The 57,671-nt window shown below is 44.2% G+C and carries 48 protein-coding genes (2 of these 48 running past the window's edge); 15 read left to right on the top strand and 33 right to left on the bottom strand.

The features are described from left to right. From mnmA to purB, 3 genes are all read left to right on the top strand, one after another. Window positions 1-474, top strand: partial view of a tRNA 2-thiouridine(34) synthase MnmA gene (gene mnmA / locus R7Z50_RS04515; RefSeq protein ID WP_005378192.1) — the final stretch only. It extends 651 nt beyond the left edge of the window; the window shows 474 of its 1,125 coding nt (coding positions 652-1,125); its start codon lies off the left edge, out of view; it ends in the stop codon at window positions 472-474. 10 nt (window positions 475-484) lie between these two features. Beyond that, complete coding sequence (hflD, locus tag R7Z50_RS04510; protein WP_005378194.1) at window positions 485-1,102, top strand: high frequency lysogenization protein HflD; 618 nt, start codon at window positions 485-487, stop codon at window positions 1,100-1,102. A 153-nt stretch (window positions 1,103-1,255) separates the two neighbouring features. Further along, window positions 1,256-2,626 carry an adenylosuccinate lyase gene (purB, locus tag R7Z50_RS04505; RefSeq protein ID WP_206969751.1) on the top strand — a complete coding sequence of 457 codons (1,371 nt, stop codon included), beginning with the start codon at window positions 1,256-1,258 and terminating at the stop codon, window positions 2,624-2,626. Window positions 2,627-2,759: 133 nt separating this feature from the next. Here the strand turns inward: purB and R7Z50_RS04500 are convergent, their stop codons facing one another. The 9 genes from R7Z50_RS04500 to htpX all read right to left on the bottom strand — a co-directional run bounded on the left by R7Z50_RS04500 (window position 2,760) and on the right by htpX (window position 9,978). Continuing rightward, on the bottom strand, window positions 2,760-3,293 hold the full coding sequence (locus R7Z50_RS04500; RefSeq protein WP_318148911.1) for a DUF3833 domain-containing protein: 534 nt from the start codon (window positions 3,291-3,293) through the stop codon (window positions 2,760-2,762). Further along, window positions 3,293-3,886 carry a chalcone isomerase family protein gene (locus R7Z50_RS04495; protein ID WP_017634389.1) on the bottom strand — a complete coding sequence of 198 codons (594 nt, stop codon included), beginning with the start codon at window positions 3,884-3,886 and terminating at the stop codon, window positions 3,293-3,295. The genes R7Z50_RS04500 and R7Z50_RS04495 overlap by 1 nt, the downstream gene beginning before the upstream one ends. Further along, window positions 3,846-4,358 (bottom strand): DUF2878 domain-containing protein, encoded by a 513-nt coding sequence (locus tag R7Z50_RS04490; protein ID WP_053303214.1) that lies wholly within the window; start codon window positions 4,356-4,358, stop codon window positions 3,846-3,848. Before R7Z50_RS04490 ends, R7Z50_RS04495 begins: the two co-directional genes overlap by 41 nt. 6 nt (window positions 4,359-4,364) lie before the next feature. Then, on the bottom strand, window positions 4,365-5,621 hold the full coding sequence (locus tag R7Z50_RS04485; RefSeq protein ID WP_047100782.1) for an SAM-dependent methyltransferase: 1,257 nt from the start codon (window positions 5,619-5,621) through the stop codon (window positions 4,365-4,367). Further along, the gene (locus tag R7Z50_RS04480; protein WP_318148910.1) at window positions 5,615-6,433 is read right to left on the bottom strand and encodes a DUF1365 domain-containing protein; all 819 of its coding nucleotides are present in this window, start codon (window positions 6,431-6,433) and stop codon (window positions 5,615-5,617) included. Before R7Z50_RS04480 ends, R7Z50_RS04485 begins: the two co-directional genes overlap by 7 nt. Window position 6,434: 1 nt before the next feature. Next, window positions 6,435-7,745: an NAD(P)/FAD-dependent oxidoreductase gene (locus tag R7Z50_RS04475; RefSeq protein ID WP_171342737.1), complete on the bottom strand. Its 1,311-nt coding sequence runs from the start codon at window positions 7,743-7,745 to the stop codon at window positions 6,435-6,437. Window positions 7,746-7,757: 12 nt separating this feature from the next. After that, complete coding sequence (locus tag R7Z50_RS04470) at window positions 7,758-8,483, bottom strand: SDR family oxidoreductase (RefSeq protein WP_054702694.1); 726 nt, start codon at window positions 8,481-8,483, stop codon at window positions 7,758-7,760. Beyond that, window positions 8,480-8,899, bottom strand: coding sequence for a nuclear transport factor 2 family protein (locus R7Z50_RS04465; protein ID WP_005378211.1), 420 nt, complete (start codon window positions 8,897-8,899; stop codon window positions 8,480-8,482). The genes R7Z50_RS04470 and R7Z50_RS04465 overlap by 4 nt, the downstream gene beginning before the upstream one ends. Window positions 8,900-9,108: 209 nt before the next feature. Further along, window positions 9,109-9,978 carry a protease HtpX gene (gene htpX / locus R7Z50_RS04460; protein WP_005388085.1) on the bottom strand — a complete coding sequence of 290 codons (870 nt, stop codon included), beginning with the start codon at window positions 9,976-9,978 and terminating at the stop codon, window positions 9,109-9,111. Between the two features lie 509 nt (window positions 9,979-10,487). Between htpX and R7Z50_RS04455 the strand changes: the two genes are divergently transcribed. Then, on the top strand, window positions 10,488-10,655 hold the full coding sequence (locus R7Z50_RS04455) for a hypothetical protein (protein ID WP_005378215.1): 168 nt from the start codon (window positions 10,488-10,490) through the stop codon (window positions 10,653-10,655). A gap of 81 nt (window positions 10,656-10,736) precedes the next feature. On the opposite strand, the gene bioD is transcribed toward R7Z50_RS04455, so the two are convergent. The 4 genes from bioD to bioB are packed head-to-tail and all read right to left on the bottom strand — an operon-like array spanning window position 10,737 to window position 14,431. Beyond that, the gene (bioD, locus tag R7Z50_RS04450; RefSeq protein ID WP_005378217.1) at window positions 10,737-11,423 is read right to left on the bottom strand and encodes a dethiobiotin synthase; all 687 of its coding nucleotides are present in this window, start codon (window positions 11,421-11,423) and stop codon (window positions 10,737-10,739) included. Next, window positions 11,420-12,241 (bottom strand): malonyl-ACP O-methyltransferase BioC, encoded by an 822-nt coding sequence (gene bioC, locus R7Z50_RS04445; protein WP_005388087.1) that lies wholly within the window; start codon window positions 12,239-12,241, stop codon window positions 11,420-11,422. Before bioC ends, bioD begins: the two co-directional genes overlap by 4 nt. Continuing rightward, on the bottom strand, window positions 12,241-13,392 hold the full coding sequence (gene bioF / locus R7Z50_RS04440) for an 8-amino-7-oxononanoate synthase (RefSeq protein ID WP_064376604.1): 1,152 nt from the start codon (window positions 13,390-13,392) through the stop codon (window positions 12,241-12,243). The genes bioC and bioF overlap by 1 nt, the downstream gene beginning before the upstream one ends. Beyond that, entirely contained in the window at window positions 13,379-14,431 is a 1,053-nt protein-coding gene (bioB, locus tag R7Z50_RS04435; RefSeq protein WP_005378222.1) for a biotin synthase BioB, read from the bottom strand. Before bioB ends, bioF begins: the two co-directional genes overlap by 14 nt. A 130-nt stretch (window positions 14,432-14,561) precedes the next feature. On the opposite strand from bioB, the gene bioA reads away from it, so the two are divergent. Then, on the top strand, window positions 14,562-15,842 hold the full coding sequence (gene bioA, locus R7Z50_RS04430) for an adenosylmethionine--8-amino-7-oxononanoate transaminase (protein ID WP_033905079.1): 1,281 nt from the start codon (window positions 14,562-14,564) through the stop codon (window positions 15,840-15,842). A gap of 69 nt (window positions 15,843-15,911) precedes the next feature. Here the strand turns inward: bioA and R7Z50_RS04425 are convergent, their stop codons facing one another. The 8 genes from R7Z50_RS04425 to lrp form a co-directional block, all read right to left on the bottom strand. Then, window positions 15,912-16,178, bottom strand: a complete 267-nt coding sequence (locus R7Z50_RS04425) for a DksA/TraR family C4-type zinc finger protein (RefSeq protein WP_206969742.1) — start codon at window positions 16,176-16,178, stop codon at window positions 15,912-15,914. Between the two features lie 137 nt (window positions 16,179-16,315). Continuing rightward, complete coding sequence (locus R7Z50_RS04420) at window positions 16,316-16,744, bottom strand: hypothetical protein (protein WP_054575142.1); 429 nt, start codon at window positions 16,742-16,744, stop codon at window positions 16,316-16,318. Further along, entirely contained in the window at window positions 16,734-17,636 is a 903-nt protein-coding gene (locus R7Z50_RS04415; protein ID WP_206969741.1) for an N-acetylmuramidase domain-containing protein, read from the bottom strand. The genes R7Z50_RS04420 and R7Z50_RS04415 overlap by 11 nt, the downstream gene beginning before the upstream one ends. A gap of 203 nt (window positions 17,637-17,839) precedes the next feature. Continuing rightward, a complete protein-coding gene (serS, locus tag R7Z50_RS04410; protein WP_170890556.1) occupies window positions 17,840-19,147 on the bottom strand; it encodes a serine--tRNA ligase in 1,308 nt (435 codons plus the stop codon). Window positions 19,148-19,238: 91 nt separating this feature from the next. Continuing rightward, entirely contained in the window at window positions 19,239-20,594 is a 1,356-nt protein-coding gene (locus R7Z50_RS04405; protein ID WP_318148909.1) for a replication-associated recombination protein A, read from the bottom strand. Then, window positions 20,595-21,221, bottom strand: coding sequence for an outer membrane lipoprotein chaperone LolA (gene lolA / locus R7Z50_RS04400; protein ID WP_017634949.1), 627 nt, complete (start codon window positions 21,219-21,221; stop codon window positions 20,595-20,597). It lies immediately after the preceding gene. 61 nt (window positions 21,222-21,282) lie between these two features. After that, window positions 21,283-24,312 carry a DNA translocase FtsK gene (locus R7Z50_RS04395; RefSeq protein ID WP_318148908.1) on the bottom strand — a complete coding sequence of 1,010 codons (3,030 nt, stop codon included), beginning with the start codon at window positions 24,310-24,312 and terminating at the stop codon, window positions 21,283-21,285. Between the two features lie 152 nt (window positions 24,313-24,464). Beyond that, window positions 24,465-24,959 (bottom strand): leucine-responsive transcriptional regulator Lrp, encoded by a 495-nt coding sequence (gene lrp, locus R7Z50_RS04390; protein ID WP_005378234.1) that lies wholly within the window; start codon window positions 24,957-24,959, stop codon window positions 24,465-24,467. A gap of 156 nt (window positions 24,960-25,115) precedes the next feature. On the opposite strand from lrp, the gene ald reads away from it, so the two are divergent. Further along, entirely contained in the window at window positions 25,116-26,240 is a 1,125-nt protein-coding gene (ald, locus tag R7Z50_RS04385) for an alanine dehydrogenase (protein WP_005378241.1), read from the top strand. A 93-nt stretch (window positions 26,241-26,333) separates the two neighbouring features. Here ald and R7Z50_RS04380 read toward each other — a convergent pair whose 3' ends face one another. Next, window positions 26,334-27,530, bottom strand: coding sequence for a methyltransferase (locus R7Z50_RS04380; RefSeq protein ID WP_053307456.1), 1,197 nt, complete (start codon window positions 27,528-27,530; stop codon window positions 26,334-26,336). Between the two features lie 53 nt (window positions 27,531-27,583). Beyond that, window positions 27,584-28,558 (bottom strand): HTH-type transcriptional regulator CysB, encoded by a 975-nt coding sequence (gene cysB, locus R7Z50_RS04375; protein WP_053307457.1) that lies wholly within the window; start codon window positions 28,556-28,558, stop codon window positions 27,584-27,586. A 313-nt stretch (window positions 28,559-28,871) separates the two neighbouring features. On the opposite strand from cysB, the gene R7Z50_RS04370 reads away from it, so the two are divergent. Further along, on the top strand, window positions 28,872-29,636 hold the full coding sequence (locus R7Z50_RS04370; RefSeq protein ID WP_318148907.1) for a DNA repair protein: 765 nt from the start codon (window positions 28,872-28,874) through the stop codon (window positions 29,634-29,636). Window positions 29,637-29,733: 97 nt separating this feature from the next. After that, window positions 29,734-30,504, top strand: a complete 771-nt coding sequence (gene miaE, locus R7Z50_RS04365; protein WP_053307458.1) for a tRNA isopentenyl-2-thiomethyl-A-37 hydroxylase MiaE — start codon at window positions 29,734-29,736, stop codon at window positions 30,502-30,504. 125 nt (window positions 30,505-30,629) lie between these two features. Here miaE and R7Z50_RS04360 read toward each other — a convergent pair whose 3' ends face one another. Then, window positions 30,630-32,258, bottom strand: a complete 1,629-nt coding sequence (locus tag R7Z50_RS04360; RefSeq protein WP_017634953.1) for a methyl-accepting chemotaxis protein — start codon at window positions 32,256-32,258, stop codon at window positions 30,630-30,632. 155 nt (window positions 32,259-32,413) lie between these two features. Next, on the bottom strand, window positions 32,414-32,680 hold the full coding sequence (locus tag R7Z50_RS04355; protein ID WP_017634954.1) for a hypothetical protein: 267 nt from the start codon (window positions 32,678-32,680) through the stop codon (window positions 32,414-32,416). Window positions 32,681-32,971: 291 nt separating this feature from the next. Between R7Z50_RS04355 and R7Z50_RS04350 the strand changes: the two genes are divergently transcribed. Continuing rightward, window positions 32,972-34,300 carry a sphingomyelin phosphodiesterase gene (locus R7Z50_RS04350; protein WP_262629185.1) on the top strand — a complete coding sequence of 443 codons (1,329 nt, stop codon included), beginning with the start codon at window positions 32,972-32,974 and terminating at the stop codon, window positions 34,298-34,300. After that, window positions 34,297-35,253, top strand: coding sequence for an ATP-dependent dsDNA exonuclease (locus R7Z50_RS04345; protein ID WP_206969721.1), 957 nt, complete (start codon window positions 34,297-34,299; stop codon window positions 35,251-35,253). Before R7Z50_RS04350 ends, R7Z50_RS04345 begins: the two co-directional genes overlap by 4 nt. Before the next feature lie 84 nt (window positions 35,254-35,337). On the opposite strand, the gene trpS is transcribed toward R7Z50_RS04345, so the two are convergent. Further along, window positions 35,338-36,360, bottom strand: a complete 1,023-nt coding sequence (trpS, locus tag R7Z50_RS04340; RefSeq protein ID WP_318148906.1) for a tryptophan--tRNA ligase — start codon at window positions 36,358-36,360, stop codon at window positions 35,338-35,340. A gap of 601 nt (window positions 36,361-36,961) precedes the next feature. Here trpS and R7Z50_RS04335 point away from each other — a divergent pair. Then, window positions 36,962-37,918: an AEC family transporter gene (locus R7Z50_RS04335; RefSeq protein ID WP_025766898.1), complete on the top strand. Its 957-nt coding sequence runs from the start codon at window positions 36,962-36,964 to the stop codon at window positions 37,916-37,918. A 44-nt stretch (window positions 37,919-37,962) separates the two neighbouring features. Here R7Z50_RS04335 and R7Z50_RS04330 read toward each other — a convergent pair whose 3' ends face one another. The 4 genes from R7Z50_RS04330 to R7Z50_RS04315 form a co-directional block, all read right to left on the bottom strand. Then, complete coding sequence (locus R7Z50_RS04330) at window positions 37,963-38,418, bottom strand: MarR family winged helix-turn-helix transcriptional regulator (RefSeq protein WP_017635039.1); 456 nt, start codon at window positions 38,416-38,418, stop codon at window positions 37,963-37,965. 187 nt (window positions 38,419-38,605) lie between these two features. Beyond that, the gene (locus R7Z50_RS04325; protein WP_005378264.1) at window positions 38,606-41,767 is read right to left on the bottom strand and encodes an efflux RND transporter permease subunit; all 3,162 of its coding nucleotides are present in this window, start codon (window positions 41,765-41,767) and stop codon (window positions 38,606-38,608) included. A gap of 2 nt (window positions 41,768-41,769) precedes the next feature. Beyond that, window positions 41,770-42,909, bottom strand: a complete 1,140-nt coding sequence (locus tag R7Z50_RS04320; RefSeq protein WP_017635040.1) for an efflux RND transporter periplasmic adaptor subunit — start codon at window positions 42,907-42,909, stop codon at window positions 41,770-41,772. A gap of 466 nt (window positions 42,910-43,375) precedes the next feature. After that, a complete protein-coding gene (locus R7Z50_RS04315) occupies window positions 43,376-45,013 on the bottom strand; it encodes a methyl-accepting chemotaxis protein (RefSeq protein ID WP_149191921.1) in 1,638 nt (545 codons plus the stop codon). 774 nt (window positions 45,014-45,787) lie between these two features. Between R7Z50_RS04315 and R7Z50_RS04310 the strand changes: the two genes are divergently transcribed. Beyond that, window positions 45,788-46,777, top strand: coding sequence for a Solitary outer membrane autotransporter beta-barrel domain (locus tag R7Z50_RS04310; RefSeq protein WP_025766900.1), 990 nt, complete (start codon window positions 45,788-45,790; stop codon window positions 46,775-46,777). A 5-nt stretch (window positions 46,778-46,782) separates the two neighbouring features. On the opposite strand, the gene R7Z50_RS04305 is transcribed toward R7Z50_RS04310, so the two are convergent. Continuing rightward, window positions 46,783-47,031 (bottom strand): hypothetical protein, encoded by a 249-nt coding sequence (locus tag R7Z50_RS04305; protein ID WP_005378271.1) that lies wholly within the window; start codon window positions 47,029-47,031, stop codon window positions 46,783-46,785. A gap of 816 nt (window positions 47,032-47,847) precedes the next feature. Between R7Z50_RS04305 and R7Z50_RS04300 the strand changes: the two genes are divergently transcribed. The 3 genes from R7Z50_RS04300 to R7Z50_RS04290 all read left to right on the top strand — a co-directional run bounded on the left by R7Z50_RS04300 (window position 47,848) and on the right by R7Z50_RS04290 (window position 50,652). After that, complete coding sequence (locus R7Z50_RS04300) at window positions 47,848-49,179, top strand: cytochrome ubiquinol oxidase subunit I (RefSeq protein ID WP_206969718.1); 1,332 nt, start codon at window positions 47,848-47,850, stop codon at window positions 49,177-49,179. 2 nt (window positions 49,180-49,181) lie between these two features. Then, window positions 49,182-50,174 carry a cytochrome d ubiquinol oxidase subunit II gene (locus R7Z50_RS04295; RefSeq protein WP_053307466.1) on the top strand — a complete coding sequence of 331 codons (993 nt, stop codon included), beginning with the start codon at window positions 49,182-49,184 and terminating at the stop codon, window positions 50,172-50,174. A 349-nt stretch (window positions 50,175-50,523) separates the two neighbouring features. After that, window positions 50,524-50,652: a hypothetical protein gene (locus tag R7Z50_RS04290; RefSeq protein ID WP_005378275.1), complete on the top strand. Its 129-nt coding sequence runs from the start codon at window positions 50,524-50,526 to the stop codon at window positions 50,650-50,652. A 433-nt stretch (window positions 50,653-51,085) separates the two neighbouring features. Here R7Z50_RS04290 and R7Z50_RS04285 read toward each other — a convergent pair whose 3' ends face one another. Together R7Z50_RS04285 and R7Z50_RS04280 are read right to left on the bottom strand one after the other, a co-directional pair. Further along, window positions 51,086-56,413, bottom strand: a complete 5,328-nt coding sequence (locus R7Z50_RS04285) for a sacsin N-terminal ATP-binding-like domain-containing protein (RefSeq protein WP_318148905.1) — start codon at window positions 56,411-56,413, stop codon at window positions 51,086-51,088. A 112-nt stretch (window positions 56,414-56,525) separates the two neighbouring features. Beyond that, on the bottom strand, window positions 56,526-57,671 hold the 3' portion of the coding sequence (locus tag R7Z50_RS04280; RefSeq protein ID WP_025888136.1) for a serine/threonine-protein kinase. It continues 324 nt past the right edge of the window; only the last 1,146 of its 1,470 coding nucleotides appear in the window; the start codon falls outside the window, past its right edge — the gene reads right to left on this strand; its stop codon occupies window positions 56,526-56,528.

Here is a 57,671-nt window from a genome sequence, read left to right as displayed (position 1 = left end):
CCAGCTCAGCCTGGTAATATCGAGACTCCAGAAGGCGAAGTGATTGGTCAACACCAAGGCCTGATGTACCACACACTTGGTCAGCGTAAAGGTCTACACATCGGTGGCCGTAAAGGCGGCGGTGGTAACGAGGACCCATGGTTCGTTGGTGAGAAAGATCTAGAACGTAACGTTTTGATTGCTGTTCAAGGTAAAGACCATCCAATGTTGAAATCAGAAGGTCTACTTGCATCACAACTTCATTGGGTAGATCGTGAGCCAATTCGCGATGTTATGAAGTGCACAGTGAAAACTCGTTACCGTCAGGAAGATATTCCTTGTACAATCATCCCTATCGATGATGAAAACATTAAAGTTATCTTTGACGAGCCACAAATTGCTGTAACTCCAGGTCAATCAGCAGTGTTCTACAAAGGTGACGTGTGCCTAGGTGGCGGCATCATCGAGCAACGCATTAAATATTCTCAAGCTTAGGAGTCGTTACGTGGCGAATACACTTTATGACCGTACTATCGCTTTCGCTGGGATTTGCCAAGCTGTTGCTTTAGTTCAACAGGTAGCGAGAAACGGACATTGTGATCAAGATGCTTTTGAAACATCAATCAACGCTATTTTGAGCACGAACCCTGCTAACACAGTTGGCGTATTCGGTCGCGAAGCCGATCTAAAGCTCGGCCTAGAATGCTTGGTTAAAGGGATTGATAGCACACCATCAGGCAGTGAAATTACTCGTTACATTATTAGTTTAATGGCGTTAGAGCGTAAGTTAAGCTCTCGTAACGATGCTATGTCTCAGCTTGGTGATCGTATTCAAATGGCCAAGCGTCAGTCAGAGCACTTTGAGCTACTAGACGATCAAATGATCAGCAATTTAGCGAGCATCTATCTGGATGTCGTTAGCCCTATTGGCCCACGCATTCAAGTAACGGGCACGCCATCTGTACTGCAGCAGACGGCAAGCCAACACAAAGTTCGTGCGCTGTTGTTATCTGGCATTCGTAGTGCAGTTCTTTGGCGTCAAGTTGGTGGTAAGCGTCGCCACCTAATCTTCGGGCGCAAGAAGATGGTAGAGCAAGCACAAATCCTTCTTGCTCGTCTGTAGTAAAATATCAAATAAGCAGCTCGCGTTTATCGCGAGCTCATTTTTTTCGACTAAAACAAATCCCGCGCAAACGTTTGCGCAATATTCGTGACAATTGCCACAGTTATTGGTATAAAGCTCACGAAATTTAGAAACCCAATTCAGGAGAACATCATGGAACTGTCAGCATTGACTGCTGTTTCACCAGTAGACGGCCGTTACGGAAGCAAAACAATTGCGTTACGCGAAATTTTCAGTGAATACGGTCTACTAAAATACCGTACTATCGTTGAAATCCGCTGGCTACAAAAGCTTGCTGCTACTGCTGAAATTGCAGAAGTGCCAGCGTTTAGCGCAGAAGCAAACCAATTCCTAGACGACCTTGCTGCAAACTTCTCTGAAGAAGATGCACGCCGTATCAAAGAGATCGAGCGTACAACTAACCACGACGTAAAAGCGGTTGAGTACTTCCTAAAAGAGAAAGTAGCAGACGTTCCTGAACTGCACGCAGTAAACGAGTTCTTCCACTTCGCATGTACTTCTGAAGACATCAACAACACATCACACGCTCTAATGCTTAAAGAAGCGCGTGAGAACGTGATTCTTCCAGAAATCCGTAACCTAATCGACGCTATCAAAGCACTAGCAGTGGAATACCGCGACATTCCTCTTCTATCTCGTACACACGGTCAGCCTGCTTCTCCATCTACTATGGGTAAAGAAATGGCAAACGTGGCGTACCGTATGGAGCGTCAATTCAAGCAAATCGAAAACGTTGAGATCCTAGCGAAAATCAACGGTGCAGTAGGTAACTACAACGCACACCTTTCTGCTTACCCAGAGCTAGATTGGCACAAGTTCTCTGAAGAGTTCATCACAGAGTCTCTAGGCGTAACTTGGAACCCTTACACAACTCAAATCGAACCGCACGATTACATCGCTGAGCTGTTCGACGCTATCGCTCGTTTCAACACTATCCTGATTGACTTCGACCGTGACGTTTGGGGTTACATTGCACTAGGCCACTTCAAGCAAAAAACTATTGCTGGTGAGATCGGTTCTTCAACAATGCCTCACAAAGTTAACCCAATCGACTTTGAAAACTCAGAAGGTAACCTAGGTCTTGCGAACGCTGTATTCGGCCACCTAGCACAGAAACTGCCTATCTCTCGTTGGCAACGTGACCTAACTGACTCAACGGTTCTACGTAACCTTGGTGTTGGTGTTGGCTACGCTATCATCGCTTACACTTCGACACTTAAAGGCATCAGCAAGCTAGAAGTAAACCGTGAAGCCCTTCTTGCTGAACTAGACAAGAACTGGGAAGTACTAGCTGAGCCAGTACAAACCGTTATGCGTCGTTACGGCATCGAGAAGCCATACGAGAAGCTGAAAGAGCTAACTCGTGGTAAGCGTGTAGACGGCGAAACAATGCGTAACTTCATCGACGGTCTTGAGCTTCCTGAGCACGAGAAAGCACGTCTGAAAGAGATGACACCAGCGAACTATATCGGTCAAGCAATCGAGCTGACAGATAAGCTGTAATACTCCTGTAACGACCAGATACTTAAAAGGTTGACGCGAAAGCATCAACCTTTTTTAGTTAGGAGAGTTAGGTCGGGAGAAAATAATTTTAGTTATATGGAATGGATTATTAATTGAAGATCAGCCCCATTTGTTATGGCAGCTTTTGGAAGAACAAGGTTATTGTTCCTACTTCCACACCAAACTTTTTTATTTTCGTTAGATTGAAAACGTGTCTGTCATCCTGACGATAAAGCCAATCATCAAAAGCAACCGTCACTGATGAATCCTCCATTTGTAGCTCAAAGTCATATTGCCACTGTAGCGCATTGCCCTGCTCTTCCCCTGTTGCCACACCTATAATATCGTCTGCCTTACCTTCATAACGACCGTCTTCTAATCTAGTGATAACCCAAATTCGCTGGTCCACCTCTCCGTCATCAAACACGAAGTCTTCCACCAGCGTCAGCGTATCACCCGCTACAGTACCCACTATATCGACTTCAAAGCGACGCGTTTGCTGTCCGGTATAATCTTGCACCATCCCCCACGCCTTTATGTCGCCTTCGAAATAACCGAATACGTCAAAAGTCGGTGTAGAAGAGCGGTAATTATCAATGTCTGCGGAACATGCCGAAAGAAAAACAGCTGCCACTAAAGTCGCTGATTTAAAAATTCGTTTAAACACTATCTAACCTGCCCTATCAATTGTTTTCGGAGTTTCGGAAATTCTGTGTTGGGTGATAACCATATAGCCAAAAATGCATCGTTCATTCGTTCGTCTTCAATGATGCCAACGTTCTTTACTTGCACGTCCCCAACCTGCTTATAAAAAAGCTGACCAGATTTTCCATCTGTTAGATAAGTAAGCTCGTCACCTTTTTGAATATCAGGAAACATACGATCGAGCTCGCTAATCCAATCTTTTCGATATGAGTCAGTAAAACCCAATTTCGCCCACTGCTCATCCGTCACATCAAGCAGCTGTTGCTTACTGATGTCTCTCTTGTAATTAATTTCCAATGCAAGGGGATGTGGCGATACGTCATCGCTTACGATGAACTTTCCATCAGGCGCTTTTAATCTTGAGTGATAAATATCGAAGATGAACCAAGTAAGTTGGGCTTCTCCAACAGTTTTCCACCCCTTCCAATTCGCAATGTTGCTGGCAGCTTCGCTATTTCCAACAGGTTGAGCTTGCAGAGCAAAAGAACCAGTTACTATTACCAACGCAAGCAACCTAGTCAGTCTCTGAGTTAAGTCTCTCTTCAAGCTTTTCATTTCCGTACACCTTGAGTATCAAGAGCATCATGACGCACCATTCGACAAACAACATTGCCAGTGTAGCGCCAGTGCTGAATCCAAATTCAACGGCTTGGAGTTTATGGCCAGCAAAGTAGCTCGCCGTTCCTCCGATACCGCCTACTATTGATACGTAGGTTTTTGGGAAACGGTACAAAATTGACTTAAGTTGATAGGCATACCAAGAAAACAAAACCCACAAGCATAATAACCAGACTGGCAGCCATGGGGTTGGAAAGACAAAGACCGAGAGTTGTTGATTGAGCGTATCAAGCACGAGCCCGACCGTGACGATCACACTAATACTTTTGAGCGAAGATGCATCGCTTTTCAAACAATATAGTAGGGTTGCCAAAGTAAGGAATAACGTCACCCATTGCCATTGATAGGTTCCAAGCACCGCTGCAAACCAGCAGAGTTGGAACCATGTCGAAGCAAGAAACACCTTCATAACGAACTACGGGCGTTGAAACGTCATGTGAACGGCACTGATCGTGCGAGCCAAAAAGCCACCTTCACAGTAGCTCAAATAGTAGCGCCACATACGCACAAAGCGGTCGTCGTAGCCAAACGAGCGCACTTCATTCTCTGCTCGATTAAAACGTAAGTGCCATTCGTTCAGCGTCTTGGCGTAGTCCAAACCAATATCGAACAAGTCTCGCGTCACTAAGTCACTGTATTTTGTTGTAGCTTGGGTTAGTGAGGTTACCGACGGTAAAAAACCACCCGGGAAAATGTACTTTTGGATAAAGTCGACGTTGTTACTGTAGTAATCGTAACGCTGATCGGCAATCGTAATCGCTTGAATCGCCATCAAGCCACCGGACTTTAATAAAGACTCACAGACCTTAATGTACGAAGGCAGGAATTGTTTGCCCACAGCTTCAATCATTTCAATAGAAACGAGCTTGTCATAAGTGCCGGTTAGGTTTCGGTAATCTTCTTTGAGTAGAGTGATTTTGTCTTCTAAGCCACGCTCTTTGATTTTTTGCTCCGCGTACACGTGTTGCTCTTCAGATATCGTTGTTGTGGTGACCTGACAACCGTATTGTTCGGCCATGTAAATCGCCATAGCGCCCCACCCAGTGCCAATTTCAACAACATGATCAGTGGGCTTCAGCTCAAGTTGCTGACATAGACGATCCATTTTGTTGATTTGAGCCTGCTCTAGAGAGTCATCCGCATGATTGTAAAGCGCCGACGAGTACAGCATATTGGTATCAAGGAACGCTTCGTATAGGTTGTTACCCAAGTCGTAATGCGCATGGATATTTTTACGTGAGTTCTCTTCAGAGTTTCTGTTTGACCAATGACTGAACTTGTACAGTATTTTAGTCAACCAACTGCCTTGCTCTTCGAGTTTATCTAGAGCACGCATGTTAAGGGCCATCAGTTTCATTAATGAGGTTAAATCGGGGCTATCCCACCACCCATCCATATAAGCCTCACCAGCAGCAATACTGCCGCCCTGCAAGATCCGTGAATAAAAGCCTGGATGTTTTACCTCTATAATAGCGACAACAGGTTGACCACTGTACTCCCCATTTGGCGCACTAAAACGCTCGCTTCGCTCTGTCGTTTCCGTCTTAAAACTTTCAATAACTGTTAAGCAGCCGATTTCCATTTTTTGCAGACATTGAAAAATAACTCCGCGAGCCGCTTTTTGCGTTGTCGTCAATTTACGCGGCAATGTCATAGAACTAGTATTTAACATGCAGAATTCTCCTTATGCTTTTTATTTTTTTTGTCTGTTTTTTCAGTATCGGCTTCTATTTCTTCATGCGTTGAATATTTAGGATGAGAATAAAAAGGTGCGCCTTTCACCCAAAGTTTTAATGCGTGCCAATAAATACCAACCATTATTTTTACCGTTTGTATTGGTGTAACGATCAAACACCTCAATAAGGTTTTGCTTGAAAGTGGCTTGGCTTTCATAACCATGGTGGCATCAAAGTGTTTCTCTCCTTTGTGACATTCAAGATGAATATTCAACTTGTCTGTCAAAGGTTTAATTCTCCAGCGGTAGAGTTGGTCAATCGGGTTGAATGGTGAAACATGGAATGCTTTATCTTGTTCCCAACCAAACTTTTCTTCTTCTTTATCTGCTGACACCACGTAGTAATGTCGTTCATTCCAAGGAGTGTTACTCACCTCTGCGAGGAGATACTTCCATTCTCCTTCCGCGTTATAAACGTAGTAGAAATTAACGGGACTGAAATAAAGTCCTAGATAACGCAAGTGACAGACTGCGATTACCTTGCCGGTACAGCGGACACCTGTCAGTTCTTCAATTTTGCTGTGCACTGCCGACTTGACGCTACCTTCACCAATGTAATCACTGCGCTTGAAGCGAGCCCAATGCCACCAACGCGAACCAAAACCCCATACTTTTTTCTCTAAAGCATCGATCTCGTCTACATCAATGGCGGGCATAAATAAAGAGTAGTTCAACTCATGATTCACAGGCGTGAATCGACGGTGACGAACGTTGCCTATAAACAATCGGCTGTTCATTTGGCTATCCATATCACGCTGCGCCTTTTTCGAAAGGAACCACATTTTGTTCGCGGTACTTTTCTTCTAGTTCTTTCACAACATCAAGCGCGCTACGCACGCCATCTTCATGAAAACCGTTGTACCAATAAGCGCCGCAGAACCAGGTACTTTGTTTACCCTGTATCTCATTTTTGCGCTGCTGCGCGGCAATAGACTCAGTGGTGAATACTGGATGATGATAAGTGAACGAACGCAAGACTTTATTTGAGTTAATTTGCTCAGTACTATTCAACGTTACACAAAACGTGTGTTCTGATTGAATATGCTGAAGAATGTTCATGTTATAAGTGAGCGAAGGGAGGCGTTGCTGTTCCTCCTCACTGCCTTCCAATAGGTAGTTCCATGATGCCCATGCTGCCTTACGTTTTGGTAGTACGGCAGAGTCGGTATGAAGAACAACTTCATTTGCTTGGTATGTCATATCCCCCAAGATTTCCTGCTCAATTGGGCTGATATCCTCTAGCATTCTCATTGCTTGATCACTGTGACAAGCAAAGATAACGTCATCAAACCAATGCGTTTCTCCGCGAACTTGAACGCCAACCCCTTTTTCGTTGCGAACCACTTTTTCGACAGGACTATTAAGACGAATATTCTCCGCAAAGCCTTTGGTCAATGGTGGAATGTATGAACGTGAACCACCTTTAATCACATACCATTGTGGTCGGTTAGTCACATCTAGCAGACCGTGGTTGAGGAAGAAACGTAAGAAGAACATAAGAGGGAATGCGCGCATGTCAGCTAAAGTCGACGACCAAATCGCAGCACCCATCGGTAATATGTAGTTATCGGTAAAGAAAGCACTGAATTTGTGTTCATCAAGGAACTCACCTAACGTCTGAGAGTGCGAGGATTGCTCGCTAGCGAAGCGCTTGGCAAGTTTATTGAAACGAAGTATCTCGAAGATAAATCGATAAAATTTAGGGTTTGCCCAGTTGCGTTTTTGAGCAAACAATGTCGACACTGTGTGGCCGTTGTACTCTAGTCCGTTCCCATCGTTTCTGACACTGAAGCTCATTTGAGTCGGCAGACCTTCAACGCCAATTTCGCTCATCATTTTAATGAAATTAGGGTACGTACGGTCGTTATAGACGATGAACCCAGTATCTATCGCGTATTCTTTACCATCAAGGCTCACATCAACGGTTGCAGTATGGCCACCGATGTAATCGTTCGCTTCAAACAGCGTTACATCATGTTCTTTATGCAAGTAATAACCACAAGTAAGGCCAGAGATTCCCGTTCCCACAATCGCTATCTTCTTTCTTCCTGCTGTTTTCATTTTTATTCCTTCTTATGATACGAGTTTAGCAGTTAGGCGAGCTTGCCAACTGTATGGAAGTAACGAGATAAAACGTAAAATACTGGTAAATCTCGCTGGGAAATAGATATAGGTCTTGTTGGCGGCTAACTGCTTCCTGATAGAGTCCGACGCTTGCTGAGTAGAAATGATCATTGGCATTTCGAAGTCGTTTTTGTCAGTCAACGGCGTTTCAACAAAACCAGGAAACACCGTTACCACTTTGATCCCTTTCTTTTTCAAGTCGACGGCGAGCGTGCGTGCAAAATAACTGACTGCCGCTTTGGATGCGCCGTAAGCTTCAGCACGAGGCAGTGCCACTTCTGATGCGATAGAGCCAACAATAACAATGCGGTGCCCTCTCTCTAAATGCACTTGGCAGCCTTCGACGCAGTTAGCAACACCGACAACATTTACGTTCATCACACGCGCCATGAGTTTCGCGTCGACCACTCCCTCATCCATGTACTCACAATCGCCTGCGTTAAAAACCCATGTGTTTGGCGTAAAGGGCAAATTAGAGAGCGCCTGCTGAGTTTCCTCATAGTTTGTCACATCAAACTGCAATGTATGAATTTTGGAGGAAACTGCCTCCAGCTCTGCAAGAACATCTTGATTCCGACCACAAGCAATCACATTCCATTCTGAGTTCGCGTAATCTAGGGCAAGCTGTCTTCCTATTCCGGAGGTGGCGCCTGTGATTAAGATGGTGTAGTTCATTGTCCTAACCTCTGCTTGATGGTTTTAACGACTGAACCAAGTAACGGTAAATGCTCATAGAGCATCTCTCCGAGATCAAAATAGTCTCGGTGATAAATGACCTGACCTTCGCTAAATTTGAGGTGCGAAACACCATTGACGAGAATAGGCGCCCCCTTCTGAAGTTTGGGATGCTGAAGGTCCATTGTCCAAGTTAGGAAGCCTGTATCTCCGACTTGTTGATGCTCATGGATTACAAAATCACAACTGATGACGTTGGCATATAATGAGGTGAAATAATCCGAAAGTGCTGGCCATCCTTCTAAACGATGCGCTGCGTCCTCAAATACTACATCTTGGTGATATATATCCTTAAGTAGATGTAAGTTCGCTTTGTTGAGCTTTTGATAGATATTGCCAACAGACTGTATGTCCATTTTTTACTCCTACACGCCCATTAAGTTGTACAAAATTATTATATGTACAAGATAGTTCATTCCACCAAAGTTGTACAAAAATAATTTTGTATAACTTTATTTCTGTAAGTAGTACGTGATGAAGTTCGCACGCGATCAATCGGCGAAAAAAAAGGCTTGGTCAAAACCAAGCCTTTTCAGCAGATTAACAATTATTTAAGTAGGAACAATTAGTATTGCTGGCCTCGCAACGCTGCAATACGTTTATCTAGCGGAGGGTGGCTCATTAATAGCTCAGTCAGCGACTGCTTGCCATTGATACCAAACGCCATCATGGTGCCATCCAGTTGAGATTCATGACTCACCTTCAAACGCTCTAGAGCCGCAATCATTTTTTCTTTGCCAACGAGGCGCGCAGCACCTGCGTCCGCGTGGAATTCGCGATGACGGCTGTACCACATAGTCAAGAAGCTAGCTAGGAAACCAAATACCAGTTCAAGCACCATGGATACGCCAAAGTAAACCATCATATTTGTACCTTGGCCTTCTTCATCATCGTTCGATGCCACGATATTGGCAATAAAGCGTGATAGGAAGATAACAAACGTGTTCACGACACCTTGCATCAACGTCATCGTGACCATATCACCATTTGCAATATGGCTCACTTCGTGTGCAAGTACTGCCTCTGCCTCATCACGAGTCATATTGTGTAAAAGACCAGTAGAAACGGCGACAAGAGAGTCATCTCGTTTTGCGCCTGTCGCAAATGCATTGATATCTGGTGAATCATAAATAGCCACCGTTGGCATACCAATACCCACTTGTTGAGCTTGACGACCCACAGTTTCGACTAACCAATGCTCCGTTTCGTTGCGCGGGCTTTCAATGACCATACCACCAACCGAGCGTAGCGCCATACCCTTTGACATCATCAACGAAATAAATGCGCCACCAAAACCAAATACAGCAGCCATTACAAGTAAACCTGACAGACTGCCTGGTTGCATTCCAGTTACAGCGTAAACAATATTCAGAACAACACTAAGCACTAGCACGACAGCTAGGTTAGTTGCTAGGAATAACATAATTCGCTTCATTACTTTTCTCCGAGGAAGCTTATCGTTTTTTTAAAACGGATTGTTATAAGGAACAAATGGTAATCGCTATAAAAGCCAATTCCGTTGATTTTCATGTTCCGTGCGTTATAGATATAGTCTATCCGCGATAAAAACAAGGTTAAGCAATAAATTGCAACATTTGTTTTCGGGACTGAAATATTTGATTCAAGCGATTTCAAAACATGCTTTGGTAGGAGCCGGAACCTCCGTTCATATACATTTATCAAAATGATAAAATAAGCTCTGAGCTAGCCATCATCTATTGATAGATGATCTTGGTGTTAAATCTATCACCTCTTAGCAACTTAGCTAGAAATTTTTTAATAGACCAAAAACAGTACGTTAGCTCTGCTATAGACTTTGGTCTTATTGTGCGGCTACATGGACATGCTAAATTCGAATGAGATGAACAAAACAGAGCCACTCTAAGTACATTGCAAAAAGTGCATTGGGTGAGCTCAAAAACTCCATGTATTGAGGGAAAAACCATGGTAGAAACTAACGACTATCAAATGGCTATTGATTTACTGCGTTGTCACCTAGGCATCTCAGAGGACGAGGCAAAGCAACAACTTGGTATTTCAACCGATCATCATATGTCTCAGCGTGTTGCAGAAACACAACAAGCATTGATGGGGCTCAGCCAAGATAAGTAATCTGACTTTTTAGGTTACACCAACAAGAAAGGGCTGCATTGCGCAGCCCTTTGGTTTTTTAGTCTTTTACCCTAAACACCATTAGTCAGTGTTTAGCAACGGCTCTACATTAATGTACTTGCCTAGCTCTTTACGTTTAGCACTTGGAATATATGGAATTTCCCCAAGCTTAGGTGCATCGATACGTGCTTCTAGCATCTCGATAATGTCAGCGTAGTGCTCTGTGCCTGGGTTGACGCGGTTTGCCACCCAGCCAACAAGATTCAAACCATCCGCTTTAATACTCTCTGCTGTGAGTAAAGCGTGGCTCAAACAGCCTAATTTAATGCCAACCACCAGTACAACAGGTAACTGCTCTTCTTTTACCCATGTAGATAAACAGTCCGTATCGGATACTGGCACACGCCAGCCTCCAGCACCTTCAACGAGAACAACATCGGCTTGCTGCTTATGTTGAGCCAGTTTTTGACTCAGAACATCGTAACTTATTTCGACATGTTCATGCTTCGCTGCAATGTGGGGAGAAGCAGGCAACTCTAAAGCGTATGGGTTCACATCATCATAGGCCACATCGAGTGTTGCGGCGTCTTGTAAGTGTAAAGCATCAGAGTTACGCCATCCGGCTTCAGTCTTGTCACTCCCTGCTGCCACTGGCTTATAACCAATAGTGTTTAGTCCTTTTGCGGCGATCGCTTGCAAAATGGCTTTAGACGCTACCGTCTTTCCAACATCAGTATCCGTACCAGCAATAAAAAAAGCATCAATCATAGATGTATTACTCCAAAACAAACCTGATAACTTGCAGGTAGAAGACCTTGATCGTTTTTAAACGCTTGGTACGCATGCTCAACTTTTAACAAAGTCTCGCGACTAGTTAAACCGTGTGAGCGCCCGCTTACGTGATTTGCACCTATACCTTTGAGGTCACGCATAACTGAAAATGCAGAGTCGTACCAAACTGTGATGGTGGTCAAGTCTAGTTGATGGCTGTCACATCGAGATTGCGCTAACGCAATTTTTACCTGATTGAGCGTTAGAAAGTTATTGACGTGTTGATATGCATCAATTTTTTCCCATGATGCACGCAGCTCATACAGTGATCCATCAACCAGTGTAGAGAACCACGCTTTCCCACCATTTTTTAGCACGCGGCGCACTTCTTTTAGTGGGTAACTTAAATCTGTACACCATTGCAGCGCTAAACTTGAAAACACATAATCGAAGCTATCATCGTCAAATGGTAAGTTTTCAGCATCAGCAACTTGGTAGTGCATTCGTACTGCACCACAACGCTGCTCTGCTTTATCTAACATGGCTTGAGAGATATCGCCGCAGACTACTTCCGCACCGCGTTGTTGAAGTAGTTGGGAGAAATAACCCGTGCCACAACCTAAATCCAATACACGTTTTCCCGTCAAGTTTTCAGGAAGTTTATCAAGCAGCTGATGCCCGACATCACGTTGAAAAGCCGCATGTTTATCGTATGTTTCTGCTGCTTTACCAAACGAAGAGGCAATCGCGTCTTTATCTTGATGGAAACTCTCTAACGCGAGCGTTTGCGCTAATGCGGTAGTTGCATTATCCATTACAGCGCTCCTAATGCTTGCTTCAATGCCATTGAAAGCGTTTTAACTTGTTCGTTGGTGTGATTGGCAGTGAGTGTGATTCGAAGGCGAGACGTCCCTTTAGGCACCGTCGGTGGTCGAATAGCGGTAACCCAAATGCCGTTTTGGCGACAAGCGCTCGCAACCTGCAAAGCCAGTTCAGATTCACCAATCACAAACGGCTTAATCGAAGTCTGAGTCTCAACAAAGCCCTCCAGATCGCTGAGGCAGTCTCGATACACTTCACTAAGCTCTGAAAGCTTTTCACGTCGCCAAGACTGCTCTTGAACGATAGAAACCGCATGCGTTAGCGCATAGGCTTGTGCCGGAGGCATCGCTGTGGAATACACATGGTGACGAGCAAACTGAGTTAAAAAGTCCCCCGTTGCGTGGTCACATAAAATAGCCGCGCCAGACATACCAAACGCTTTGCCGAAAGTAACGATCAGTATCTCGGGTTTAACCGTTGCCAACTCACAAGAACCACCACCGGATTGACCAAGAACGCCAATACCATGAGCGTCATCGACAGCAAACCAAGCATCATGACTACGAGTGACTTCAGCTATATCGCTAAGCGGCGCACAGTCGCCGTCCATGCTGAATACCCCTTCAGTCACAACTAGATGGTTGTCTTCGCTATTAATCAGCGACTTTAGGTGCTCGATGTCATTGTGTTTGAAGCGCTTCATCTTAGCTGGTGACAACGCCCCCGCTTCCATCAGTGAGGCATGGTTCAAACGGTCTTGGATCAATACGTCTGATTTTTCCAACAAGGTGAACAACAAGGCTTGATTAGCACTGAATCCAGAACCAAACAGAATTGCTCTGTCGTAACCCAACCATTCGGTCAGTGCGGCTTCTAAATTGCTGTGCGCGGCACTAAAGCCAGTCACCATCGGTGATGCTCCACTGCCACTACCATATACGCTTAAACCTTGCTGCCAAGCCCGAACAAGCGCTTGGTCATTAGCCAATCCCAAATAATCATTACTTGAGAAATTAATGTAGCGTCTACCTTCGTGTTCCAAAACGGACTGGTTACCGGCAAACACCACATTCATAGAACGATTCAACCCTTGCGTTTTACGCTCAGCAAGGGCGGACTCGATACGAGATTTAAACGCTGGCATCGTAGAAAAGGTCGTCTTTTGTCGGACGGGCAGCAACGCGCTCTACGACGCGATCGAGTAACTCGTTTTCTTCGATTTCATCAGGCTTTTGAGACACCTCTTGGCTGTTAATACCGAGCTTGTTGAACAGCATCATGTCTTTGTCTTCAGAAGGGTTTGGCGTGGTCAGAAGCTTGCAGCCATAGAAAACGGAGTTTGCACCCGCCATAAAACACAGCGCTTGCATTTGTTCGTTCATGTTTTCACGGCCAGCGGATAAACGAACGGCTGATTGAGGCATCATGATTCGTGCAATCGCAATCAGGCGAATGAAATCGAAAGGCTCAACATCATCCACTTCTTCCAGTGGTGTCCCCTTTACCTTCACGAGCATGTTGATTGGAACGCTTTCAGGGTGTACCGGTAAGTTAGCCAATTCAACCAACAAACCAGCTCGGTCGTTAGCACTTTCACCCATGCCGATGATGCCACCGGAACAAATCTTCATGCCAGCATCACGAACGTGAGACAAAGTATCTAAACGGTCTTGGTAAGTACGTGTGGTAATGATGTTGCCGTAAAATTCAGGTGAGGTATCTAGGTTGTGGTTGTAGTAATCCAGACCTGCGGTTGCCAATTGCTTTGCTTGATCTGGCGTCAGCATGCCTAATGTCATACACGTTTCTAAACCCATGCCCTTCACGCCTTTGATCATGTCGGTCAAATGTGGCATGTCACGCTCTTTCGGGTTTTTCCATGCTGCGCCCATACAGAATCGAGTAGAACCAGCATTTTTGGCTTTTTGCGCAGCATCGAGTACGCGTTCTACTTCCATCAGACGCTCTTTTTCGATGTCTGTGGTGTAACGAGCACTCTGAGGACAGTACTTACAATCTTCTGGACAAGCACCTGTCTTAATCGACAGAAGCGTGCTTACTTGAACATGGTTGGTTTGTTGATATTGACGATGTACAAGCTGCGCTTCGAATAGGAGATCCATGAATGGTTTTTCCATGAGATCGCGCACTTCAGCATGCGTCCAGTTATGACGAACTTCCACGTGTATTCCTTTAGTCACTTTTGTTGTTGTGTTGACAGTCTACTGAGTCTCGATAAACTGTCAACACAACGCAAAAGAACAAAGTTTACATCTGTCTGTTTTTTAATCTCAATTATTATTGGAATCGCACATGGATCTCGCCTTCGACCGCCAGCATATCTGGCATCCTTACACTTCTACATTGACACCTCTGACCTGCTACCCAGTGGCATCGGCAAATGGTGTGCACATTAAATTGGAAGATGGTACTGAGCTGGTCGATGGCATGTCTTCTTGGTGGTCGACGATCCACGGCTATAACCATCCGCACTTAAATCAAGCCGCTCACCAGCAAATCGATAAGGTCTCTCACGTGATGTTTGGCGGGATTACCCACCAGCCAGCAATCAGTTTGTGTAAGAAGTTGCTATCCCTAGCACCAAGTAATCTTGAACATGTATTCCTTGCCGATTCAGGCTCTGTTGCCGTAGAAGTCAGCTTAAAAATGGCACTTCAATATTGGCATGCAAAAGGCGAACGCCGACCGAAGTTTCTTACTTTGCGACACGGTTATCACGGCGATACGTTTGCGGCGATGTCGGTCACCGATCCTGACAACTCAATGCACTCTCTCTACAAAGGCTTTTTGCCTGAGCATATCTTTGCGGAGTCACCAACTTGTGGTTATTGGGATGAATGGAAGCCAGAAGACCTTACCGACTTCGAGCACAAGATTGAGACGCACCATCAAGAACTTGCTGCGGTGATCCTTGAGCCTATCGTTCAAGGCGCAGGTGGCATGCGTATCTACCATCCAGAATTTCTCAAAGGCGTGCGTAGACTTTGCGACAAATACGGTCTGTTATTGATTGCAGATGAGATCGCTACCGGTTTTGGACGCACAGGTAAATTGTTTGCCTGCGAACATGCGGATATTCAACCAGACATTCTGTGTGTCGGGAAAGCACTTACTGGCGGCTACATGACCCTCTCTGCGACCCTCGCGAGCAAACACGTAGCAGACACTGTTTGTGGTGGTGATGCTGGTTGTTTTATGCACGGTCCAACCTTTATGGGGAATCCACTCGCTTGTGCCGTAGCTACTGCAAGTTTGGAATTGATCGAGCAAGGTGATTGGAAGCAACAAACCCAACAAATTGAAACGCTGTTTTCTGAGTTACTACCAAAACTTGAAGAATACGACTTGGTGAAAAACACCCGTTGGTTGGGTGCTATTGGCGTAGTGGAGACGCTTCGCCCTGTGAATATGGAAACCATCCAAGCCTTGTTTGTTGAACACGGAGTGTGGATTCGTCCATTTGGCAAACTGATTTATATGATGCCGCCGTTCATCAGCAAGCCAGAAGATATTGAGAAGCTAGTTAACGCGATTGATGCAGCGTTGCAACGTAAAGACTGCTTCGCTTCATAGTTCCATTCAATACGAAAACGGTTTGAGTATGAGACTCAAACCGTCTCGTTATTTATTAGAGCAGTAAAGCTATCGAAGTTGACTGTCTTTACTCGCTCGTCGATTGAACAATGCTTGGCGTTGAGATACCAATTCGATTGTTGACTGACATTCGATACACAAACGAACGCCTTTCATTGCAAGACGACGCGCTTCTGGGATCTCATCACCACAATCATCGCAGTAATGGGTGCTCTCACCCTTTGTGATACTGCCACGAACACGGGAAATCTCGTCGTCTATTGTGTTTTGAATTTGTTGGCTGACGCTATCGTCGTTTGCCCACCCTACGGCCATAAGCCCTCCTCGTTACTTGAATGAGAAAATCTACTTACCGTGGTAAGGTGGATGATTATATCGATTACAAATAACAAGATAATTAAGGTAAATACGAAAACACTATTACGTTTTAGTAATAATTACTCTGTAATCGATTATTCGGCGCTCTCATGGAAAAGCAATGCAAGGTTACTCATACTCCCTTCCTCGCATTCAAAATACTGCGTTTGCTCAGGCTCTCTCAAAGTAACACTGAGTATCTTCTCAACCTCATCAAACTCCTCGCTAAAGTACTCACTAACCAATATGACGCGCTCACCAATACTAAATTCCAGTGACTTCTCATCTACCAACGCTCGATGATACTGGTCTAATTTAAAGTCCTTTATAACTAAAGATCTTTCAATACTGCTCCCCCCTAAGCTAAGCTCCGACAGTAGAACCTGACTGTTTATGTTTTCTATTGATATTTCTAGACGGTTAGGATGTGAAGCATCACACTTAAATAGCGCAGTATTAGTGTGGCTGAAAGCACAAGCAGATGAACTAAAAATAAGTCCAAGCAAAGAAATGTTACGCAGCATTTTTAATCGAAGCATATTTCTTGTAAGCCTTTTCTAATTTGACGTCGTATTGATTTTTCTGATACTCAGAACCATTGTAACCACGAGCAAAGGCAGCCCAATTTTTATCTCTTATATGCTCACCTAAGCCAGACTTTTGGATAAACGTAACAAAAGCCTCAAGTTGTTTCTTCTCCGACTCGAATACAGCTTTAACAAAGGATTCAGCGGTAACATGACCAGCTAACTTGAAATTAAAGCCCATAATTTGGAAACGTCCCCAAGATGCGGAGCGGATTGCTGCATTTGAATTCAGTTCAATCGCTTTATTTAGACGTACGTATTCTGAGATACCACCAACATAAAGACTTCGATTCCAATGCCGACTTGAAATACTTGGATGACTGTTATCGTAGGCTCTTGAAGTGAGTCTCGAAAATATATGAGCCTCAAACAAAATCTTTGGCTTACCATTGCTAAAGTAGGCTTCTCCTCGGCTCTCAACTTCCGCTACAGCTTTAATAGCAGCGACTTCGCATCCAAGAGTTTCAGCTACTTTGCGATAATCCAAGTCCGTCAACGCATCTCTTGAGCCAACCAAAGGTAACGTATATGCCACCGCGGTCTCAGGCGTTCGTTTTAAATACTCATTTAGCTTACGATGGCTTCTTCCATTCACATCTATCCTTCCATCTGGCCGAGCCATCCCAACAAGGTTTTTCTGAAAAGCTTTAATTGCGGCGACAGTCTTGGAGTTTTCCGGTCTAGAGCCTAGTTTCCCATCCACTTTAAGCTCCTTTACTCCTTTTAAAGAACCAAGCAATTGGTTAATAGACCTTTGTACCGTACGAATATCAGCATCCACATTTTTACCACCTAAACCAACAGAGCCGCTTATTCTTATTGAAGCCATGAAAGTACCTCCTCTTAATATTTTGGAGGAGCTTGTCATGCTCAATGAAGCTTAGAAAAATATCATTAGGGACTGGTTTTTATAATTTAGGCTAACTATGCAATACCTCATCCTACATTTACATAACAACGTATTTTCACTCGACGCAGATAACAAAAAACCCAGCACTAAGGCTGGGTTTTGGTGTTCTAGTGGTTAATGAATTAACCGATGTGCGTTGCGCCCGCCATGTACTTCTGAAGTACTGTAGGGATTGCAATACGGCCGTCTGCTTCTTGGTTGTTTTCTAGGATAGCAACCATTGTACGACCTACAGCAAGACCAGAACCGTTTAGCGTGTGTACAAGCTCAGGTTTCTTCTCGCCTTTACGACGGAAACGCGCTTGCATACGACGAGCTTGGAAGTCCCACATGTTAGAACATGAAGAGATTTCACGGTAAGTTTCTTGAGCAGGAACCCAAACTTCTAGGTCGTAAGTCTTACGAGCGCCGAAGCCCATGTCACCTGTACATAGAACCACTTTACGGTAAGGAAGCTCTAGAAGTTGTAGAACTTTCTCAGCGTGACCTGTTAGCTCTTCTAGTGCGTTCATTGAATCTTCTGGCTTAGTGATTTGTACTAGCTCAACTTTGTCGAACTGGTGCATACGAATCAAACCACGAGTATCACGACCGTAAGAACCTGCTTCTGAACGGAAACATGGCGTGTGAGCTGTCATCTTAATTGGTAGATCCGCTTCGTCAGAAATCGTGTCACGAACTAGGTTCGTTACAGGTACTTCTGCAGTAGGGATTAGAGACAGTTTACGTGGCTCTTCGTCGTTTACTTTTTCTACTAGCGGCTCAGTGTGGAAAAGATCTTTACCAAACTTAGGAAGCTGACCAGTACCGAATAGGCTGTCAGAGTTTACTAGGTAAGGTACGTACATTTCTGTGTAGCCGTGCTCTTCAGTGTGAAGATCCAGCATGAACTGAGCGATTGCACGGTGTAGACGAGCAAATTGGCCTTTCATCACGATGAAACGTGCGCCAGTGATCTTAACTGCACTTGCGAAGTCTAGACCGTCGCCCATTTCGCCTAGGTCAACGTGATCTTTCAGTTCGAAGTCGTAAGACTTTGGCTCACCCCAACGAGAGATTTCAACGTTGTCGTTTTCATCTTTGCCATCTGGCACTTCATCTGCTGGGATGTTTGGTACAGAACGCGTGAATTCGTCTAGTTGAGCCATTACTTGCTCAAGTTCAACTTTCTTCGCATCAAGATCGCTACCTAGCGTACCGATTTGTTTCTTGATCTCTTCTGCGCCTTCTTTGTCGCCAGCCGCCATTTTTTGGCCGATTTGCTTGGAGATGGAGTTACGCGTGGATTGTAAATTTTCTACTTCTACTTGAATGGACTTACGTTGTTCTTCAAGTTTACGAATAGTATCTACGTCTAGCTTAAAGCCACGACGCGCCAGTTTAGCAGCTGTTTCATCCAGCTCTGTACGAAGTAATTTAGAATCCAGCATTGTTAATCCTATGCTTTTTGTTGTGAAATCACGCGCACTTTCCAAGCGTACGCGTTAAAAAAATTTACTAAACAAATGTATCCAAAAACGCCTACTTTTCATAGCGCTTTTGTGGGCTATTTGCGTCTAAAGTAGCCAAGTAATCTAACTTTTCGCCGATTTTGGTCTCCAGACCACGATTTGTCGGCTGATAGTACCTACGATCGCCCATTTCAGGCGGCAAATATTGCTCACCTGCTGCGTAAGCACCAGGCTCATCGTGAGCATAACGATACTCAGCCCCATAACCCATGTCTTTCATCAAACTGGTTGGCGCATTTCGAAGGTGATGCGGCACTTCATATTCAGGTAAGTTATGAGCGTCCGTTAGCGCTTGTTTCCAAGCAACGTAAACGGCATTACTCTTTGGAGCGCACGCGAGATAAACAATAGCTTGAGCAATCGCACGTTCACCTTCTGCTGGACCAACGCGTGTAAAACAGTCCCACGCGGAGAGTGCCACTTGCATGGCTCTAGGGTCCGCATTGCCGACATCTTCCGATGCTATCGCAAGTAATCGACGGGCAATATAAAGAGGATCACAACCCGCAGCAATCATACGTGCAGCCCAGTAAAGCGCCGCATCTGGGTTAGAGCCACGAATGGATTTGTGGACCGCAGAGATTAAGTCATACCAGATATCACCTTTGTTATCGAAGCGAGAGACTTTCTCCCCTGCCACTTCAGCCAGCAACTTAAGCGTGATCTCTTTTTCACCTTGCGTATTATCTTCTGCCATGTCGTAGAGCAGCTCAAGATAATTGAGAGACATGCGAGCATCACCGTTGACCAGTTCTGCTAGGCGGTCTAATACGTTATCAGCGAAATGTGCGGGTGTATTGCCCAAGCCACGCTCTTTGTCACTGATCGCTTGATTCAGCGCCAGTGAGATTTCATCTTTATCGAGAGACGTTAGCTTGTAGACACGTGCACGTGACAGCAATGCGTTGTTTAACTCAAACGATGGGTTTTCTGTCGTCGCACCAATAAAGGTAACCGTGCCATCTTCGATATGCGGTAAAAACGCGTCTTGTTGAGATTTGTTGAAGCGATGCACCTCATCCACAAATAAGATGGTGCGGCGACCCGCCATTTTGTTCTCACGTGCTTTCTCGATTGCAGCACGGATTTCTTTCACACCAGACGTTACGGCAGACACACGCTCTACTTCAGCATTGGCGTAGTTTGCAGCCACTTCCGCTAATGTCGTTTTGCCTGTGCCTGGTGGTCCCCAAAGGATCATAGAGTGAATGTGACCCGCCTCTAGCGCACGGCGCAGTGGCTTACCAGGGCCTAAAATGTGCTGCTGTCCAATGTATTGCTCGATTGTTTCCGGTCTCATACGAGCAGCAAGGGGACGAAAATCTTCGTCCCCCGAGAAATCTAATGTGTAATTACTCACTACCAATTAATTCCTTTGGTCATCCACATCCACACCTTTTGGAATTGTGAATGTGAATCTGTCTGCTTTTGGTTTACCCAGCTTCACGTTGTTAAAGGTGAACAAACCTTTTTGACCGTCTTGCTCAACCACGTTGAAGCCTTTCACGACACCTTTGGCATCAATATTAATCTGGAATTGACCTTGTGTGGAGTCTACTGCGGTAGGAATGAGAGTGAACTGGTCACCTTTTTGAGATATTTTGTAGTTATTCCAATCACTTGCTCGGTTACGCGTTAGCAAAACAAATGGCGTTTGCTCTGTTGCTTGCTCTTGCCAGTAGATGCTCACTTGCTCGATGAATGGGCTGTAGTACCACAATGTCTTACCGTCAGAGACCAATAGGTTCTCATCAGGGAATGTTGTACTCCAACGGAACAGGCTTGGGCGAGCGATTTCAACCGTACCTTCTCCTTCCATAACCGTTTCGCCTTCAGGGCTGATAACCTGCTGAGAGAAATCCGCACTAAAGCCATCATTCATAGAAAGGCGTTTGTTTAATTCATCTTTAGGAGATGCTGCGTGTGCAGTAGAAAAGAGGGAAAAGCTTAAAACAAGCGCAGAGAAAAGTTTCGCTGAAAATAGTTTTTTCATTCAGATACCTATTATTAGAACCACTCACCTCAGTTGGACTGAGGTGAGTAACACAAGTTCATTAATCTTTTGGTGGCGCAGGTGCCAGTACTTCACGGTTACCGTTATGACCCGGAGCACTTACGATGCCCTGCGCTTCAAGCTGCTCTACAATACGGGCGGCACGGTTGTAACCTATCTTAAATCGGCGCTGAACACCGGAAACCGAACCTCGACGTGATTGAACCACGTGCTCAACAACTTGATCGAAGAGCGGGTCTACATCTTCATCCGCTTCCATTTGCTCACCTGGCAATAGACTTTCTGGAGTTTGATCTCCACTGATGATCTCTTCAATGTAGTTCGGTTTACCACGCGCTTTCCAGTTGTTTACAACAGCATGAACATCATCATCTGATGCAAATGCACCGTGAACACGAGTTGTATGACTTGATCCCGGCGGTAGATACAACATATCACCCATACCAAGTAGTGATTCTGCGCCGCCTTGATCTAGGATTGTACGAGAGTCCGTTTTAGTCGATACCGTAAACGCAACACGAGTTGGAATGTTCGCTTTAATTAGACCGGTAATAACATCAACCGATGGACGCTGAGTCGCAAGAATTAAGTGAATACCTGCCGCGCGCGCTTTTTGCGCCAAGCGAGCAATCAGTTCTTCAACTTTCTTACCTACCACCATCATCAGGTCAGCAAATTCGTCAACAACAACGACGATGTAAGGCAGCTTTTCTAGCAATGGCGGTTCAGTATCCATGCTGTCGCCTTCCTGCCAGAACGGGTCATGGATTGGGTGGCCCGCTTCTGCTGCCATCTTCAATTTTTCGTTGAAGCCCTTCACATTACGTACACCTAATGCCGACATCAATTTGTAACGACGTTCCATCTCGCCCACACACCAACGTAGAGCGTTTGATGCGTCTTTCATATCAGTCACAACTTCAGAAAGAAGATGAGGGATACCTTCATAAATAGAAAGCTCTAGCATTTTCGGGTCAATCATGATGAAGCGTACATCTTCTGGACCTGCTTTATACAGCATGCTCAAAATCATCACGTTCACACCCACCGACTTACCAGAACCTGTTGTACCTGCTACTAGCACGTGAGGCATCTTCGCAAGATCGGCCACCACAGCTTCACCCGCAATGTCTTGACCTAACACAACCGTTGTTGGTGACGTTGCTTGCTCAAACTGAGGGCTACTGATGACATCAGATAAATAGACCGTCTGACGACTCATGTTTGGCAGTTCCAAACCGATGTAAGGCTTGCCAGGGATTACTTCCACGACACGTACCGCCATCGCAGACAATGCACGCGCTAAGTCAGTTGAAAGACCAGAAATACGACTTACTTTCACCCCCGGCGCCAAATCAAGCTCAAAACGAGTGATCACTGGACCAGGATAAATACCAACCACATCGGCTTTGATTTTGTAGTCAGCGAGTTTGCTCTCTACCAATCGAGCGACCTGCTCTAACGCATCACGGTCGATAAAGTTTTCACGTTTTTCTGGATGATAAAGCAACTCGAGCGTTGGGAGTGGCTCTTCCGGAACTGGCAAGTTTTCTTCTTTCTGTACCAAAAATGGGTTCTGTGTTGCAGCGACTTTGGCTTGCGCATTGGAAACCATATCTTGGAATGCGGTAACGTCTTGGTCGTTGTCTTGGACCTCTTCTACCTCCACTTTTTGAGGTGCAGGTTCAAATGTTGTTGAAGGTGTTGCAACTTGCTGATGAGGCGTTGTTGGCTGTGCTTGCTGTGCAGGCTGAGACTCCACTTCGTCTTCACCATCTAACACATCAAAGTCAGAGATCGTAGGCTCAATATGTTGGCTCGATTCCGTTTGCGCCGTGATGCTATCTAATACAGCAGAATCAATTGCAGGCTCTTCATGTACAGGATGCTCAATACTTGGCTGCTGTACTTGCTCTGCTTCAAATTGTTCGTACTCCGCATAATCTGGTTCAACACTGATCGGTTCTTCTGTAGCTGTATGTTGCTCGACATAGGAAGAATAAGTGTCTGCAAATGATGGGGCAGCCTGTTCTTCAGTTCCCCAGTCATCTGCTTGTTGCGCCGCTGCTTCAAGCTCTTCTATCGTAACATTCAGTTGCTTGGTGCGTTCCAAGAGCGGATCAACGTTATCAGTGTTAACCGTATGCTCAAGTTCAGAATAAACTGGCGCAGCATTAACCGTAGCCTTGCGTTGTGGTGGCGTCGGTTCTACCATCGCCTGTTCCGCAAGCTTATCAGGTTTCGCTTGCGGCATATAAATAGGATACTCATGCGCTGGCGCCGACTCTTTCGGTTCATCGACATCGTACGCCGTTAAATGAGGAAGCGGCTCATCATCAATTTCATGGTCTACATTATGTTTAGGCGTAGAGACTTTATCTTCTACAAACTCATCAAGCTGAGGTTCTAAAACTTCCTGCTCTGAACCTCTTGCCTTATTTGCAAGCGCGGCAATTAGTGCTAATGCACGATCACCAAGCCATTCCACGATGTTAAGCCATGAGATGCCAGTAAAGAGCGTAAAGCCCGCTCCCCACAAGAATAGCAGTACCAATGTGGTACCGAGTACATTCAATGTAGGTAAAGCGAGGCTAGACAACACATCCCCGACCACACCTCCGGATGAAAAATACCAAATGTCATCAAAATTAATATCGGCAAGACCGCAACTGGTCATAATAAGGACGACAAGACCGAGCAGCCTTGTACCCCATAGCATGAAATCAATTGGCTCATCTTCTCCTCGTTTACGGCAAATCACCCATGCAGCCGCCGCTAGCAAGAAAGGGATTGGGTAAGCGAGAGAGCCAAATGTGAAGAATAGAGTATCGGCTAGCCAAGCGCCGAAAAGGCCACCAGCATTATCGATATCCCCTCCCCATGCGGTTTGGGACCAAGAAGGATCGGCCGGACTGAAGGTAAATAGTGCAACCGCAAGCAATACCGAGCTAAGAACGCCAACGATAAAGCAGCACTCTTTTAAGCGTTGGAAGCCATTTAAGCGTGAAGACTGGGGCTCTTCACTGGTTTTGATAATGGTTTCGACTTTCTTTGCGTTCTCTTTGAACATAAATCAACTTGAATATGGAAATGAAATAGGAAATTGCAAAACATTCCGAGCGGCATCAAGCCGCTCGGTAAATTGATTTAACCATATCAAGGAGAAAAACCCAATTACTCTCTGGCGAAAGCGGAAGCATATACCGCTTTCTTTGCAAGAAATTAACGAGTTTTGATCACAAGCTGGTTAGATTGTTTCACTTCTTCCATAACAACGTATGTGCGAGTGTCATTTACGCCAGGTAGACGTAGTAACGTATCGCCCAATAGTCGGCGGTAAGCACCCATATCTGATACACGGGTTTTAAGAAGATAGTCAAAGTCACCTGAAACAAGATGACACTCTTGTATGTCGTCTAGCTTTTGAACAGCTGAGTTAAACTGCTCAAACACATCCGGCGCACCACGGTTTAGCGTAATCTCAACGAATACTAATAGTGATGCATCCAGGAACTGCGGATTCAATAATGCAGTATACCCTGTGATATAACCCTGACGCTCTAAGCGACGCACACGCTCCAAACATGGCGTTGGAGAAAGTCCCACACGTTTTGAAAGCTCAACGTTTGAAATACGACCGTCTTTCTGCAGCTCATTAAGAATGTTGCGGTCGATACGGTCTAGTTCCTTGGACGGCTTTTTATAGTTGTCTGCCATTTTTTATTCCACCTTATTACTTCCTTGCAAAAAAATATACTACAACTTTTTAATATTTGGTGCCAAATTTTACAAATCTATAACTATACTAGTTATTAATTCGACAATAACACCCTACTAACAGTTAATACAACCATTATAGAAAGAGGATACAGGATGATCATTGGCGTACCTAAGGAAATCAAGAATCACGAATATCGTGTTGGTATGATCCCAGCTAGCGTGAGAGAACTCATCTCACATGGTCACCAAGTTTTAGTTGAGACCAATGCAGGTGCCGGCATTGGTTTTTCAGACGATGATTACATCGCTGTCGGCGCATCCATTCTCCCTCATGCTGCTGACGTATTTGCGCAAGCAGACATGATTGTAAAAGTAAAAGAACCCCAAGCAGTAGAGAGAGCAATGCTCCGCGAAGGGCAAATTTTATTTACTTATTTACACCTAGCACCAGATTTTCCACAAACTGATGAGCTAATCAAGAGCAAAGCTGTCTGTATAGCCTATGAGACTGTAACAGATAATATGGGTCGTTTGCCACTGTTAGCACCAATGTCAGAAGTGGCAGGTCGGATGTCTATCCAAGCTGGCGCGCAAACGTTGGAAAAATCGCACGGCGGTCGTGGTCTGCTCCTAGGCGGCGTACCTGGTGTTGAACCTGCAAAAGTCGTTATCGTTGGTGGTGGCGTTGTTGGTGCAAACGCTGCTCGTATGGCGGTTGGCCTTCGCGCTGACGTCACCATTCTAGACCGTAACGTAGACACACTTCGTAAGCTTGACGAAGAATTCCAAGGTCGCGCAAAAGTGGTTTATTCTACTGAAGACGCTATCGAGAAGCATGTTCTAGAAGCGGACCTTGTTATCGGTGCCGTTCTAATTCCTGGCGCAGCAGCACCTAAACTGGTCACTAAAGAGCACATTGCTAAGATGAAGCCTGGTGCAGCAGTGGTTGACGTGGCAATTGACCAAGGCGGTTGTTTCGAAACTTCACACGCGACAACTCACGCAGATCCAACTTACATCGTTGATGAAGTGGTTCACTACTGTGTAGCAAATATGCCTGGCGCAGTTGCTCGCACTTCAACATTTGCACTCAACAACGCTACACTTCCATACATCGTGAAGTTAGCAAATAAAGGCTACCGCGAAGCACTTCTAGAAGACAAAGGCTTCCTTGAAGGTCTAAACGTTATTCACGGAAAAGTAACATGTAAAGAAGTAGCAGAAAGCTTTGACTTGGAATACGTTGAACCAACTCAAGCTATTGCTATGTTCAATTAATGACAAAATAACACATAACTTGTCACGTTTTGTTTACAAAAGCCCACACTGAAGTGGGCTTTTTCATATAGAGCGTTTGGCTATAAAGAATAACTAAATCTTATATGCACAAATTAAAATATTTCTAGGCGTGACCGATTTAGGGCAAAACTCTGACAATCTAACACGGTAACCACGTTCTTCAAGATAAAGCACTTTGTCTAATGCGAGCCAAATCTCCAACGGACGTTGAAAAACAAGTTGCACTAAGCTCATTCTCTCCATTTGCCAGAAGCGTTGTTCGCTTAACTTTTCAAAATGAGAGAAATCGATTTCTTGAGGAAGAACAATGCCTTTTTGCTCCGCTGCCCAGCGACAGAACGATTCAAAACCATCACTTAATTGCGACTTACGGATACTCGGCACAGGCTGATACTCTGCCATTCCCAAAGCTTGTCGCGTGATCAAATCAAACCCAAGACGAAACATCATTTCCTGCTGACGATGACGACGCACGCGCTCTCCTCCCGTCACCGTTTGTTGTAATGGGATACGCAGTTCTTGCTTAGACAATGAGAGAGAAGAAGCCCTGCCCAATTCCGACATCGGCTGGTATTGTTCCGACTGAATCAAGTGGTAACAACAAGGTGATATGGTCATCGCAGCAATCCCATTTTCACTGCCGTACTGCATTAGACGAACGTGAAGGTCACCGCACGCATGCAGTGCTACTGCGTGTTGCGTTGGCTTAAACACGGCTTTCGCTTTGCTATCAAACGCGTCGCCTTGAATAAACGTCATCTTCCAATGATGTTCATTGGCTGCTTGTTGTCCCGAATCGCACAGTGCTTGTTGGTATTCAAAGCTGGTTACAGGCTGATCGGTTTGCGTGGTCAGGATTCGCCCCAAGTAACCTTTACCTGAGCACCATTCTAGCCATTCTTCGCCACAGTGTTGTTGAATTGCAGCTTCACCCATCGAGCTAATTTGCTCCAACTTACGTCCCGGAATACCGTTATCTAAACCACGAGCGAGTTCCAAGCCGTTTAACGACAAAAGCTCTAAATGAGTCAGTTCTGCGAGTTGTTCAAGCTCAGGCAAAAACGGACTAAGTGCTTTTAACGCGAGTTCTGGTGCTGCTTTGTATTCTTCGATTTGAGAGGGAGTAAGAGACGCTAGCCATTGGCACAGCCGAGGATGTTGCTCCTGCCAAGGTAATGAAGTGCGAATGCTGCTTTTAAAAGGCTCGAATCGCCACAAAGATTGGTTTTCAATTAAGCAGTCATTAATAAATTGAAATTGCGTTTTCATAGCTCCCCCTACAACGAGCGCATTGTAGAGGGAATCGAAACATCAATGAAGTGTTATCTGACCGGAAGATCGATGTCTTTAAACATCTCTTCGATTTCTGCATTAGACTTCAACGAAATCGCCTGCTCAACCACTGGACGCGTTAAGTGCGGTGCAAAACGCTCCATAAAATCGAACATGTAAGAGCGTAAGAATGTACCACGGCGGAAGCCGATGCTCGTGGTGCTCGCGCCAAACAAATGGCTCGCATCTATTGCAACCAAGTCACCGTCCTGCTCTTCATCCACAGCCATGCTTGCAATCACACCCACACCAATACCCATACGAACGTAAGTTTTAATGACGTCTGCATCAGTTGCAGTGAACACCACTCGCGGGGTTAAACCTTCGCGGTTGAATGCTGTATCCAGCTCTGAACGGCCAGTAAAACCGAACACGTAAGTGACTAATGGGTAAGCGGCAAGATCACTGATCGTTACTTTGTCTTTCTTCGCTAGTGGGTGATCTTTAGGCACAACTATTGAACGATTCCAGTGATAACAAGGCAACATGATGGCATCTTGATATAAGTGAAGCGCTTCTGTCGCAATCGCAAAATTCGCTGTGCCTTTAGCTATCGCCTCAGACATTTGTGATGGTGTACCTTGGTGCATGTGTAACGACACTTTTGGATAACGAGAAGTAAAACCTTTGATGACATCTGGCAGTGCATAACGAGCCTGCGTATGTGTCGTGGTGATATTCAGCGTCCCCATTTCTGGATGGGTGTGCTCTCCAGCCACCGCTTTGATACTTTCTACACGAGCGAGAATTTCTTGAGAGATACGTACAATTTCTTCACCAGCTGGCGTCACTTGCGTTAAGTGCTTACCGCTACGTTCAAAAATCTGAATGCCTAACTCGTCTTCCAGCAACCGAACCTGTTTACTGATACCTGGCTGAGAGGTATATAAGCTTTCCGCCGTTGCAGATACATTCAGATTATGGTTTACAACCTCAACAATATACTTCAGCTGCTGCAGTTTCATCGTAATCCCTTACTTATTCATGAGAGAGTTTATTGGCCACTCAAGTGAGCGATATAATAATTAGTTATAACGCGTTCAAATCGAAATGAACAGCAATTTCTAACTTATACCTCAATCACATACTAATAATCTTCAAGCAAGAAACAATATGCACAAAGTTGAGCCAATAAATGACCGAAGTTCTATGATGTGACTTCTATCAGTAACTAAAACGTGGGAGAGACAAAATAATCAAACAAATAAGGTGCCGAGTAAGATAAGATTCATGTATTCTTTAACGCTAGCCGCAGAAAAGTAAAGCAGACGCAAAGATATGAATATTGGTTTAATAATCGCTTTGGTAGCCATCCTACTGGTGTTAATCCTAGGCTATAACATTATGTTGCAATATAAGGTTAAAGTTGAAACCGCAAAAAGGCAGGAATCAGCGCGATATGTAGCCTTGATAGATGGTACTGAAGAGTTGATTGGTCATGCGCACCATATCCCTTTTAGTAAAGAGCTGTTGTTGTGTCTAAACAATCGCATTCTTGACGCGCTAGAGAGCATGCATGAGCTGGACCCGAAGAACAAGCAACTTGCTCAACGTATCGAAAATATGAAGCAGCAGATTACGCAGCTAAAAGAGAATGGCCCTACTGGCGAGAGTACCACTTTCAAGATGCCGAGTAGTGATAAACAAGCTATCGTCATGCTTAAGCTGGTTAAACGACTTCGCGACACTATCCGTAACGAGCACAACAAAGGCCGATTAGATACCCAGGCCTACGTCACCGAAAATGCGCGCTTGGAAACGATGCAAATTCGCATCAACATTGAAAATGTCATCAAAAGAGCAAACGACTCTATCGCTCGTGGCCAGCCAGGCACCGCGCTTCAACTGCTGCGTAAAGGTATCGATGCTTTGAGCACTAAGAGCGATCCTTATTCTATTCAAGCGAAACAAAAGCTTGAAGAGATGTTAGGTGACTTAGATAAAAAGCGCCAAGATAAAAGCGATGCCGAAATGCAGCAGATTGCTGACAAAGAGCGTGACAATGACATGGAAGCTCTCTTCGGCGAGAAGAAAAAGTGGTAACATTCACTTCAGGTCAAAAAAGGCTGCAATTGCAGCCTTTTTTCTATCCGCAAGACAACGGATATGCCCAATAAAAATGTGAAGTACTAAAACTAAAATGATGAATCTAGACGCCTATCAAGATCTTCTTGCTCCCATTAACCAATTTCTGCGATGCAGTACACCTGATGAATGGGTAGAGGAAGCAAAGAAACCAGAAAACCTTCAAACCATTTTGTTAGACCACCTACTGTGCGAGCTAAAAGCTGGCCAATCTGCCATGTTTTTAATTCGTAAGTATGCCGTTGATCAATCCAGTTCACATGCTCTACTTGACTGGTTTAAGCCCTACGAAGATTTTGCTTACCGTAACGTAGGCTCATTGGAAACTTTAAAAGGCAAGAGCAATATTTCCAAGGCAATCATGGCTAAGTCCGATTCACCATATAGCCAAGATTTGATCGATAAGATGGTGCTTTTGATAAAAGAGGAGTTACACCACTTTTATCAAGTTTTAGAGATCATGGAAAGTCGTGGAATTGAGTACAAAAATATTCCAGCAAGTCGTTATGCTAAAGGACTGATTTCGCATATGAAGACTCATGAGCCGGAAACGCTGATCGATAAACTCATCATTGGTGCGTACATCGAAGCCCGATCTTGTGAGCGTTTTGCCAAACTAGCACCACATATGGATAACGATATCGCAAAGTTCTACATTTCTTTATTACGTTCAGAAGCACGCCATTACCAGGATTATCTTGTATTAGCGGAGCAAATCGCAGGCAAAGATATCAGCGAGCGCATCGCCTACTTTGGACGTATAGAGGCAGATTTAATTTCTACGCCAGATACAGATTTTAAGTTTCACAGTGGTATTCCAGCCTAGCGAGCATATTCTCCCAAGGTTGAGCATACTCTGAACTTATATAGACAGAGAATAAATAAGCCGGACATTTCGTCCGGCTTATTTATTGTAGCAATGAGGTTAGGAATAAAGCTGAAACACAACAACTAGAGCTGGAATGAACCCATTCGAGTTTTCAAGTTGTGCGCTAGGCTACTAATCTGCTGACAAGCCACAGCCGTTTGTGAAGCTCCCTCAGCCATCTCTGTTGAAGCACTATTAATATGCTCCACGCTGCGATTCAGCTCTTCGGATACAGAATTCTGCTCACTGCACGCCGTTGCGATTTGTGTGCTCATTTGCGCTATGTTATCGACAGAATGTTCAATTTCTTTTATCTGGCTATCAGCATCATTAACTTGCTCAACACACTGAGAAATACCCTCCTGACAATCACGGCTTGAATGCCCTATTTTACTGCTGCTCTCTTGTAGTTGATTAACAATTTCCACAATTTGTGAAGTGGAGTCTTGAGTGCGTTGCGCCAGAGAACGAACCTCATCTGCCACAACAGCAAACCCACGTCCTTGTTCACCAGCCCGAGCGGCTTCAATTGCGGCGTTCAGTGCTAACAAGTTTGTTTGCTCGGCAATCCCGCGGATCACATCTACGACCACATTGATATTGTTTGAGCTCGATTCAAGCTCACGTGCCAGTTCATCTGATTCTTGGATCGTATGTGATACACGCTCAATTACTGCGATAGTTTGTTGTAACGTCACCGTTCCTTGCTTTGCCACTTCCGCAGCCGAATAAGCAGAGGTTGCGCCAACTTCGGTATTTTGTGCCACTTCACTTACAGCAGCTTGCATTTCTGTCATCGCAGAAGCCACCGAGCTAAGTTCAATTTGTTGATTTTGCATACCAGAAGCGGTCTGAGAAGAAATAGCACTCACTTCCTCTACTGCTGCCGTTAGCTGAATCGTTGAGTCATTAATCTCAGAAACCAACGAATGTAAGTTTGTTTGCATACCGACAAGCTCTTTGAGCAGCGTTCCTAACTCGTCTTTGCTCAATTCGCTTTCGTCGATTTGATTATTCAATTGACCCTTGGCGATTTTGGAAGCGAATTCCAGTGCTCGATCAACAGGCCCGCAGATGACTCGAGAAAGCAACATGGCAGACATTACCATGACCAATGCGACGACAAGCGCACCAACAGCAGCGCTGTATTGTGTAAATGCCGCTTCACTTTGTACTTCTTCGCCAATCAAATTCACCAACTCATCGTTCAACGCGAGGGTATCATCCAAGCTGCTCAACGCTTTTGAGTAGGTATCGAAACTTGATAAAATTACATCATTTGCACTTTCAGCATCGCCTTGGCTTAGCAATACGTTGTAAGTCTTCGTTTCTTTGATGTATTGATTCCAAGTTTCTTTAAAAACGCTAAAGGACTGCGTTTCACGCTTATTAAGGTCGAGCTTTTCGTATTCTGCAATACCAGCCTGCACATCAGAACGCCATTGGTCGAGGCCTTTTAACCACTCACCAATTTTGGGGTGATTTGCGTTTGGCAATAAAGAGAACTCATCTTTACGCACTTTAGTAATATCAACTTGGATACCTTTCAAAATCGCAACAGAAGGTAAACTTTTATCTGTTAGCACTGAGATGTCTTTATTCAGTGTTAACAAACCTTGCACCAACATTACTGACACTAAACCAAACACGGCAAAAACGGTTAAATAACTAACCGATATTTTCTTTACGACACTTAAGTCTTTAATACGCATGCACTTTCTCCCCGCAGCCTTTCCAAACCTCTCACTTAAGTGAAAGCTTAACCTCTAAAACGCACTGTTTTTTGCGCTCGATATCATTGAACGCTCTTATATACATCGGCTTGAGAGATCAAATCTTGACCAGTAATTGATAGTTTTATCACATGCTATTTTAGAGATAGGCTCGCATGCTCCGTATTGTGTCTACATCTTTTCATGAGCGCTTCTCGGCGCAGATCCAAGATCTCATCGATGAGCTTTTCTTTCGCATTTATCCCAAAATGCTGGGCATAATTTTTTACTTTTGCTATCTCATTAGGTTGCAAGCGGTACACCTCTTTCTTTAAACGCGCTTCTGCTTCACTTCTAATCAAACCTTGCTCTTGTAACAATTTAATGATGGTTTCATCGGTTGGATTTACTGCTCTAGCCATGGTGCTCCATCTATCAATTTGAGTTCTAGCCATATAGCTAGATGAATGACGCCGCACAACTTATAGAGCAAAGATGACAGCTTGATTGCGGTGAATGCAATTCGTTGACTGTTGGTACTATTTTCCACCGCTTTAACGGCCACACACTCAATACCCCCATCCTAACCATTGAATAAAGATCACATTCTGATAACAATTTTCAGCGCTGGCTTAGATGTCATCCATATTTAACGTGCAAGTAACATTTATAAACAAGAATGATTGCTCTAGTTCAAATGATGGAAAAATAAGATGAAATTTTCGCAGTGGAGCCTTTTATTAAGTAGCTTGATAGCGTTACCCAGCATTGCAGATACCGACGTTTACCTAACGAATAACTCTGATCAACCGTTAACTATTCAAGTAAAACATGAAGGCAGTGATTTGCTTCAATACGGAGAAGAGTGGCAACAACATGTGCAGGTACTTGGTCCGTGGGAAACTAAATCTGTATTAAGCTTCAACCGCTGGGAGGGCGTGAAATCAAATCAAACTTACCGTTTTGAAACTGTGGTTTCTAGCCCCGAAGGTGAAAGCATAACACTCAATCAAATAATGGAAGGCCATTGGTACAATTCGACCATTGAATACGGCTTATCCGCAGCCGATGTCGAGTTATCTCTCAAAGATGATCGTAACATTCATCGTGCCAACACTAACGCTTTTGGTACGAGAGAAACCGAACTGGCATTTAAGTCAGACAGTACCGCTCGATATGATGATCTTTACTACACCATCACGCCAAGCAAGGTAGCGGAGTCTGTCGACAACGAAGAACAAAACCTTAAGTTGATGACTTATAACATCTGGGCGTTGACGGCTATTGCATCGCACATTGGAGATCGTTACGAACTGATTCCTCAACATGTAAAAGGTTACGATGTTTTGGCGCTGCAAGAGGTGTTTGCCAGCGGCCGTGAAGCATTCTTACGTGAGTTAGCCAAGGAATATCCTTACCAAACAAAGATGTTAGATAAAGAAGGCGTTAATATTCATGATGGTGGCGTAATCATAGTTAGTCGCTACCCTATCGTGAATGAAGCGCAATATGTCTTTCCCGATTGCTCTGGTACAGACTGCTTTGCCGATAAAGGCGTAAATTATGCGGAAATAATTAAAGGTGGTCAGGCTTACCATGTGTTTGCTACCCATACCGCATCTTTCGATACAGACACCGCCCGTGAGTATCGTCAGCGCCAGTTCAAACAAATCCGCGCACTCGCCCAATCTCTTGACATTCCTTCGAGCGAAACTGTGGTTTACAGCGGCGACTTTAACGTAAACAAAAGAAAGTTCCCTGGTGACTACCAACAAATGATCGCTAACTTAAGTGCCATAGAGCCTCACTACTCTGGTTACACGGAGTCAACCTTTGATCCCCGTATCAATAACTTCGCAGGTGAAGCGTTATCAGGTGGCGAAAACGTGGAATACCTTGACTATGTTATGGTGAGTAGTGAATACGGGGTGAAATCATTCAATGACAACCGTGTAGACGTACCGCGCACAACCGCAGAGAGTTTATGGAAACACTACAACCTTTCTGACCATTTCCCAGTAAGCGCAACAATCAAGCCATGAAGAAAATCGCTTTGATAATCATGTCCGCCATTATGGCGGGCATGATATTTTTAACTTTCAGTCACGATGTTCAAAAAGAAGAGCTCGCTTCCTCTCCTTCCCCTAAGACAAAAAATCAGAATGTCTCCAGTACATCACCACAAACAAGCAGCATCGTGCCCGATACAGATACTTCACCACAAACCGCTAAGCTCCCTTCCACAGTTCAAATAACGACTGAGCGATTAACTCAACTCAAAGGCAGGAAACTTGTCGCCGAACTTGAGACGTTTTGGCAAGAGTGTATGTTGAACCGTAGTTGTGAAGAGCAGGTCGCCTTGTTTGAGGCGCATTTATCTTCAGCTCGATTCCAGCTTTTGGCGAACTACCCTCAGCTCAGCAGCCAATGGCAAGAGAGTGTAGGAAATTTGTTATTTGATGAGCAACAATCACTGGCGTCGCGTATTGCACAGCTGAAGAACGAAGCAAGGAGCATCTGGGGAGAATTGGCTGATGTTGTTTTCGCGGATGAGTTCGCGCTGTACGATTTCAATTTAGAAGCCCAAAAGCTGGACACTCAAAGCCCAGATAACTTTTTGCGAGCTTTCGAGCAACTCACCATTGACTGGCAAGAACATGCAGATGCTATCGGGCTAACAAGCAACCAGGAAAAATATGAGCGTGCGGTCACCCTGATTCCTAATAGTATGAGCCTACCAGATCGCTTGGCGATCATCGCAGAGCTAGAACGAACTTACTTAACGAAAGAAGAAAGTAAAAACATTCATGCTCGTCAGCAGCAAATTACAGAGCAAAAAAAACAAGTCAAAGATTACCAACAAGCATTACAACAACTTGAGTCCAAGCTAAGAACGCAAAGAGCCTCTAGCCATTCACATTTGTCAGAACCGGAATGGCAAAGCTATTACCAACAAGAAGTCGCGGATTTTCGTCGTGAATTTTTTTCTTCTTAACAATGCGCTTTGACTGACTGGGAACTTAAAAAGGCACGTTGCTAACCAGTCGTCGTGCCTTATGTTCAACTCTCTACTTTTAATTCAGAACAAATTTAAACCAAATACATCTTTCACATCAAATAGCACTTTTTCGGTTTTCTCGCGAGAACGCTCACTACCTTGTTTTAAAATATCAATCAGCTGCGCTTTATCATTCAAATACATAGCGCGCTTTTCTCGAATAGGGCGAAGCATCTCTTGTAAGCATTCTTCTAACACTTTCTTGGTCAAACCATCACCTAACCCACCTCGTCGATAATGGTCTTTTAGCTGTTCGACATAATTTTTATCAGGATGAAAAGCATCGAGGTAGATGAATACAATATTCCCTTCGACTTGGCCAGGGTCCTCAATTTTCAGATGATTGGGATCGGTATACATAGATTTCACTGCCGCGGAAATCTCCTTTTCGGAGGCGCCTAAGTTGATTGCGTTCCCCATGCTTTTAGACATCTTATTTTTACCGTCAGTACTCGGCAAACGAGGTGCATCGCTAAGTAATGGACGGCATTCTCTAAGAACCTCTTTTCCAACCAGATGGTTTATTTTTCTCACGATTTCATTAGTTTGCTCTAACATCGGCAGTTGGTCATTACCCACTGGTACTAGCGTCGCATGAAACCCCGTAATATCAGCAGCTTGAGAAATTGGATACGTTAAAAAGCCTGCGGGAATAGAGCGTTCAAAACCTTTACTCTGAATCTCATTTTTAACCGTAGGGTTTCTCTCTAATCGTGCGATAGAAACAAGATTACTGTAATACATTGTCAACTCGGCTAACGCTGGAATTTGAGACTGCAACGTGATCGTAGTTTGAGCGGGGTTGATACCAACAGCCAAATAATCTGCAACGACATTGAGAATATTAGAGAATACCTTTGATGGGTTATGCGCGTTATCCGTCAGCCCTTGCATGTCCGCAACCAAGATCGTTTGCTCGTGCTCCGTTTGCAATTTGACTCGTTGTTGCAATGAACCAATATAGTGCCCGAGGTGTAATGGACCTGTTGCTCGATCTCCGGTAAGTATAATTTCACGCTGAGATGTATTTTTATGGCTATTCATATTTGTCTCCAAGTATTTAATAGATCGCTACTGGAGATAAAAAGATCAAACACTCTTAGCTACCATCCAGCAGCTTAAGAATGTAAGTATTCCGCGCCGCTCTATTTAGAGCGCCACCAAGAGAAGGTTGTTAATGAAGGGCGAACGTGTATTTTCATGTTTTTTAAACTAACAGCACACACCGCAGAACTCAATCTGTTTTGTACTGAATTAGTGTGAGTGTTCCAACAGCCAATTAAGAGGATTACATTGGTAAAGACATCGCAATGACCAAAACCGCACCAAATACCGAACCAGAGACAAACGCACACAGTACAGTTTTGTTGTGTTTCCTTTTCATTGATGAACTCCTATCCATAACTACGATGACCAGCCCTCACATCTAATACGCATGTGGATGCATCACGACAACGAGTTAACCAACATATCGCACGTAGGACCAGTACCGCTTTGTTAAATTGGGACCTCGTCCATAACTTGGAGTGTAAATGACTCCGGAACCTACAACAGAAGAAAATTTCATCACGTTACTGTCCTACCCTCCGGGTTTGTGGCTTAATAGGCAACAGGAACACTTTTTTCTTTTGCTGCGGATACTTACATGGAAGCTGTTTTACATCAGTTGCAATTCTCTTTGTCGATAACCGGACCTATCTGTTTGATGTTGGTACTTGGCGTTCTTTTTAAGCGCTTTGGTCTAATCAACGATAATTTTATCGAAGTAGGCTCTAAACTGGTGTTTCAAGTTACCTTGCCTGCAATGTTATTTGTCAGCATTGTGGCTTCAGAACACGACTTTTCCGCGGCAAGTGGATTCGTCAATTTCGGCGTCATCGCTAGTATTTCGTTTTTCATTTTCACCTACCTTTCCGTCAAACTTCTGTTCAAAGCATCGCCTGACCAAGGCGTTCTCATCCAAGGTGGGTTCCGAGCAAATACAGGTATTATTGGTATCGCTTACGTTGCCAATGCGTATGGTTCTCAAGGTGTGGCGCTAGCAGCGCTCTATGTCGCGGTCACCACATTTATTTATAACGTCCAAGCGGTAATTTGCTTATCGCCCAAGGGGGCAACGTCTGCCTCGCAAGCAGCAAAGATGATGGGCCGAACACTGACTAGGAATCCGCTCATAATCTCCATTGTTCTAGGAATGGCTTTTTATTTACTCGCTATTCCAGTACCGAATGTGGTTATTGACGCAGGAGACTACTTGTCCAAAATGACATTGCCTTTGGCGCTGTTGTGTACGGGTGGCTCACTTGACTTTAGCTTGATGAGAAAAGAGAAAGGTCCATCTTGGTTTGCGAGCAGTTACAAGCTCATCGTAGCGCCAGTCATCATCACCATGGGAGCTTACTTAGTAGGGTTTCGAGGAATTGAGCTAGGTATTCTTTTCTTTATGAACGCCTCTCCAGTCGCTGCTGCCAGCTATGTCATGGCGCGTTCCATGGGAGGCAATGCCACGTTAGCTGCAAATATCATCGCACTCACTACGGTGCTTTCTACCGTGACCTGTACGTTGGGCATCCTATTTCTTAAGTTCTACAGCTTAATATAATTGGTCCGCGATAAAATAAAAACGCTAAACGGCATTGATGTCAGTTACTGGTCGTGATTCGCAAAAGTGAGCTTTCTTACCAGACGAAAAAATTCACTCGCTTCAGATTCCGACAAACAAGAAAAAAACTCTTTCTGTAAATTCGTCATGATTTGATGAACTTGCTTTAAAGCATTTGCTCCCTCTTTTGTCATGCTTAGCATTTTAAGGCGCTGATTCGATTTACTTTTAGAAACTTGAACAAACCCTCTCTTTTCCAGATTGTCCACCATCCGCTTTGCTACACTTCGCTCAGTTCGAACCGCATCAGCTAACGCTTGCTGGCTCATAGGCTGAAATTCTTCTAAAGCGGCCAGTGCACTTGCCATTTCTAGTGTCATCAAATTTTGCCGAGAGAGCTCAGCTTGGGCACGATTGCGGTACATGCGCTGCATCACACCACAAACAAACATAGGACTTTGATCCAAAACGGAAATTGGGGAAATTTTCTGATCTTTCATCGTCGTTTTTCTTCTTTAGGCTTTCATTCGGCCGAAAAGGCTGTGCTGATACTGCACACAACACGCCGTCTTTCAGGCTCGCGTCATAGACGGTAACCACCAAGTGAAAACATAAAATAAAGAGCGCCGAAGCGCCCTTTAATCGTGTTTATTATCACTAGTATAACTCAGTTAAAACAACCAAGTCCTACTCGCTTTGCTGAGTGGGTTTAGTGCTGGTCTCAGACAACTCTGCCTCCGACTCTTTTCTCGCACGTCGATCAAACAATCGCTCAACCACTACAAAGAAGATTGGGACGAAGAATATACCCAATATCGTGGCACTGATCATGCCACCAAGTACGCCGGTACCTACTGCGTTTTGACCTGCCGATCCCACACCTGAACTGATAGCAAGTGGTACCACACCCAAACCAAAAGCAAGCGATGTCATGATAATTGGGCGCAGACGAACGCGAACAGCATGTAAGGTTGCTTCGATAAGCCCAGCGCCTTTCTCATAGTAGTCCTTTGCAAACTCAACAATCAGAATGGCGTTTTTGGTTGCCAAGCCGACCGTAGTTAATAAGCTCACCTGGAAGAACACATCGTTATCCATACTGCGCGTCATTACCGCAAGCACAGCACCAAGCACACCAAGAGGCACAACTAACACCACGGCGAAAGGTACTGACCAACTTTCATACAAAGCGGCAAGAACTAAGAATACGACGAGGATAGATAGCGCATATAGCATCGGCGCTTGGTTTCCGGAAAGGCGCTCTTCATACGAAATACCATTCCAGTTCACCGTGAAACCTTCTGGTAGCTTTTCTACCATTGCTTCAATTTCTTCCATGGCTTCACCAGTACTTACACCAGGAGCTGCACCGCCTTGAATATTCATTGCTGGCAAACCATCAAAGCGCTGCAAAAGAGGAGAACCATATGTCCACTCGCCACTCGCAAAAGCAGAGAAAGGCACCATCTCTCCCTTAGCGTTGCGTACGTACCATGAATCGAAGTCTTTTGGCTGCATGCGGTATTCCGCATCACTTTGCACCATCACTTTCTTCACACGACCGCGATCAATATAATCGTTAATGTAAGCCCCGCCCCATGCAGCTGACAGGATTTGGTTTACGTCATTGATACTGACATCCAAAGCACGAAGTTTGACGTGGTCAATGTTCACTTTGTACATTGGCGCATCTGCCTGACCGTTTGGACGAACACCGACAAGTTTCGGGTTTTGTGCTGCCATGCCCAGAAGTTGCCCTTGAGCCGCAACTAATGCATCGTGCCCTTTATTCAACGAGTCTTGGAGATAGAAATCGAAACCTGTCGAGTTACCTAGCTCTTGAATCGCTGGAGGGGCGAACGCAAACACCAAAGCTTCTTTAATGGTAGAGAAGTACCCCATCGCTCGGCCCGTAATGGAAGCCGCATCAGCGCCAGGCGCTTCACGCTCAGACCAATCTTTCAAACCGATAAATGCCATCCCCATGTTTTGGCCTTGGCCTGCAAAACTAAAGCCCGCAACGGAGAAGACGGATTTCACGTTGTCTTTCTCATCCACAAGGTAAAAGTCGCGCATTTTCTCAAGTGTTTTTTCCGTCTGCTCTTGCGTTGAGTTAGGCGGCAAAATGGCCATTGAGAATACCGTGCCTTGGTCTTCATCCGGCAAGAATGACGTTGGAAGGTTCATAAATAACCAGCCAGCACCTGCACTCATTGCCAAAAATACAACCAACATGCGACCTGTGCGTTTTAGAAGTTTGGCAACGCCGGTTTCATAGCCTGCTGTCATCGCATCAAACTTGCGGTTAAACCAGCCAAAGAAGCCTTTCTTCTCTAGAAGCTCAGCATCGCCTTTTTTCAGCAACGTAGCACACAATGCTGGAGTCAGAATTATCGCAACCAAAACGGAAAGCGTCATAGCCGCCACAATAGTTATTGAAAACTGACGGTAAATAACCCCGGTAGAACCAGACATAAACGCCATAGGGACGAATACCGCTGAAAGCGTCAAACCGACACCAATCAGGGCACCAGTAATCTGCCCCATCGATTTTTTGGTCGCTTCTTTGGGCTCTAAACCATCTTCATGCATCACACGCTCGACGTTTTCCACCACAACGATGGCATCATCCACCAGCAAACCGATAGCCAGAACCATCGCGAACATGGTTAACGTGTTTACGCTAAATCCAGTCGCGTACAAAATAGCGAAGGTTCCGAGCAATACGACAGGCACTGCGATCGTTGGAATGATCGTCGCACGGAAGTTCTGCAAGAACAGGTACATGATTAAGAACACAAGAAGAATGGCTTCTAATAGCGTTTTAACCACTTCTTGAATCGAGGCTTTGACGAATGGCGTTGTTTCAAATGGGTAAGCAATCTGCAACCCTTCTGGGAACGTTGCACTCAGTTGTTCTAAGCGCTCTTTTACCGCATTGGCTGTCTCAAGCGCGTTTGCGCCAGTACCTAATGAAATACCTAAACCCGATGCTGGGAAGCCATTATATTGGCCTCGAATATCGTAACTTTCTGCACCACGTTCAACACGAGCAACATCTTTCAAATAAACATTAGAACCACTGGCGTCAGACTTAAGAATGATGTCTTGGAACTCTTCCACACTGCTCAAACGACTTGCAGACGAAATCGTTGCATTCAACAACTGGCCTTCCTGCGCAGGTGCTGCACCAAGTTGACCTGAAGAAACTTGCGCGTTCTGTTCACTGATCGCGTTCGCTACATCGATTGCGGTCAAGTTGAACTGCGTAAGCTTAAATGGATCCAGCCAAACTCGCATCGCATACTGCGCACCAAACGCCTGCACTTGTCCTACGCCAGTTACACGACTTATCGGGTCTTGAATATTCGTTACAACAAAGTCGCCGATATCGTTTTCTGTAAAGTCTGGATCTTCAGAATAAACTGCGACAACCATGAGAAATGCCGTATTGGATTTATTGACGACAATACCTTGGTTTTGTACCTCCATCGGCAATGAAGTCAATGCCAATTGCAGTTTGTTCTGCACCTGTACTTGCGCGATATCAGGATCAGCTTCGCTATCAAACGTCAGGGTAATTGTCGCATTACCAAATGCATCACTGCTCGATGATAGGTAGCGAAGGTAATCTAATCCTGTCATGTTTTGCTCGATAACCTGCGTTACCGAGTCTTCAACGGTTTTTGCTGATGCACCTGGATAGCGAGCACTGATGGTGATCGTCGTCGGTGAAATCGTTGGGTATTGCGAGACGGGTAAATTGAATAATGACATTACCCCCGCCAACATCGTTAGAATCGCGAGAACCCAAGCAAATACCGGACGATCGATAAAAAATCGTGCCATGATTACTCCTGTTCACCGTTTTGGATAGTTACCGAACTGCCTGGCCCTACCTTTTGTAAACCGGCGGTAATGACTTTATCACCCGCGTTCAAACCATCAATAATGCGCCATTGGCTATTGATCGCTTCGGCAGTCTTCACTGGTTTCGCTTCCACTTTGTTCTCGCCATTAACCGTCATCACTGTCGCTTTACCTGTCGCATCACGAGATACCGTATTTTGTGGTATTAGAATCGCATCAGGGTCGACACCAGTAATGACCGTCGCACGAACAAACATTCCAGGTAGCAACAAACCGTCAGGGTTTGGGAATTCGGCACGAAGCGTCACGCTGCCCGTACTTTCGTTCACATTGACCTCAGTAAATTTCATTGTGCCTTTGTGTTCGTAAGTGCTGCCATCTTCAAGCATCAATGTAACTTGCGCAGAGTCATCTTCTTGCATATGGCCTTGGGAGAGTGATGCTTTCAAACGCAGCAGTTGCGCGGATGATTGCACAATATCAACATTGATAGGGTCAAGCTGCTGAATGGTCGCTAATTTGGCAGCTTGGTTAGCCGTAACCAACGCACCCGCTGTCACACTCGATTTACCGATCACCCCGCTAATCGGAGCTTTGACTTGCGTATAATCTAAGTTGATTTTTGCTGTGTTGATCTTGGCTTTTGCGACTAGGACCTGCGCTTTCGCTTCTTTGTATGCCGCTTCTGCTTCATCCAAGTCTTGTTGGCTGATGGATTTTTTGGTGATCAAGGTTCTGTAACGCTTCACCGTGGCATAGGTCGACTCTGCCGCAGCTTGCGCACGGATTAATTCCGCTTCAGCGCTCAGCAAATCCGCCTGAAATGATGAATCATCAATTTGATATAGCGACTGTCCTTGTTCAACAAGGCCACCTTCAACAAAATTTCGCTCCGAAATAATGCCAGTGACTTGCGGACGAACTTCTGCTTCTTTGAATGCTCTGCTACGACCCGGCAACTCTACTGTCAATGCTTGGCGCGTTGGCTGCACTGTTAACACTTCTACTTCGGTTACGGGCGCAGGCCCCCCACCTTGGCTCGATCCTTCTTCGCTAGGTTGACATCCAACCACAAAAAGGCTCGACGCAATCAGCAGAGATAGCGTGGTTTTACGTCTCATGAATTTTTCTCTCTTATCTACCGACAAGCCTTCAAGATTCCTTATTAAAAGCTTCTAGAATGACTTAATAATGACTAATGGATGTATATCCAGAACAAATTAATTAGGATGATAAATACCCAGTGTTGTACATACAACAAAATTTACAGTTCTATACGCTTACGAAAAACGTTTATGGTAAAGGTGTTATGAAGTTCTCAAATTTGAAGATTTTGGGTTGGAAATCACATTTTCCTGTGTGCAATTGCAATGGTTAAAAAGCAGCAAAAGTGATGATAAAAGCATCATCACGCTGTACAGAGTTTGTTACCGCTGTCTAGGGTTATTTGCCCACTCTGGTATACGAACTAAAGTGAGAAAGGAATGTAAATATAGTCGAAATTTCACAAGTCAGGTTCGCCACTTATCTAAAAAATAACCCGCTAAGAAGCGGGTTATTTCGTCAGTGAGATTGCTGTTCTCAAGCTTATACTTTGAACTGACTGACCTGATGATCTAAACGTTGAGTTTGCTCTGACAACATGGCTAAAGAAGCTTGCGCTTGGTTTACGATTTCCACAATTGAAGTGCTACTGTCTGCAATGCCTTGTACGTTGCTATTTACTTCGTCACTTACTGTACTTTGCTGGCTCGCAGCCGTTGCAATGTGTGTATTCATCTCGTTCATACGTGAAATCGCGTTCAAGATTTCAGAAAGGGATTCACTCGCTCGGCCAGCGGACTTGATCGTTTCATCACTGCTATTTTGGCTACCGCGCATCACTTCTACAGCTTGTCCTGCACCAGATTGTAGCTTTTCAATCATGGTTTGGATTTCTCCCGTACTCTGTTGCGTACGACTGGCTAAAGAACGAACCTCGTCCGCTACGACAGCAAAGCCTCGCCCTTGCTCTCCAGCGCGAGCCGCTTCAATGGCTGCGTTAAGCGCTAATAAGTTTGTTTGCTCGGCAATACCACGAATTACATCCAGTACGGACGCAATGTTACTCACATCATGATCCAATGTGTTAATGACGTGGCTTGCGCTTTCGATTTCACTTGCGAGGCTACGAATTGAGCTAACCGTTTGATCCAAAATAACATTGGTATTGGTAAGTTCATCATTCGCTGTTTGGCTCGCAACCGCAGCTTCGTTAGCGCTATCGCTTACATTTCTGCTGGTGACTTGCATTTCATGCACTGCCGCCGCTACCGCCTCGCTATCTTTTTGCTGAGAAACGGTCGAATTCGCGATGGTCGTGGTCAACGAGCTAAGATTTGCCATTTCGTTACGTAAGGTATTTGAGCTTTCAATTACCTGAGCGACTGTCATTTGAATTTTGGACACAAACTGGTTAAATGCGTCTGCTAAATTGCCAATTTCGTCTTGTGTTTTTACATCGATTCGCTGACTTAGATCACCTTCACCGGACGCAATTTCTGTCATCGCATTTTTAATATTATTGATAGGCTTCACAACCGTTTGCAACAACAAAAACGCCATCGCAATAGCGGCCAGAATAACAATCACAATGCCCGCTTCAAGAATGAGTTCTGCTCTTGTTGCAGCCGCTGATATTTCGTCCTTCAATTGGCTTTGCTTTTCTTCTATTGCATCTTTTACAACGTTAAGCTGCGCTCTAACCTCGATAAATTGGTCTTCAAAGGTATGTTTGTGCTCATTGTAGTAACCACGCCATTGAGATTGAGGTAAACGTAGCATCGCCTCATAACTTGCTAACCATTTTTCACCCAAAGAGACAAGCGTTCGAACTTCATTACCATGTGTAGAAGGCGTCACACCGGCTTGCGATAGCTCAATCATTTGTTCCATACGCGGCAGCGCTTTGTATGCGTTGTCTTTGTATTCACCGATGTGGTGATCAATATCGGTTTGAGTATCAGAAAGAGCAACACCTTGGATTGCAGATGTAGCTTGGTAAAGATCGCGGTAAGCATCCTCAATCGTTAATAAGTTCGGCACGATCCGTTCGTTGAGTGTCTCACTCAATTCAGATTGCTTCCAACTTGTCATAACGTTTAATACAGAGCTCACAATAAACAATCCAATAATCAATGACAGCGGAATCACTATCTTCTGCTTGATCGTTAAGTTCTGGAACATGAATAGACTCTCTTTATTTATGGTATACAAACTGCCGGAAATTATATCAAACAAATAGAGTATACTATTAGGTAAAAGAGGCTATTCAACATGAAATCTAATGACTTTTTGACAAGGGTTCTAATTTCAACAATTAGTTGATTTTATACAAAATTTAACAAAGAGATCTTTTCAAAAGATGCAAATTAAAATGCTCTTTCAAAACGAAAAATATGTAACAGAAAGTGAATTAAAAGGGACCACATTTTGAAGAATAGATCGACTCAATGATTTACTGAGAACACATACAAAACACAGTTCTTGGATTGAGCACCACCGCGGAATATGCAAAGGTCCGAACATTTCTTCTAAAGCTCAAAAAAAACATTGTTTATCTGACGTATTTAAGGGTACTCCTTGATGATGTTAGTCGTGATGTTGGCAGACAGGATGCTTACAAGTTTTCGAAGTTAACCAGTAGCACAGTGAACGATTCAGATTTTCTTGAGCGCCAAGGCAATAAAAAAGTTTGCTATTTTCCTCTCAATAGACGCATTAAAGAAAATAATGCAACCTAGTCACAAAGTCTTGCTACATCTTCAGAAAAGAATGATGTTGCTAAACAAATCTGGTGCAGCATACACATTGAAGCTAAACTCGTTTAAGGAACTTTTTCATATCAATATGAGAAAACATAGATTTCTCAAAGTTACACCGACCATTCAACGATTAAACTAATGTTAGCGTACCGGTACGTCCAAAAACTCCATGCATGAACCATTTGAAAGAGCCAAAATGTTCCAACCCAACTTCGCCTCAGTGGAGTGGCGAGTCGTTTCGCTCGCTCTCCTACTCTCTCTTCCTAACACAGCTCAAGCGGATCCACTAGATAAGGAAATTAGCAACCTTCTCCAACAACGTTTTTCTATCGCGGTTTTGCTGTCCGATACTGACGCAATTGCGTTTGGTATTGGCGACTTTGATCCGAATGCATTATTTGATACCGCCAACCCAGAGTTCGGGACTGACGAGTCAATCAATGAACGTCGAAGCAAATCCGTATATGTTCTCCCTTACACGACTAACTTTGACATAGAGGGCAGCGAGGACTTACATGAGCTGTCGTTTAAGGCATTTACGATACAAACAGAGAATGATCTCAAACTATTCGGCACAAGTAAGGATCTTCTCAAGGAAAGGACATACGGTGCGTCGATTGGTTATGGGTACCTATACAAAGCAAGTGAAAACGTCACCCTTAGCACCAGAACGACGACTCACCTTATGCGTTATAAAAACTCATTCTCTACCGATAATAAACTTTCATCCATCATTGGAAGAATCCTAGACGGCCGTGCCGTTAACGTTTCAGCATGGGCGGCAATAGTTCAACCATCCATTAAAGCCAAATACACGTCTCCCACAAGTTGGGGGAAATGGCATGCCAGTTCGACATTGAATTCATTCATTGGGCACAGCTGGGGAAGCGCAAATAACGGCAATATAGGCAACCCTAAAGGTTGGTACCTATCTAATGAAATCACCGGTTACTACAATATTTATCACGGTGAGCAAGCTTTATTTACTGGGATTAAAAGAGTCGACCTTTCGCATGATTTAAGCGACGAACTTGGAAGTCCGCATTACTACGAAGCTTCTATAGGATGGCTATTTTATGCACCAAAGCCCTTTGATTGGTTGGACAATTTCGGCATAGGCGTTAACTTCAACTACGGCTCGACTCTCAGAGGTGGCAGCATTCAACTTTACTACAACAAACAATAAAGCCGTCAGTACAGGAACCAGTTGGTAGCATATATAACAAGAAGAACGAGAAGACACAAAAGGAATGGCAGAGTTAGCGTCTTCGCAAACTTTTTCATGAGACTTGGGTTATCAAACACCACACCTTCCGCTTCTCTTACCCTTCGCTCTTCGTCAAAATGCCATTTAATGGCTAAGTAGGCTCCTATCCCTAATACAATAAGCTTAAAAGCTCCAGCAAAGTAAGGAAAGAAATTAGCCCAACTGTCGTTCATTATCCATCTCCATCAAATTCAATATCAGCTTTGCGGTGGCAGAATCCAAGATTCATGTAGAATGCCCCCCTCAAAGTCAGACTCTCTGGCTAGCGTCAGTCTACTGCTCGAGATAGCTGTCCACAACTCTCTTTACCATATCGGCATTTATTAATTATTTAATAAATAACAAGAAAGACACTAGCACACTTGCTGAAAAGTAAGTGTCAGTTTGGATTGAAACTCATCAGGAATCGAAAATGGTCCACAGTCGACTTGTTGATCTAGTGAAAGCCGAATTACCTAGCTTTAAATCGTTCGCTAGTATAAAAATGTAGCCTATCGCACTTCTGGTCGAGTCCTAACAAACTTATGATGCATATGTCATTAGCGGTGCAATTTTAAGTTTATCAATTAGCTAAAGTTTCCCACCTTAACTGTCAGTAAGCTTGCTGTGTTTGAGACGATCTCGACATGACTAGTGTATAAATAGTATGGAGGTTCAAAGTGAAGGCAAGGCAAATTTCCTTACTAAAAATATTGTTTCTGTAATTTTATTTCAGGATTATCGAAACCATCATAAGGATAATTCGAACTAATCTTAATCCATGCTCCTTCAGTTACATTTGCTTTCTTTTACTCACTTCTCGCGACTATTAGTGGCATTTTGAGACAATTTCCTACACTCCTTTCTTTGTCTTAGTTGATATAAATCATGGTTAGAAGAAAACAGAATCACCTGTATTTCTCGATACATGAATCCAAACTGCCCGACTTTTCGTAACTAAATTACAGATAGACACGATTTTTAGTATGGCACGTTTTTGAGGAACCAAGATGTTAGATACCCTCATGCTGTCGCGGATCCAGTTCGCGGCCAATATCAGCTTTCACATTCTCTTCCCGACCATCACCATCGCGTTGGCATGGATGTTGGTGTTTTTCAAGTGGCGATATAACCGCACACAAGCCCCCGTATGGCTCGATGTTTATTACTTCTGGGTCAAGATATTCGCTCTCACTTTCGCCTTGGGTGTGGTATCCGGCATTACGATGAGTTTCCAGTTTGGTACCAACTGGCCAGGCTTTATGGAACGAGTCGGAAACGTAGCTGGACCATTGCTCGGATACGAAGTGATGACCGCCTTCTTTATGGAAGCCACCTTCCTGGGTGTAATGCTTTTTGGACGAGGACGAGTACCGGAATGGGTTCATACTCTCGCCACCGTTCTGGTTGCTGTTGGGACAAGTATGTCCGCATTTTGGATTCTGGTGCTTAACAGCTGGATGCACACACCAAGTGGCTATGAAGTGATTGACGGCATTGTTCATGTGACCAGTTGGAAAGAAGTCATTTTCAATCCTTCTTTACCGTACCGTCTTCTACACACGCTATTAGCATCGGCGCTGACTGCCAGCTTCTTGATTGCAGGTATCTCGGCTTATCAAATAATGAAAAAGTCAGATCACCGCTCAGCCAAACTTGGCCTAAAAGTCGCGCTGTTCGCGGCGGCTGGGTTCATCCCGGTACAAATCTTTGTCGGTGACCTTCACGGGTTAAACACGCTTGAACATCAACCTGCAAAAATTGCAGCGATGGAAGGTGTGTGGGAGACCGAGCAAGGCGCGCCTCTTCTACTATTTGCGATGCCAAATGAAGAAACTCGCAGCAATGATTTTGAAGTGGGCATCCCTAAGTTGGCGAGTTTGATTCTTACGCATGACTTAGACGGGGAAATCCAGGGACTTAACGAGTTTGCGCCTGACCACCCACCAGTGAAGCCCCTGTTCTTTGGTTTCCGCGTGATGGTTGGTGTAGGTGTCCTTATGCTGCTGGTTAGCTGGTATGGCGCGGTGACGCTAGCACGCAAAAAAGCGTTACCTAAACCTTACCTGTACACGGTATTAGCCATGACGTTCTCCGGTTGGATAGCCACATTGGCGGGTTGGTATGTTACTGAGATTGGCCGACAGCCTTGGTTGGTCAGCGGTGTATTGCGTACATCAGAAGCCGTCACCACGGTTGCGAGCAGTAGCGTGATGACTTCGCTCATTATGTACTTAGCCATTTATGCTGCATTGCTGGTTGCGTACATCCATACCCTATTCTATTTGGCGCGCAAAGACATTGCAGCCCATGAAGTCCCACTGACACAACAAGAGGCCTAATCATGCTCGACTATCTACCAGAAATTTATCTTCTGCTGCTTGGCTTCTCGGTCTTTATGTATGCTGTGCTCGACGGCTACGACCTTGGCGTCGGTATCCTTTTACCAAGTGATAATGAAGCGCAACGAGACCGAATGATAGCCTCTATCGGCCCTTTCTGGGACGCGAACGAAACGTGGTTGGTGTTAGCCGTTGGTATTTTGTTGATTGCCTTTCCTACCGCTCACAGTTTGATTTTAACGGAGCTCTATATGCCGACCGCCATAATGCTTATCGCACTGATAATGCGTGGCGTGGCGTTCGATTTCCGAGCCAAAGCGAACTCGGATCATAAACCTCATTGGGATTGGTGCTTCAGAATTGGCTCGCTAATCACCGCACTAACTCAGGGTTACATGGTGGGTCGTTACATCATGGGATTTGAACAATCAACCGAAGCATTTGGCTTTGCTTGGTTAAGCGCACTTTGTGTAGCAGCGGCGTACGTTTACATCGGTGGCGCATGGTTAGTACTAAAAACGGAAGGTGATTTGCAAATACGCTCGGCCCGTTGGTCTCGCCGTGCTGGTTGGTTAGCGGCCTTAGGAATCTTGGTGGTTAGCGTTGTAAACCCAATTGTAAATCAACAAGTTGCCTTGCGTTGGTTCAGCTTCCCAGAAATCTTGTTGCTTGCCCCAGTTCCGTTAATTGTGTTGGCGACCATCTTCCTCGTTGATCGCTATTTACGTCAAGTTCCAATGGTGAATGATCTGGGTGTGCGCTGGCCTTTCTTTGGTGTCACCGTCATTTTCGCGTTGAGCTTTCTCGGTCTTGCGTACAGCTTCTTCCCAGAAGTTGTGCCGGGATTAATGACCGCACAAGAAGCCGCCTCCTCGCCTGCGACGTTAATAATCGTGGGCTACGGTGTGATGATTGTTATGCCGGTGATATTGCTTTACACCTTTGTGGTATACCGGATCTTCAAAGGCAAAGCGACAGAACTTAGCTACAAGTAGGAAAGGTAATTCCTCAACAAAGCGCCGCTGCTCATGCGGCGTTTTTTTTTGCAGTACTCACGACTAAAGTATCTACCCAAGGCGACTGAGTGGAAACGCTTGAGAATGTAACGGCAGCCAGTAGTTTGTTCCTAACTAGAACGAAATAACCATTTCTCAACGATGGCGATACAGGCACAAAAACAGAAAGAACATTTGATGTTACAAAAGGTAGACCACCACTTTAAAACGCTTTGAGTATTTTTTGCGCTCAATGAGGTGCAAGTATACTTATGCTTTTTATGACTTGTGAACACTCAATTGCATGTTATGTTGCTGTTGAAATCGTACATGAAATAAGGACAAGAACATGAAGATAAGATGCAAAACGACGCAAAGCATTGAAAAATTTAACCCTGATGACCTCAATCTAAACACAGATCTCTTTGGTATGATTGCTGTTGTATTCGTGTTCATGGCTGTTTTGCTTAGCATCTAGTAGCACTACGTTCATTCTTGTGGCCGTATTCATACCTCATGTGATATGGGTGCTAAATTCTAGATTAAAGCGGATGTGCTAACCCGCACCAATCAGATTATGGCTGCCTCTGTATAGCATCTTCAATTTTGGCGTTGTATAGAGGTGAGATGTGAATAGTTGGCTTGTAGATAGAATGGCGCTTGCACCTTGAGCACTCTTGTGTACTTTCAATGACGCATTACTTTAGTGTAGATACGAAAAAAGGCCTGATAAATCAGACCTTTTAGAATGTGGCGGTGAGTGAGGAAGTCGGACTTCCAATCTATCTTATTGAAATTAAATAAATTATAGCAAGTCGACTTTCACGAATATACACTCTGTCATACATATTAAAAATGCTAAGCACGTCACATTTATTTTCACTTAGGCCGGGCTTTCCCAAAAGAGCGTATTATTTGTTTGGGACTTTCTTATGGAATGAAAACTTCATACTTCCACTCCCAACTAACCTCATGACTTTGGTCCCATCAACAGAAAAAGGATTTGGCAACAAACTAATTTGAGTATGGCTTGGGTCACTGACATTAGAAACAAATAATACGCGATACTTATTGTATTTGTCAGAAGCAAACTTCTGAGCTACAGCTACTTCTGTAGGCCCCATCTCAAATGCTTCATTCTGGCCTTGAGTTGCTTTCACTTCGTAATAGTAAGTTACTGTCTTAAGCTTAACTATAAAATCATACCCCAAGGAGTCATCTCCGTTGTCATCTGCAAATATATGATTCCGATAGCCAGATACCCAACATTCATTGTTGATCTTCATTTTGTCATGATGTCTTTTGATCCACTCAAAAGCAAAAGCTTCTCCGGCTAAACCTATTGCTGCCTTTTGCTCATTAGACATTTTTGTTGCTGAGTTTGAAGGGGCATAAGTTCCCCTACCCCCTGACTTTGTATTCACATGTCTATCAAACTCTTCGAGTTTGGCTTCTCGCTTGCCTGCATTTTCAAAAGCTGTAGTCTCCGAAAATGTTGACTTGATAGTGTCATAGAGGTCCAAATATCCTTCTTCTTCTGCAGAGTGTTCCGTGCTATTTATCATAACCACTGTTCTCTGCTTTCTGAGCTGTTCCTTCTCATGGCGCAATAACTCTTTTTTGCAAGCTATTTCATGTTCGTTGATGCCCCATGCTGACAGTTCAGAAACAGGTTCTTTGCCTGCTGGCCAATAACCGTACAGAGACAACCACATCGCTATTTTTTCAAAAGATAGTTTCCTAAAATCTAACCAGCCTTCTTTACCCACATTGATTATCGATTGGCTTAAACCACCAACAGGATCAGACCAAACTCCCGCAATTTCTTCGCTCACAGGTTCATCAGTATTATGAACCCAAGTTGAAACTACTGGCCCAATATCTTTCCAGAACTCACGTAGGATCTTATTGTTAACTTCTCGAAGCTCATCCATAGGTAGCAATTCTTCATCGGCAACGGCAAGTCCCGAAGTCCTTTCGTCCAACCAGTTCCATAAGTAATTTTCCATAACCTCATCTGATAAGTCATCGTATACATAAAACCAGCTGGAACTAGGCTCGATTTCACCTATCTCCTGCTTTAAAGCAGAGTAGTCATCCAAAGCACATAGTGAATCAAAATCGTTGAGATATAACTTCCTCAATCGATCTACGATTTCTCCCTTATTTTCCGAGAGAAAAGAGGAAAACTGCTGCCGATGCCTTTTCTCATTGGACTCTTTGACAAAACCATCACAATACTTGACCGCAGTATTTAGTTTTAATAGAGAAATATCAAACATCTCCTGAAGACTGCGCAAGTCAAACGTATCTGCTAGTTTATCCAGTAACTGCCTAGATGTTATTTCAAGTTGATTCGCTAAGGGCTCTAGTATATCGATGACTTCGTCATCACTTACCTCTTCAGCATCACTTACTATTTGATTCAACTTGTCGACTAACTCATTATTGTTGTGCACCCCAGCTAAAACTGCCGCCAATCTTAATGAGAGCTCTAGACTACCTCTAACCTCTTTTAGAGTATTGTTTAATCCATCTGACGGTACGCCAATCAACTTTTCAAATAGATCTGATAGTTTATCCCCTGATTCCAACTGCCATGATTCTTGGCATAACCTCAAAAAAGTAGCCTCAAAAGCATTGGCCAGCGACGCGTAGTTCAGAGCGTGAGCAAATTGCTCAGAGACCGCCGTGAGTATACTTATGGACACATTTGGTTCACCCGTCTGAATAACCAAAACCTTAGCATCACCCATACTCGTCACCACAGCACCATTTGATGACGATGGTAAGCTTGAGACTTTGCCCGCAATTGAAACTTCAACCTGGTTTGAGATTACAATTCTGAGTTTTCTTGCTTGAGCACGTAAATTAACAAGAGGACTCTTTGTTGCTGAAAAGAAATGCTGACCTTTGTGAGCAGCGATTAAAACTAAAAGATCTAGAAACTCGCTCCCAAAGCATTCTTCTAATGAAAACATTTCTGTTTCAGTATCTATCTTTTCGCCATCGACAATCACATATAGGTCTTCACATGACAACCTCTTAATTGAAGGAGAGACAGTTCTAATTAGGGACCATGAGTTATCGGTAAAACGTCGGTCAAAGTCGAAATAAGGTATTTCTAGGTTTCCTAGTAGAGAAACTTTCGATGGATCATCTTCATCAACATAAAAACACTTTTGATCATCTGCGAACACAGTAAAATCCACAATTTCAATTCGTTCTCCTACATTGGCAACCAAGCGAGATATGCCTTTTTCTTCAACACCAGAAGCTACCAATTTTTGCCATAAGATACTAAAAAGCGATTTAAATCGTTTCGTATCTGATTCACCAACCAAGCCGTTTTCGACGGTATCTAACAAGTACTCTACCGAATCCTGCACGTACTGCTTATCTGCTAGTCCTCTAAACCTCAATAGTCTTTGGAATTCAGATATGTTTCCCACTTCTAAAAATCTAGAAATTGCGGGAATAATGAGAGTTAAAAATCGTGGGCTGGCTTCATCATCTACGTTAAAAAGCCAAGCTTCTTGGGGAGAAACAAACGATGGTTTAGCCCCTCTTCTGGCAACTGGCATCCAAGGCATTAACTTCAAGAAAGTAGACAGAGGTGACGACAACTCGATAATATTTGTTCCCTTCCTAGAAACTCTGAAACGTAGTCGGTTCGAAGGTATGTCATTAATAGCTTTAACTAATTGATATGAATAAAGCTTTCTAATTTCTTCACTTAGTTGAGAGTTCTCCATTAAACCGGGAATGAGCCAAACATCACATCTAGCACTATAAGAAACAGAGTTATACCAGGCCTTTTCTGAAAGCTCCTCTAATTCACTTTTCCACATGTTTTTGGCTAAGTCTGATTGTTTTAGCTTGTTTGCTAGCGCAGTAGGTAGACAAGCCACGGTAGCATTTTCAGACAATCGTTCAGAGAAAAAGAGCCTTAAGTGATCCCGAACCCCTACATCTTCAAAAAAGCGAAACCAATCCCTTTCAGTTCCCGTCTCCAAACTCAATTGCTCATACGGCAAGAGAAAATTACCGAAGCGATCCATGATTTCCGTTGACTGCCCTTTAGCTCGCTTAAAAAATTGATCTAACTTAACTCCATTGACTGCATCGGACCACCCTAGGCCAAACATCGCCTGATCCGCATCTATCCATCCTGATTGAGTCGGAACATTGAATCCAGCAGACCTTGTATCTTTGGATGCTAACGCGCGTCCAGCTCCCCAAAGTTTAAAAGCCCAGACCAACGCCTTATAACGTACCAACTCATCTTTCTGCTCTCTTGTAACTTTCGCTAAAGTTCGCAAAAGCTCTCGCTTGTCATATTCTTTTACTAAACCAGCATCTATCAAAAAAGATCTAGCCTTTCTGCAACCACCATCTTTCAATGTCCATGGGACTGTTTTACTTAACAAGGTAAAGCTAGTTTGGAGTTCAACCGGGAACTCTGTCAGATCTAACTCTGCATCATCTTCATTGGTATTTACTCTGACTGGTGGGAAATAAACATCTTTAGTTTGTTTTTTACTGTTCTTCTCGTTCTGATGTGAGGCATAAACTAACTGGTCTTTTGAGTTAACTAAGAAACGACATCCACATAACCCCTCGGGAGTGCTATCAAAAGCTGCAGCGACCTCGTTATAAAAATTAGCCCACTCTGTAGGAGAAGCATGAGACTGCAAAAGATTCTTAGCCACAGCCTCAATCCACTCAGTCAGTTCGACAGATGTTGGTTTAAAATCGTGTTTTCCTATAAAAAAATTACGAATTACGTTAACTTGCTCTTCACTAAAAGCCTCATCAAGGATTGATGCTGAAGCCGAGAACGACAAAAAAGCCGGTGTCAAACAAGAATTGTCTTTACCGAATATCCGTATTGAGTCTATTGAACACCATTCCTGATCATCACTATTACACGAGATGGGTAACAACTTACGGGAAATCAAAGGTGAATCGCCCTTTGTTAAAGCATCAAGCATTGCTTCTCTGTAGGGATATTTCCAACACAATAGCTTTACAACAGCGTGTTTAGATTCACTCCAGTTCTGATTCACTAGAAACTCAATCATCGTTCCGCATAAATCAGCTGCCGTTTTAATAAAGAATTCGTTTAGTCCTACATCAGAATTAAGTGTCCGACGATCCATGGATGTATAGAAGTTTGCATTAATATAGCCAGAGAATGGGGAAACGCCATCTGAGCCAAGGGGTAAGAAACAGTATAACAATCCGTTATCGACATTCGTGTCGTCCAGCTTCACCGCAACATCAATAGATGCTTGTCCTTTCCAGTTGCTCCAACTACTTGGGAGCTCACCTAGCTCTATACTCGCGTTAAGTTCAGGTTCAAACTCTTCTTTAGCGAAAACCCTTTTAGCATGCAAATAGATATCACCAGCGACTTCAACCTTACTGATACGAACCTGCTCACTGACGCCCCAAAAGTCGAGCACTTTATGATCAAGAATCCTGTTATATCGGCCTTTATACTCTAGGCTAAATTTCTCGATGCGCTCAAAAAATAAATTTAGGGGCTCCTCTCTCTCGAGTACTTCCTGCATCTGCTGTACAACTGACTCTTGAGATTTTTTTGAAGAAAGGGGCAACCGAACAACGCTAGCAAACCCCAAGTCGGAAAAATAAGGAATAAGACCTGGACGAGCTTCTTGAAAGATAGGAAGAAACAGGCAAGGCATGTTTTCGATAATTTCATTTGCTAAATGTTTGTATTCGTCATCTAGAAGAAAAAGAACATCTTCCTCGTTTGCAAAGCGAAAACAATATCCATCAAAGCTATATCCACTATGCTGTGAAGAATAAATTTCTGGAGATTCACATATCTGTAAAACGCTCCTAAAGCCCAGTCCTTTGTTCCCAATATCTTCATTAACTGACTTGCTACTCAATGCAATATTAGTTATCGCTTCAAAGTTTTTGCTGGCAAATCCATCCCCCCTATTGGCGACATATAAACAACCAAAGTCTGACTCTTCTGGGTCAAAAACAACCGCTATCTCTCCTAATTTATCTGATTTACCATGTGCATCATGAGCATTCTGAATGAGCTCAACTAAGAAGCGCTCACCGTAATCGTCTGATACATTGAGAGACAGGTTTCTAGCACCTTCATAAACGCGAGATTTACCACGCGTTGATAAGTAAGCCTCAATTTCATCAAGTGATTTTTTATTTATAGCTCGCTGAACATCAGTGGGATTTAACAAGGCAATTTCCTTTGAAGAGGTATTGAGTATGAGAAGTCAGCCTAAGTACACCGAAGAGGGGTCAAGCCTCCTCCTCGGTATGTTTCAATGCTCAGCGTGAGTTAAAAACGCATTAGAGTAAACCTAGGTTCGAATACAGTTTTTTCTTATCAGCCAGTTGCGCACAATCGGGGAACATTCGCAGCGTAGCTTTGAGATAACCGACCGCTCCAGAGTAATCGCGCATTTGCTCACAAACCTGAATCAATTGAGTAAGCACGTGAAGCTTTCTTGGCGTGGCTTGGTTAACCTTTTCTAACAATGCTCTCGCTTCTGGATACTTGGCTTCAAGACCAAGAATGGAAGACTCTAGATACATGGTCGCGGAGTTTTCGTCTCCGACTTGCTTTCTCTGAAGCAACCAAAATTGAGCTTGATTAATATTTCTTAACTGCAGATTCGCCTTAACAATCAGCTCATACAACTCAGCAGATTGAGTAAGCTTTTCCTCAAGTAAGCATGACCTATTGTTCTCGACCACTTTTTCAAAGTCGAAGAACCTATTGTCCCGGTACAGCGCTATCAACTGCTGGTGGAGAGCTTGAAGATCCTTGCTGCGGCTGTATTCTTGAGACGCTAGCTGAGCCGCTTTCTTGTATGACTGTTCAGCCATCGCCTCAAGAACCGCACTCGACCAATCTTGATCTGGTTTTGCCTGGAAAACTGGAGCGGTAGCTCCAATCTTCAACTGTTTCTGGGTCGCTGCATCGAATGCAGACATCAAAGCCGAGATAGTTGAAAAGCGCTCCTCCGGCCTTTTTTGCATACACGTGAGTACGACTTGCTCCAAATCCGCATGGATAGAACTATTAATCTCGGTAGGGCGCTTGAAAGGTGCATGACGCTGGACTTGGGCTGGTGTATCATGCGGCAACTTACCCGTCAGCAGCTGATATAGTAAAACACCTAAACTATAAACATCCCCGAGCAATAGCTCTTCTAAACTCCCTTTACGGCTATCCACGTTGGAAAACTCAGGTGCGGAATACAACACTGTTCCACCGTTTTCCCGAGTACGAACGTATATTTCTTCCGGTAACGCAGAACTACCAAAATCGGTCAATTTAACCAGATCACGTTCACCAACAAGGATGTTATGCGGTTTTATGTCTCCATGTGAGATGGGGACAGGCAATTCAGATAAATACTGAACAGCACAAAGCACTTGTCGATAAATTCTGAACAACCTTTCATAGGTTTGGCCAAAATTGCGCTGTCT

The sequence above is a fragment of the Vibrio sp. 1249-1 genome, assembly GCF_033340495.1.
This window is presented reverse-complemented; position numbering and strand designations above follow the sequence as displayed.

Coding starts and splice junctions, on each gene's coding strand:
- purB (WP_206969751.1), top strand. CDS start 1,256: ATGGAACTGTCAGCATTGACTGCTGTTTCACCAGTAGACGGCCGTTAC.
- R7Z50_RS04495 (WP_017634389.1), bottom strand. CDS start 3,886: ATGAAAAGCTTGAAGAGAGACTTAACTCAGAGACTGACTAGGTTGCTT.
- R7Z50_RS04490 (WP_053303214.1), bottom strand. CDS start 4,358: ATGAAGGTGTTTCTTGCTTCGACATGGTTCCAACTCTGCTGGTTTGCA.
- R7Z50_RS04485 (WP_047100782.1), bottom strand. CDS start 5,621: ATGTTAAATACTAGTTCTATGACATTGCCGCGTAAATTGACGACAACG.
- R7Z50_RS04480 (WP_318148910.1), bottom strand. CDS start 6,433: ATGGATAGCCAAATGAACAGCCGATTGTTTATAGGCAACGTTCGTCAC.
- R7Z50_RS04475 (WP_171342737.1), bottom strand. CDS start 7,745: ATGAAAACAGCAGGAAGAAAGAAGATAGCGATTGTGGGAACGGGAATC.
- R7Z50_RS04470 (WP_054702694.1), bottom strand. CDS start 8,483: ATGAACTACACCATCTTAATCACAGGCGCCACCTCCGGAATAGGAAGA.
- R7Z50_RS04465 (WP_005378211.1), bottom strand. CDS start 8,899: ATGGACATACAGTCTGTTGGCAATATCTATCAAAAGCTCAACAAAGCG.
- htpX (WP_005388085.1), bottom strand. CDS start 9,978: ATGAAGCGAATTATGTTATTCCTAGCAACTAACCTAGCTGTCGTGCTA.
- R7Z50_RS04455 (WP_005378215.1), top strand. CDS start 10,488: ATGGTAGAAACTAACGACTATCAAATGGCTATTGATTTACTGCGTTGT.
- bioD (WP_005378217.1), bottom strand. CDS start 11,423: ATGATTGATGCTTTTTTTATTGCTGGTACGGATACTGATGTTGGAAAG.
- bioC (WP_005388087.1), bottom strand. CDS start 12,241: ATGGATAATGCAACTACCGCATTAGCGCAAACGCTCGCGTTAGAGAGT.
- bioF (WP_064376604.1), bottom strand. CDS start 13,392: ATGCCAGCGTTTAAATCTCGTATCGAGTCCGCCCTTGCTGAGCGTAAA.
- bioA (WP_033905079.1), top strand. CDS start 14,562: ATGGATCTCGCCTTCGACCGCCAGCATATCTGGCATCCTTACACTTCT.
- R7Z50_RS04425 (WP_206969742.1), bottom strand. CDS start 16,178: ATGGCCGTAGGGTGGGCAAACGACGATAGCGTCAGCCAACAAATTCAA.
- R7Z50_RS04420 (WP_054575142.1), bottom strand. CDS start 16,744: ATGCTGCGTAACATTTCTTTGCTTGGACTTATTTTTAGTTCATCTGCT.
- R7Z50_RS04415 (WP_206969741.1), bottom strand. CDS start 17,636: ATGGCTTCAATAAGAATAAGCGGCTCTGTTGGTTTAGGTGGTAAAAAT.
- serS (WP_170890556.1), bottom strand. CDS start 19,147: ATGCTGGATTCTAAATTACTTCGTACAGAGCTGGATGAAACAGCTGCT.
- lolA (WP_017634949.1), bottom strand. CDS start 21,221: ATGAAAAAACTATTTTCAGCGAAACTTTTCTCTGCGCTTGTTTTAAGC.
- R7Z50_RS04395 (WP_318148908.1), bottom strand. CDS start 24,312: ATGTTCAAAGAGAACGCAAAGAAAGTCGAAACCATTATCAAAACCAGT.
- lrp (WP_005378234.1), bottom strand. CDS start 24,959: ATGGCAGACAACTATAAAAAGCCGTCCAAGGAACTAGACCGTATCGAC.
- ald (WP_005378241.1), top strand. CDS start 25,116: ATGATCATTGGCGTACCTAAGGAAATCAAGAATCACGAATATCGTGTT.
- R7Z50_RS04380 (WP_053307456.1), bottom strand. CDS start 27,530: ATGAAAACGCAATTTCAATTTATTAATGACTGCTTAATTGAAAACCAA.
- cysB (WP_053307457.1), bottom strand. CDS start 28,558: ATGAAACTGCAGCAGCTGAAGTATATTGTTGAGGTTGTAAACCATAAT.
- R7Z50_RS04370 (WP_318148907.1), top strand. CDS start 28,872: ATGAATATTGGTTTAATAATCGCTTTGGTAGCCATCCTACTGGTGTTA.
- miaE (WP_053307458.1), top strand. CDS start 29,734: ATGATGAATCTAGACGCCTATCAAGATCTTCTTGCTCCCATTAACCAA.
- R7Z50_RS04360 (WP_017634953.1), bottom strand. CDS start 32,258: ATGCGTATTAAAGACTTAAGTGTCGTAAAGAAAATATCGGTTAGTTAT.
- R7Z50_RS04355 (WP_017634954.1), bottom strand. CDS start 32,680: ATGGCTAGAGCAGTAAATCCAACCGATGAAACCATCATTAAATTGTTA.
- R7Z50_RS04350 (WP_262629185.1), top strand. CDS start 32,972: ATGAAATTTTCGCAGTGGAGCCTTTTATTAAGTAGCTTGATAGCGTTA.
- R7Z50_RS04345 (WP_206969721.1), top strand. CDS start 34,297: ATGAAGAAAATCGCTTTGATAATCATGTCCGCCATTATGGCGGGCATG.
- trpS (WP_318148906.1), bottom strand. CDS start 36,360: ATGAATAGCCATAAAAATACATCTCAGCGTGAAATTATACTTACCGGA.
- R7Z50_RS04335 (WP_025766898.1), top strand. CDS start 36,962: ATGGAAGCTGTTTTACATCAGTTGCAATTCTCTTTGTCGATAACCGGA.
- R7Z50_RS04330 (WP_017635039.1), bottom strand. CDS start 38,418: ATGAAAGATCAGAAAATTTCCCCAATTTCCGTTTTGGATCAAAGTCCT.
- R7Z50_RS04325 (WP_005378264.1), bottom strand. CDS start 41,767: ATGGCACGATTTTTTATCGATCGTCCGGTATTTGCTTGGGTTCTCGCG.
- R7Z50_RS04320 (WP_017635040.1), bottom strand. CDS start 42,909: ATGAGACGTAAAACCACGCTATCTCTGCTGATTGCGTCGAGCCTTTTT.
- R7Z50_RS04315 (WP_149191921.1), bottom strand. CDS start 45,013: ATGTTCCAGAACTTAACGATCAAGCAGAAGATAGTGATTCCGCTGTCA.
- R7Z50_RS04310 (WP_025766900.1), top strand. CDS start 45,788: ATGTTCCAACCCAACTTCGCCTCAGTGGAGTGGCGAGTCGTTTCGCTC.
- R7Z50_RS04305 (WP_005378271.1), bottom strand. CDS start 47,031: ATGAACGACAGTTGGGCTAATTTCTTTCCTTACTTTGCTGGAGCTTTT.
- R7Z50_RS04300 (WP_206969718.1), top strand. CDS start 47,848: ATGTTAGATACCCTCATGCTGTCGCGGATCCAGTTCGCGGCCAATATC.
- R7Z50_RS04295 (WP_053307466.1), top strand. CDS start 49,182: ATGCTCGACTATCTACCAGAAATTTATCTTCTGCTGCTTGGCTTCTCG.
- R7Z50_RS04290 (WP_005378275.1), top strand. CDS start 50,524: ATGAAGATAAGATGCAAAACGACGCAAAGCATTGAAAAATTTAACCCT.